The sequence below is a fragment of the Streptococcus parasalivarius genome (assembly GCF_054785155.1).
Genome location: NZ_BAABOB010000006.1, coordinates 115,344 through 173,014, shown reverse-complemented (window position 1 = coordinate 173,014; position 57,671 = coordinate 115,344). Strand labels below are relative to the sequence as shown.

Annotated in this window: 55 protein-coding genes (2 of these 55 cut by a window edge); 41 read left to right on the top strand and 14 right to left on the bottom strand. The window is 41.2% G+C overall.

The genetic code is table 11. The annotated features are described in order from the left end of the window. Both fusA and gap read left to right on the top strand, forming a co-directional pair. A protein-coding gene (gene fusA, locus ACYVQ1_RS07320) for an elongation factor G (RefSeq protein ID WP_461250289.1) crosses the window boundary here: on the top strand, positions 1–1,711 show its 3' portion. It extends 371 nt beyond the left edge of the window; only the last 1,711 of its 2,082 coding nucleotides appear in the window; its start codon lies off the left edge, out of view; the stop codon is at positions 1,709–1,711. Between the two features lie 187 nt (positions 1,712–1,898). Beyond that, positions 1,899–2,909 (top strand): type I glyceraldehyde-3-phosphate dehydrogenase, encoded by a 1,011-nt coding sequence (gene gap / locus ACYVQ1_RS07315; RefSeq protein ID WP_461250288.1) that lies wholly within the window; start codon positions 1,899–1,901, stop codon positions 2,907–2,909. Positions 2,910–3,021: 112 nt separating this feature from the next. Here the strand turns inward: gap and ACYVQ1_RS07310 are convergent, their stop codons facing one another. Further along, positions 3,022–3,726 (bottom strand): hypothetical protein, encoded by a 705-nt coding sequence (locus tag ACYVQ1_RS07310; protein ID WP_461250287.1) that lies wholly within the window; start codon positions 3,724–3,726, stop codon positions 3,022–3,024. Positions 3,727–3,867: 141 nt separating this feature from the next. Between ACYVQ1_RS07310 and ACYVQ1_RS07305 the strand changes: the two genes are divergently transcribed. The 5 genes from ACYVQ1_RS07305 (at position 3,868) to ACYVQ1_RS07285 (ending at position 8,518) form a co-directional block, all read left to right on the top strand. Next, the gene (locus ACYVQ1_RS07305) at positions 3,868–5,067 is read left to right on the top strand and encodes a phosphoglycerate kinase (protein ID WP_002884739.1); all 1,200 of its coding nucleotides are present in this window, start codon (positions 3,868–3,870) and stop codon (positions 5,065–5,067) included. Between the two features lie 188 nt (positions 5,068–5,255). Then, positions 5,256–5,759 carry an FUSC family protein gene (locus ACYVQ1_RS07300; protein WP_037602725.1) on the top strand — a complete coding sequence of 168 codons (504 nt, stop codon included), beginning with the start codon at positions 5,256–5,258 and terminating at the stop codon, positions 5,757–5,759. Between the two features lie 173 nt (positions 5,760–5,932). Then, entirely contained in the window at positions 5,933–6,307 is a 375-nt protein-coding gene (locus ACYVQ1_RS07295; RefSeq protein WP_008535631.1) for a MerR family transcriptional regulator, read from the top strand. Positions 6,308–6,355: 48 nt separating this feature from the next. Continuing rightward, positions 6,356–7,699: a type I glutamate--ammonia ligase gene (gene glnA, locus ACYVQ1_RS07290; RefSeq protein WP_002884322.1), complete on the top strand. Its 1,344-nt coding sequence runs from the start codon at positions 6,356–6,358 to the stop codon at positions 7,697–7,699. 186 nt (positions 7,700–7,885) lie between these two features. Beyond that, positions 7,886–8,518, top strand: coding sequence for a CHAP domain-containing protein (locus ACYVQ1_RS07285; RefSeq protein ID WP_008535629.1), 633 nt, complete (start codon positions 7,886–7,888; stop codon positions 8,516–8,518). A gap of 100 nt (positions 8,519–8,618) precedes the next feature. Here the strand turns inward: ACYVQ1_RS07285 and rnjA are convergent, their stop codons facing one another. Next, entirely contained in the window at positions 8,619–10,301 is a 1,683-nt protein-coding gene (rnjA, locus tag ACYVQ1_RS07280) for a ribonuclease J1 (RefSeq protein ID WP_002884294.1), read from the bottom strand. A gap of 4 nt (positions 10,302–10,305) precedes the next feature. Further along, positions 10,306–10,536: a DNA-dependent RNA polymerase subunit epsilon gene (locus tag ACYVQ1_RS07275; RefSeq protein ID WP_002884752.1), complete on the bottom strand. Its 231-nt coding sequence runs from the start codon at positions 10,534–10,536 to the stop codon at positions 10,306–10,308. Positions 10,537–10,796: 260 nt separating this feature from the next. On the opposite strand from ACYVQ1_RS07275, the gene tsaB reads away from it, so the two are divergent. From tsaB to ACYVQ1_RS07250, 5 genes are read left to right on the top strand one after another with little or no spacing between them, the layout of a single operon-like run. Then, the gene (gene tsaB / locus ACYVQ1_RS07270) at positions 10,797–11,483 is read left to right on the top strand and encodes a tRNA (adenosine(37)-N6)-threonylcarbamoyltransferase complex dimerization subunit type 1 TsaB (RefSeq protein WP_461250286.1); all 687 of its coding nucleotides are present in this window, start codon (positions 10,797–10,799) and stop codon (positions 11,481–11,483) included. Next, entirely contained in the window at positions 11,443–11,898 is a 456-nt protein-coding gene (gene rimI / locus ACYVQ1_RS07265) for a ribosomal protein S18-alanine N-acetyltransferase (protein ID WP_461250285.1), read from the top strand. The genes tsaB and rimI overlap by 41 nt, the downstream gene beginning before the upstream one ends. Continuing rightward, positions 11,898–12,911: a tRNA (adenosine(37)-N6)-threonylcarbamoyltransferase complex transferase subunit TsaD gene (gene tsaD / locus ACYVQ1_RS07260; protein ID WP_037599075.1), complete on the top strand. Its 1,014-nt coding sequence runs from the start codon at positions 11,898–11,900 to the stop codon at positions 12,909–12,911. The genes rimI and tsaD overlap by 1 nt, the downstream gene beginning before the upstream one ends. A 51-nt stretch (positions 12,912–12,962) precedes the next feature. Next, positions 12,963–13,655 (top strand): AzlC family ABC transporter permease, encoded by a 693-nt coding sequence (locus ACYVQ1_RS07255; RefSeq protein WP_461250284.1) that lies wholly within the window; start codon positions 12,963–12,965, stop codon positions 13,653–13,655. Continuing rightward, the gene (locus tag ACYVQ1_RS07250) at positions 13,642–13,968 is read left to right on the top strand and encodes an AzlD domain-containing protein (RefSeq protein ID WP_461250283.1); all 327 of its coding nucleotides are present in this window, start codon (positions 13,642–13,644) and stop codon (positions 13,966–13,968) included. The genes ACYVQ1_RS07255 and ACYVQ1_RS07250 overlap by 14 nt, the downstream gene beginning before the upstream one ends. Before the next feature lie 51 nt (positions 13,969–14,019). Here the strand turns inward: ACYVQ1_RS07250 and recD2 are convergent, their stop codons facing one another. The 3 genes from recD2 to rnhC are packed head-to-tail and all read right to left on the bottom strand — an operon-like array spanning position 14,020 to position 18,117. After that, positions 14,020–16,524 (bottom strand): SF1B family DNA helicase RecD2, encoded by a 2,505-nt coding sequence (gene recD2 / locus ACYVQ1_RS07245; RefSeq protein ID WP_461250282.1) that lies wholly within the window; start codon positions 16,522–16,524, stop codon positions 14,020–14,022. A 60-nt stretch (positions 16,525–16,584) separates the two neighbouring features. Then, positions 16,585–17,208: a signal peptidase I gene (gene lepB, locus ACYVQ1_RS07240; protein ID WP_013991198.1), complete on the bottom strand. Its 624-nt coding sequence runs from the start codon at positions 17,206–17,208 to the stop codon at positions 16,585–16,587. 18 nt (positions 17,209–17,226) lie between these two features. After that, complete coding sequence (gene rnhC / locus ACYVQ1_RS07235; protein ID WP_461250281.1) at positions 17,227–18,117, bottom strand: ribonuclease HIII; 891 nt, start codon at positions 18,115–18,117, stop codon at positions 17,227–17,229. A gap of 316 nt (positions 18,118–18,433) precedes the next feature. Between rnhC and ACYVQ1_RS07230 the strand changes: the two genes are divergently transcribed. Beyond that, entirely contained in the window at positions 18,434–18,751 is a 318-nt protein-coding gene (locus ACYVQ1_RS07230) for a hypothetical protein (protein WP_461250280.1), read from the top strand. Then, positions 18,748–19,290 carry a CvpA family protein gene (locus ACYVQ1_RS07225; protein ID WP_461250279.1) on the top strand — a complete coding sequence of 181 codons (543 nt, stop codon included), beginning with the start codon at positions 18,748–18,750 and terminating at the stop codon, positions 19,288–19,290. Before ACYVQ1_RS07230 ends, ACYVQ1_RS07225 begins: the two co-directional genes overlap by 4 nt. Before the next feature lie 101 nt (positions 19,291–19,391). Here ACYVQ1_RS07225 and ACYVQ1_RS07220 read toward each other — a convergent pair whose 3' ends face one another. Next, positions 19,392–21,740, bottom strand: coding sequence for an endonuclease MutS2 (locus ACYVQ1_RS07220; RefSeq protein ID WP_461250278.1), 2,349 nt, complete (start codon positions 21,738–21,740; stop codon positions 19,392–19,394). A gap of 212 nt (positions 21,741–21,952) precedes the next feature. On the opposite strand from ACYVQ1_RS07220, the gene polA reads away from it, so the two are divergent. From polA to ACYVQ1_RS07205, 3 genes are all read left to right on the top strand, one after another. Next, complete coding sequence (gene polA, locus ACYVQ1_RS07215; RefSeq protein ID WP_461250277.1) at positions 21,953–24,592, top strand: DNA polymerase I; 2,640 nt, start codon at positions 21,953–21,955, stop codon at positions 24,590–24,592. Between the two features lie 415 nt (positions 24,593–25,007). Continuing rightward, positions 25,008–26,108 carry a DUF6287 domain-containing protein gene (locus tag ACYVQ1_RS07210; protein WP_461250276.1) on the top strand — a complete coding sequence of 367 codons (1,101 nt, stop codon included), beginning with the start codon at positions 25,008–25,010 and terminating at the stop codon, positions 26,106–26,108. A 269-nt stretch (positions 26,109–26,377) separates the two neighbouring features. Further along, positions 26,378–26,578, top strand: coding sequence for a Blp family class II bacteriocin (locus tag ACYVQ1_RS07205; protein ID WP_229040619.1), 201 nt, complete (start codon positions 26,378–26,380; stop codon positions 26,576–26,578). A gap of 143 nt (positions 26,579–26,721) precedes the next feature. On the opposite strand, the gene mutY is transcribed toward ACYVQ1_RS07205, so the two are convergent. Together mutY and ACYVQ1_RS07195 are read right to left on the bottom strand one after the other, a co-directional pair. Next, on the bottom strand, positions 26,722–27,873 hold the full coding sequence (mutY, locus tag ACYVQ1_RS07200) for an A/G-specific adenine glycosylase (protein ID WP_461250275.1): 1,152 nt from the start codon (positions 27,871–27,873) through the stop codon (positions 26,722–26,724). 1,176 nt (positions 27,874–29,049) lie between these two features. Continuing rightward, entirely contained in the window at positions 29,050–30,003 is a 954-nt protein-coding gene (locus ACYVQ1_RS07195; RefSeq protein ID WP_461250274.1) for a hypothetical protein, read from the bottom strand. Positions 30,004–30,206: 203 nt separating this feature from the next. Here ACYVQ1_RS07195 and rpsF point away from each other — a divergent pair, with 203 nt between their 5' ends. Genes rpsF through rpsR form a run of 3 tightly spaced genes read left to right on the top strand, consistent with a single transcriptional unit; the run spans position 30,207 to position 31,308 of the window. After that, a complete protein-coding gene (gene rpsF, locus ACYVQ1_RS07190; RefSeq protein ID WP_003093185.1) occupies positions 30,207–30,497 on the top strand; it encodes a 30S ribosomal protein S6 in 291 nt (96 codons plus the stop codon). A gap of 11 nt (positions 30,498–30,508) precedes the next feature. Next, positions 30,509–31,027, top strand: a complete 519-nt coding sequence (locus ACYVQ1_RS07185; protein WP_002891844.1) for a single-stranded DNA-binding protein — start codon at positions 30,509–30,511, stop codon at positions 31,025–31,027. Positions 31,028–31,068: 41 nt separating this feature from the next. Next, positions 31,069–31,308 carry a 30S ribosomal protein S18 gene (rpsR, locus tag ACYVQ1_RS07180; RefSeq protein ID WP_000068665.1) on the top strand — a complete coding sequence of 80 codons (240 nt, stop codon included), beginning with the start codon at positions 31,069–31,071 and terminating at the stop codon, positions 31,306–31,308. A gap of 126 nt (positions 31,309–31,434) precedes the next feature. Here rpsR and ACYVQ1_RS07175 read toward each other — a convergent pair whose 3' ends face one another. The 3 genes from ACYVQ1_RS07175 to ACYVQ1_RS07165 all read right to left on the bottom strand — a co-directional run bounded on the left by ACYVQ1_RS07175 (position 31,435) and on the right by ACYVQ1_RS07165 (position 34,116). After that, positions 31,435–32,316: a DUF4300 family protein gene (locus tag ACYVQ1_RS07175; protein WP_461250273.1), complete on the bottom strand. Its 882-nt coding sequence runs from the start codon at positions 32,314–32,316 to the stop codon at positions 31,435–31,437. A gap of 115 nt (positions 32,317–32,431) precedes the next feature. Beyond that, complete coding sequence (locus ACYVQ1_RS07170; RefSeq protein ID WP_048790099.1) at positions 32,432–33,103, bottom strand: DUF1129 domain-containing protein; 672 nt, start codon at positions 33,101–33,103, stop codon at positions 32,432–32,434. Between the two features lie 68 nt (positions 33,104–33,171). Then, a complete protein-coding gene (locus ACYVQ1_RS07165) occupies positions 33,172–34,116 on the bottom strand; it encodes a magnesium transporter CorA family protein (RefSeq protein ID WP_461250303.1) in 945 nt (314 codons plus the stop codon). Positions 34,117–34,410: 294 nt separating this feature from the next. Between ACYVQ1_RS07165 and uvrA the strand changes: the two genes are divergently transcribed. From uvrA to nusB, 11 genes are all read left to right on the top strand, one after another. Continuing rightward, on the top strand, positions 34,411–37,236 hold the full coding sequence (gene uvrA / locus ACYVQ1_RS07160; protein ID WP_461250272.1) for an excinuclease ABC subunit UvrA: 2,826 nt from the start codon (positions 34,411–34,413) through the stop codon (positions 37,234–37,236). A gap of 95 nt (positions 37,237–37,331) precedes the next feature. Beyond that, positions 37,332–37,574, top strand: a complete 243-nt coding sequence (locus ACYVQ1_RS07155) for a DUF3923 family protein (protein WP_037602605.1) — start codon at positions 37,332–37,334, stop codon at positions 37,572–37,574. A gap of 174 nt (positions 37,575–37,748) precedes the next feature. After that, complete coding sequence (locus ACYVQ1_RS07150; RefSeq protein ID WP_461250271.1) at positions 37,749–37,898, top strand: hypothetical protein; 150 nt, start codon at positions 37,749–37,751, stop codon at positions 37,896–37,898. A 21-nt stretch (positions 37,899–37,919) separates the two neighbouring features. Beyond that, entirely contained in the window at positions 37,920–38,135 is a 216-nt protein-coding gene (locus ACYVQ1_RS07145; RefSeq protein ID WP_461258411.1) for a hypothetical protein, read from the top strand. Positions 38,136–38,402: 267 nt separating this feature from the next. Further along, positions 38,403–39,263, top strand: coding sequence for a thioredoxin family protein (locus ACYVQ1_RS07140; protein ID WP_461250269.1), 861 nt, complete (start codon positions 38,403–38,405; stop codon positions 39,261–39,263). Between the two features lie 42 nt (positions 39,264–39,305). Next, positions 39,306–39,587, top strand: a complete 282-nt coding sequence (locus ACYVQ1_RS07135; protein WP_288587003.1) for a hypothetical protein — start codon at positions 39,306–39,308, stop codon at positions 39,585–39,587. Positions 39,588–39,719: 132 nt separating this feature from the next. Then, the gene (locus ACYVQ1_RS07130) at positions 39,720–40,781 is read left to right on the top strand and encodes a M24 family metallopeptidase (protein ID WP_461250268.1); all 1,062 of its coding nucleotides are present in this window, start codon (positions 39,720–39,722) and stop codon (positions 40,779–40,781) included. Between the two features lie 18 nt (positions 40,782–40,799). Next, positions 40,800–41,255 (top strand): deoxycytidylate deaminase, encoded by a 456-nt coding sequence (locus ACYVQ1_RS07125; RefSeq protein ID WP_002884736.1) that lies wholly within the window; start codon positions 40,800–40,802, stop codon positions 41,253–41,255. A 115-nt stretch (positions 41,256–41,370) separates the two neighbouring features. Then, the gene (gene efp / locus ACYVQ1_RS07120; protein ID WP_002891830.1) at positions 41,371–41,931 is read left to right on the top strand and encodes an elongation factor P; all 561 of its coding nucleotides are present in this window, start codon (positions 41,371–41,373) and stop codon (positions 41,929–41,931) included. A gap of 70 nt (positions 41,932–42,001) precedes the next feature. Next, entirely contained in the window at positions 42,002–42,391 is a 390-nt protein-coding gene (locus tag ACYVQ1_RS07115; protein ID WP_002884704.1) for an Asp23/Gls24 family envelope stress response protein, read from the top strand. Next, positions 42,384–42,818, top strand: a complete 435-nt coding sequence (gene nusB, locus ACYVQ1_RS07110) for a transcription antitermination factor NusB (protein ID WP_002884506.1) — start codon at positions 42,384–42,386, stop codon at positions 42,816–42,818. Before ACYVQ1_RS07115 ends, nusB begins: the two co-directional genes overlap by 8 nt. A gap of 90 nt (positions 42,819–42,908) precedes the next feature. On the opposite strand, the gene ACYVQ1_RS07105 is transcribed toward nusB, so the two are convergent. Both ACYVQ1_RS07105 and ACYVQ1_RS07100 read right to left on the bottom strand, forming a co-directional pair. Then, positions 42,909–43,874: a LacI family DNA-binding transcriptional regulator gene (locus ACYVQ1_RS07105; RefSeq protein ID WP_288587006.1), complete on the bottom strand. Its 966-nt coding sequence runs from the start codon at positions 43,872–43,874 to the stop codon at positions 42,909–42,911. Between the two features lie 8 nt (positions 43,875–43,882). Then, positions 43,883–45,325 (bottom strand): sucrose-6-phosphate hydrolase, encoded by a 1,443-nt coding sequence (locus tag ACYVQ1_RS07100; RefSeq protein ID WP_461250267.1) that lies wholly within the window; start codon positions 45,323–45,325, stop codon positions 43,883–43,885. 188 nt (positions 45,326–45,513) lie between these two features. Between ACYVQ1_RS07100 and ACYVQ1_RS07095 the strand changes: the two genes are divergently transcribed. The 10 genes from ACYVQ1_RS07095 to recG form a co-directional block, all read left to right on the top strand. After that, on the top strand, positions 45,514–47,415 hold the full coding sequence (locus ACYVQ1_RS07095) for a sucrose-specific PTS transporter subunit IIBC (RefSeq protein ID WP_461250266.1): 1,902 nt from the start codon (positions 45,514–45,516) through the stop codon (positions 47,413–47,415). A 182-nt stretch (positions 47,416–47,597) separates the two neighbouring features. Next, positions 47,598–48,491, top strand: coding sequence for a fructokinase ScrK (gene scrK, locus ACYVQ1_RS07090; RefSeq protein ID WP_461250265.1), 894 nt, complete (start codon positions 47,598–47,600; stop codon positions 48,489–48,491). Between the two features lie 65 nt (positions 48,492–48,556). Further along, positions 48,557–49,504, top strand: a complete 948-nt coding sequence (manA, locus tag ACYVQ1_RS07085; RefSeq protein ID WP_461250264.1) for a mannose-6-phosphate isomerase, class I — start codon at positions 48,557–48,559, stop codon at positions 49,502–49,504. Between the two features lie 2 nt (positions 49,505–49,506). Continuing rightward, complete coding sequence (locus ACYVQ1_RS07080; RefSeq protein ID WP_461250263.1) at positions 49,507–49,851, top strand: hypothetical protein; 345 nt, start codon at positions 49,507–49,509, stop codon at positions 49,849–49,851. A 182-nt stretch (positions 49,852–50,033) separates the two neighbouring features. Then, positions 50,034–52,583 (top strand): preprotein translocase subunit SecA, encoded by a 2,550-nt coding sequence (secA, locus tag ACYVQ1_RS07075; RefSeq protein WP_225745629.1) that lies wholly within the window; start codon positions 50,034–50,036, stop codon positions 52,581–52,583. A gap of 20 nt (positions 52,584–52,603) precedes the next feature. Further along, on the top strand, positions 52,604–53,635 hold the full coding sequence (locus tag ACYVQ1_RS07070; protein WP_002891816.1) for a 3-deoxy-7-phosphoheptulonate synthase: 1,032 nt from the start codon (positions 52,604–52,606) through the stop codon (positions 53,633–53,635). A gap of 85 nt (positions 53,636–53,720) precedes the next feature. Continuing rightward, positions 53,721–54,752, top strand: a complete 1,032-nt coding sequence (locus tag ACYVQ1_RS07065) for a 3-deoxy-7-phosphoheptulonate synthase (RefSeq protein WP_461250262.1) — start codon at positions 53,721–53,723, stop codon at positions 54,750–54,752. Between the two features lie 2 nt (positions 54,753–54,754). Continuing rightward, positions 54,755–55,114 carry a holo-ACP synthase gene (gene acpS, locus ACYVQ1_RS07060; RefSeq protein WP_461250261.1) on the top strand — a complete coding sequence of 120 codons (360 nt, stop codon included), beginning with the start codon at positions 54,755–54,757 and terminating at the stop codon, positions 55,112–55,114. Positions 55,115–55,134: 20 nt separating this feature from the next. Continuing rightward, positions 55,135–56,238 (top strand): alanine racemase, encoded by a 1,104-nt coding sequence (gene alr, locus ACYVQ1_RS07055; protein WP_461250260.1) that lies wholly within the window; start codon positions 55,135–55,137, stop codon positions 56,236–56,238. Positions 56,239–56,370: 132 nt separating this feature from the next. Further along, positions 56,371–57,671 carry the 5' portion of an ATP-dependent DNA helicase RecG gene (gene recG, locus ACYVQ1_RS07050; protein ID WP_461250302.1) on the top strand. Its footprint extends 718 nt past the window's final position, so the window shows 1,301 of its 2,019 coding nt (coding positions 1–1,301); its start codon is at positions 56,371–56,373; the stop codon falls past the right edge of the window.

Genomic DNA, 57,671 nt, shown 5'->3' with positions numbered 1-57,671 from the left:
TGAGTATGGTGTTCCACGTATCGTATTTGCCAACAAAATGGATAAAATCGGTGCAGACTTCCTTTACTCAGTAAGCACACTTCACGATCGTCTTCAAGCAAACGCACACCCAATCCAATTGCCAATTGGTGCTGAAGATGATTTCCGTGGTATCATTGACTTGATTAAAATGAAAGCTGAAATCTATACTAATGACCTTGGTACAGATATTCTTGAAGAAGATATTCCAGCAGATTACGTTGATCAAGCAAACGAATACCGTGAAAAATTGATCGAAGCAGTTGCTGAAACTGACGAAGATTTGATGATGAAATACCTTGAAGGTGAAGAAATCACTAACGAGGAATTGAAAGCAGCTATCCGTCGTGCAACAATCAACGTTGAATTCTTCCCAGTTCTTTGTGGTTCTGCCTTCAAGAACAAAGGTGTTCAATTGATGCTTGATGCGGTTATCGATTACCTTCCAAGCCCACTTGATATCCCTGCAATCAAAGGTATCAACCCAGATACAGACGAAGAAGAAACTCGCCCTGCTTCTGATGAAGAGCCATTTGCAGCTCTTGCCTTCAAGATCATGACTGACCCATTTGTAGGTCGTTTGACATTTATCCGTGTTTACTCAGGAATCCTTCAATCAGGTTCTTACGTAATGAACACATCTAAAGGTAAACGTGAACGTATCGGACGTATCCTTCAAATGCACGCTAACAGCCGTCAAGAAATTGAACAAGTATACGCTGGTGATATCGCTGCTGCTATCGGTTTGAAAGATACTACAACTGGTGACTCATTGACTGATGAAAAAGCTAAAGTTATTCTTGAGTCAATCGAAGTTCCAGAGCCAGTTATCCAATTGATGGTTGAGCCTAAGACTAAAGCTGACCAAGATAAGATGGGTATCGGTCTTCAAAAACTTGCTGAAGAAGATCCAACATTCCGTGTTGAAACTAACCCGGAAACTGGTGAAACAGTTATCTCTGGTATGGGTGAACTTCACCTTGATGTCCTTGTTGACCGTTTGAAACGTGAACACAAAGTTGAAGCCAACGTTGGTGCTCCACAGGTATCATACCGTGAAACATTCCGTGCTGGAACACAAGCACGTGGATTCTTCAAACGTCAATCTGGTGGTAAAGGTCAGTTTGGTGATGTTTGGATTGAATTTACTCCAAATGAAGAAGGTAAAGGTTTTGAATTCGAAAATGCTATCGTCGGTGGTGTGGTTCCACGTGAATTCATCCCTGCAGTAGAAAAAGGATTGGAAGAATCTATGGCTAATGGTGTCCTTGCTGGATACCCAATGGTTGACATTAAAGCTAAGCTTTATGATGGTTCATACCACGATGTCGATTCATCTGAAACTGCCTTCAAGATTGCTGCATCTCTTGCACTTAAAGAAGCTGCTAAGACTGCACAACCAACTATTCTTGAGCCAATGATGCTTGTAACTATCACTGTTCCAGAAGAGAACCTTGGTGATGTTATGGGTCACGTTACTGCTCGTCGTGGACGTGTTGATGGTATGGAAGCACACGGTAACAGCCAAATTGTTCGTGCCTATGTACCACTTGCTGAAATGTTCGGTTATGCAACAACACTTCGTTCTGCAACTCAAGGACGTGGTACATTCATGATGGTATTTGACCACTATGAAGATGTTCCAAAATCAGTTCAAGAAGAAATCATCAAGAAAAATTCTGGTGAAGCTTAATTAGAAGTTTTTAAGTTAAGGTGCTTATGAAAGTAAGTACCTTTTTCTATTTGCATTTTCCTGAAAAAAATTATATAATATGACTGTTAAAAGATTAAATGAAAGCGCTCAAGTTAATCTTTTCACAATAGGGAGAGCTTGCTCTCAAAATTATATTTATTTGATTTTCATAAGGAGGAAATCACTAATGGTAGTTAAAGTTGGTATTAACGGTTTCGGCCGTATCGGTCGTCTTGCTTTCCGTCGTATCCAAAACGTAGAAGGTGTTGAAGTTACACGCATCAACGACCTTACTGATCCAGTTATGCTTGCGCACTTGTTGAAATACGACACAACTCAAGGTCGTTTCGACGGTACTGTTGAAGTAAAAGACGGTGGATTCGAAGTTAACGGTAAATTCGTTAAAGTTTCTGCAGAACGTGATCCAGAACAAATTGACTGGGCTAACGATGGTGTAGAAATCGTTCTTGAAGCAACTGGTTTCTTTGCTAAGAAAGATGCTGCTGAAAAACACTTGCACGAAGGTGGAGCTAAGAAAGTTGTTATCACTGCTCCTGGTGGAAATGATGTTAAAACAGTTGTATTTAACACTAACCACGATATCCTTGATGGTACTGAAACAGTTATCTCAGGTGCTTCATGTACTACAAACTGTTTGGCTCCAATGGCTAAAGCACTTCAAGACAACTTTGGTGTTGTTGAAGGATTGATGACTACTATCCACGCTTACACTGGTGACCAAATGATCCTTGACGGACCACACCGTGGTGGTGACCTTCGTCGTGCACGTGCTGGTGCTGCAAACATCGTTCCTAACTCAACTGGTGCTGCTAAAGCTATCGGTTTGGTTATCCCAGAATTGAACGGTAAACTTGACGGTGCTGCACAACGTGTTCCAGTTCCTACTGGATCAGTTACTGAATTGGTAGCAGTTCTTGAAAAAGACGTTACTGTTGATGAAGTTAACGCAGCTATGAAAGCAGCTTCAAACGAATCATTCGGTTACACTGAAGATCCAATCGTATCTTCAGATATCGTAGGTATTTCTTTCGGTTCATTGTTTGATGCAACTCAAACTAAAGTTCTTGATGTTGACGGTAAACAATTGGTTAAAGTTGTTTCATGGTACGACAACGAAATGTCTTACACTTCACAACTTGTACGTACTCTTGAATACTTCGCGAAAATCGCTAAATAATTCAATTGTATAAAAAGAAGAGCTTCGGCTCTTTTTTTTATTTCTCAAAATAATAAAACAGCCGTACAAATTGGCTGTTATAATCTCAGTAGTATTGTGATTTATGAATAAGCTAGAAGGCATTCCAAATAAGTAGAAAGAGCATGACACAACCCCAGGAGTTTTTATTGTGTTTTTGAATGGCTATCATACCATAAATTAGTATAAAAACGGTAAGTGCTTCAAATAAGGTATAGATATCAAAACCAATGATTCCATGGATAAGAATGCAAAAAATCGCACAAGTTATTGCTCCACTATCTAACCAAGAGTAAGGAGATGGAAAACGTATGCGTATCTTTTCAGCGATGACTACATAGTTAAATCCTTCCCAGAATCCCCAAATAAGACAGATGAATAGGTATGCTAGGATATTACTAGGAAATGATTGTATCATTACTTCTTTTGTTAATTGTATTGATTGAAGAGGTAGATAGGAATGAATCTGGTGAGTAACTACTTTCAATATGATAAGTGGTAAGGCTATAAGAAGAGATTGAAAAAGGGTAGGAACTAGATTTTTTGTGATTAATCTAAAGTATCTGAAAGATTCTTTACGATAAAGCATAACAGTGCTGGTTCCCAAGCCTGCAATGGCAAATTGACAACTGGCTAATAAGATTAATCGAAGCCATAGTGGTACTGAGATTTGGTTAGTGTAGGAAAAAAGAGTTGGTTTAAAAGTAAGAAAGAGGAGAAGAGGAACAAGGGTAAGAATGAGGATTACATTTAGATCATAGTCAGCTTGTTGCTGCCTATTGTTTAGTTGTTTTTTCATAGCTTTTCAACCTTTCTATTTCGATTATATGCTAAATGTTTTATACTGGCAATAAGCCAGAAATCCTTCTGATTTTGCTATCTCTTTTATGCATTTTGTGATATAATGAAAACGTATTAAAAAATTAAGGAGTCTGATCAAATGGCTAAATTGACTGTTAAAGACGTTGACTTGAAAGGGAAAAAAGTTCTCGTTCGTGTTGACTTCAACGTTCCTGTAAAAGATGGCGTGATCACTAACGATAACCGTATCACTGCTGCTCTTCCAACTATCAAGTACATTCTTGAACAAGGCGGACGTGCAATCCTCTTCTCTCACCTTGGACGTGTAAAAGAAGAAGCTGATAAGGAAGGAAAATCACTTGCTCCTGTAGCTGCTGACTTGGCTGCGAAATTGGGTCAAGACGTTAAATTTATCCCAGGCGTTACACGTGGTGCAGAATTGGAAGCAGCTGTTAACGCTCTTGAAGATGGACAAGTTCTCTTGGTTGAAAACACTCGTTTTGAAGATGTTGATGGTAAGAAAGAATCTAAAAACGATCCTGAACTTGGTAAATACTGGGCATCACTTGGAGATGGTATCTTCGTAAACGATGCATTCGGTACAGCTCACCGTGCACACGCATCTAACGTTGGTATCTCAGCAAATGTTGACAAAGCTGTTGCTGGTTTCCTTCTTGAAAATGAAATTGCTTACATCAAAGAAGCAGTTGAAACTCCAGAACGTCCATTCGTAGCTATCCTTGGTGGTTCTAAAGTATCTGATAAGATTGGTGTTATCGAAAACCTTCTTGCAAAAGCTGATAAAGTTCTTATCGGTGGTGGTATGACTTACACGTTCTACAAAGCACAAGGTATCGAAATCGGTAACTCACTTGTAGAAGAAGATAAACTTGATGTTGCTAAAGCTCTTCTTGAAAAATCAAACGGTAAATTGATCTTGCCAGTTGACTCAAAAGAAGCTAATGCATTTGCTGACTACACTGAAGTGAAAGACACTGAAGGTGAAGCAGTAGACCCAGGTTTCCTTGGTTTGGATATCGGTCCTAAATCAATTGCTGAATTCGATAAAGCCTTGACTGGTGCGAAAACAGTTGTATGGAACGGTCCTATGGGTGTATTTGAAAACCCAGACTTCCAAGCTGGTACAATCGGTGTGATGGACGCTATCGTGAAACAACCAGGCGTTAAATCGATCATCGGTGGTGGTGATTCAGCTGCCGCAGCTATCAACCTTGGTCGTGCAGACAAGTTCTCATGGATCTCTACTGGTGGTGGTGCTTCTATGGAACTTCTTGAAGGTAAAGAACTTCCAGGATTGGCTGCACTTACTGATAAATAAGTCTATTAGAATGATAAGAGTTGGGAAACCAACTCTTTTTTGTGTCATCTCATTGAGTGTTTGATAGAGGCTAAAACTATTATTGGAAAGTAAGTTTCACTCTAAAAATTGGCGATTATTAGTTTGAACTTTGCAGTAATATACTGTATAAGTAGCCAAAAGCTTCATAATCATGTTAAAATAGTAAAATGGGATTGAAATTTGAACCGAAAAAATTTAAGTTTGGTATGCGTACACTTAAGACGGGGCTTGCTGTCTTTCTTGTTTTAGGTCTTTTTTCTGCTTTAGGTTGGGAAGGGCTTCAGATTGGCTGTTTGACAGCAGTCTTTAGTCTTCGAGAAAACTTTGATAGAAGTATTCAGTTTGGTAAATCACGTATTTTTGCGAATACGGTTGGAGGTCTTTTGTCGCTATTATTTTACTTTGTGAATATGTGGTTTCATCATTCAGTTTGGGTGACCTTGCTATTGGTTCCAATTTTGACAATGTTAACGATTGTCATTAATGTGTCTTTTAATAATGCTTCTGGTGTTATTGGAGGGGTGGCTGCACTTTTGATTATTACCTTGTCTATTCCGCCTGATAATACCTTTACTTATGTTATTGCTAGAGTCTTTGAAACTTTCTGTGGAGTCTTTATAGCAATCCTTGTCAATTATGATTATGATTGGCTACTTAAACATTTAAAATAAGAATGATAGGGTTCTATTGGACTCTATTTTTTATGATTTTTCGATAAAATCCTTAAATTAGAGCGAATATACAATGTAATGTTCGGTAATTGCTTATTGTGTAAGAAAAAGTGACATAAACTGTTGACATGTAGAAATATTCAGAATATAATTGTTAGGAAAGGAGGATGATCATGGCAAGAGAGAAAGAATTAAGGCGTTCTCTAGCTGTTTTTCCGATTGGAACAGTTATGAAGTTGACGGATTTAACCGCTCGTCAAATTCGTTACTATGAAGATCAAGGTTTAATTCAACCTGAACGTACAGCTGGAAATCGTCGGATGTACTCATTAAATGATATGGATCGTTTATTGGAAATCAAAGATTTTTTGGATGATGGTTACAATATTGCAGCGATTAAACATGAGTACGAAGAGCGTGAAGTTCGTGCCCAACAAAAACAAGTGGCTTTAACAGATGCGGACGTTCGACGTATCTTGCATGATGAACTCCTTCAGCAAGGCCGTTTTACGACCCCGTCACAACAATTTGGTAACTTGCGTATCTAATTACGCTTTGAACTTTTATTTTTGGTTTTTATAAAGGAGACCCCTATTATGGCAATCACAGCAGCTGATATTCGTCGCGAAGTCAAAGAGAAGAATGTTACTTTCTTGCGTTTAATGTTCTCTGATATCCTTGGTGTTATGAAAAACGTTGAAATTCCTGCGACAGATGAACAGTTGGATAAGGTACTTTCAAATAAAGCTATGTTTGATGGTTCATCAATCGAGGGATTTGTTCGTATCAACGAATCTGATATGTATCTTTACCCAGATCTTGATACGTGGACAGTTTTCCCTTGGGGCGATGAAAATGGTGCAGTAGCTGGTCTTATTTGTGATATCTATACTTCTGCGGGTGAACCATTTGCTGGTGACCCTCGTGGTAACTTGAAAAAAGCTTTGCGCCATATGGAAGAAGTTGGTTATAAATCATTTAACCTTGGACCAGAACCAGAATTTTTCCTTTTCAAATTAGATGAGCAAGGTAATCCTACGCTTGAAGTTAACGATAAAGGTGGTTATTTTGACCTTGCTCCAACTGACCTTGCAGACAACACACGTCGTGAAATCGTTAATGTGTTGACAGAAATGGGATTTGATGTTGAGGCATCTCACCATGAAGTAGCGGTTGGTCAACATGAAATCGACTTCAAGTATACAGATGTTTTGAAGGCTTGTGATAATATCCAAATTTTCAAATTGGTTGTTAAGACAATCGCTCGTAAACATGGTCTTTATGCGACATTTATGGCGAAACCTAAATATGGTATTGCTGGTAGCGGTATGCACTGTAACATGTCTCTCTTCACTGAAGAAGGAAATGCATTCTTTGATCCAGAGGATCCACGTGGTATGCAATTGTCTCAAGACGCTTACTACTTCCTTGGTGGTTTGATGAAACATGCATATAACTATACTGCAATTATTAACCCAACAGTTAACTCTTACAAACGTTTGGTTCCTGGATATGAAGCTCCTGTATATATTGCATGGGCAGGTAGCAACCGTTCACCATTGATCCGCGTTCCTGCGTCTCGTGGTATGGGTACACGTTTGGAATTGCGTTCAGTAGACCCAATGGCAAACCCGTACTTGGCACTTGCTGTTCTTTTGGAAGCTGGTCTTGATGGTATTATTAACAAGATTGATGCTCCAGATCCAGTTGAAACAAACATTTACTCAATGTCTCCTGAAGAACGTAAAGAAGCAGGTATTATTGATTTGCCATCAACACTTCGTAACGCTCTTAAAGCATTGGAAACAGATGAAGTGGTTCGTCAAGCTTTGGGTAATCATATCTATACAAACTTCCTTGATGCGAAACGTATGGAATGGGCAAGCTATGCTACCTTTGTTTCACAATGGGAAATTGATAACTACTTGGACATTTATTAAGGAATTAAATTTGAAAATCAGGTTATGCCTGGTTTTCTTTTTCTTCTAAATTTATTAAGTTCTTGGACAAATTACGTAGTTTTAACTGAGCTGTTTTCTTTTGTCATATTTCTTTATTCCCCCTTAATCGCATTAAAATATGAGAGTGTTAAACTAATTTTATATTAATCTTATTCAGGGGGAAATATGAAAACTACAAAAAAAGCTGCTTTGGCAGCAGCCTCAAGTGCATTATTGCTCGGTCTTACAGTCGCACAAACAGTTAATGCTGATACTTATACAGTTCAAAATGGAGATTCATTCTTCGGGATTGCTAGTCAGTATGGTGTAGATCCTTATCAATTAGCAGCTGAAAATGGCATGACTATTTGGTCAACAATTGTTCCTGGTGGAAGCTTGGAAGTTTCAGGAGCTACTACGGCAGTTGAAGAAACAACAGAAGTTTCTTCTTCAGAGGTAACAGCTACTGATTCAGATGCTACTTGGAATCGTTATCCAGTTGGTCAATGTACATGGGGTGTTAAGGAAGTCGCTCCATGGGCAAGTAACTGGTGGGGTAATGGTGGCGATTGGGCAGGAAGCGCTGCTAGCCAAGGTTATGCTGTAGGTTCAACACCTGTGACAGGATCAATTGTATGTTGGACTGATGGTGGTTATGGTCACGTTGGTTATGTAACACAAGTTGGTCAAGATGGTCAAATTCAAATCTTGGAGTCAAACTATAACAACCAGCAACAAATCAATAACTATCGTGGTTGGTTTGATCCACAAAACTCTACTACACCAGGTTCAGTATCTTACATTTATCCAGGTGCATAAAACGAAAAGAAGCGCTTATAGCGCTTTTTTACTTGCTGGAAGAGTTGTGCTCAGACTGGATTTAAACTTAAAAAATGGTAGCTAGATGGCTACCATTTTTTTATTTATCAGGTGTGAGAATCATTGGAATAATGATTGGTTCACGTTCTGTTTTTTCATATAGGAATGGGCGTAAAGCATTGACGATAGCTCCGTTAACAGATTGGATGCTAGCATCTTTATTCTTAAGAGCGATACGAATAGCATTGAATAGAATGCGTTGGCTTTCGCGGATAAGATCGCCAGATTCACGCATATAGATGAAGCCACGACTGAGGATGTCTGGACCAGCTAGAATCATCTTAGACTTGAAGTCAACAGTAGCTACGGCAAGTACGACACCATCTTCAGAAAGATCACGACGGTCACGAAGAACCGCGGCTCCGATATCCCCAATACCATTACCATCAACATAGATATCTTGGGCATTGAAGTGACCTGCACGACGAGCAGAGTCTTTTGTTAGGGCTAAGACATCACCATTTTCCATAATGAAGATATTATCTTTTGGAACGCCACAATCAACAGCAAGACCTGCGTGGACTTTCTGCATGCGGTATTCACCGTGAACAGGCATGAAGAATTTTGGTTTGATCAAACGAAGCATTAGTTTTTGCTCTTGTTGACCACCGTGTCCAGAGGTATGGATATTGTTGATTTTACCGTGGATAACATCAACGCCAGCTTCTTGAATGGTATTAATCAGACGGTTAACGCTAGTGGTGTTCCCTGGAATAGGACTAGATGAGAAGATGACAGTGTCACCAGGTTGTAGTGTCACTTGGCGGTGCATCCCATTGGCGATACGTGCAAGGGCCGCCATAGGCTCCCCTTGAGAACCGGTACACATGATGAGGATCTCACTGGCGTGGTAGTTTTTCATTTCACTAGGATCAATGATAGTCCCTTTTGGAACCTTGATGTAACCTAGTTCAACCCCATTGACAATGGCTTTTTCCATAGAACGTCCGAAGACAACAATCTTACGGCCAGTTTTTACAGCGGCTTCGGCAGCTTGTTGAAGACGGAAAATGTTTGAGGCAAATGAGGCGAAAATAATACGTCCGTGGATGCCTTCAATAATTTTCATAATGGATTGGCCAACAACCTTCTCGGAATTAGTAAAAGTTGGTACTTCAGCATTGGTTGAGTCTGAGAGGAGGCAAAGAACGCCTTCCTCACCAAGTGCAGCCATACGGTGAAGGTCTGCTGGTTCCCCTACTGGGGTGAAGTCAAACTTAAAGTCACCGGTACACACAATTTTACCTTGAGGTGTATGGATGACAATACCGAGAGGTTCTGGAATTGAGTGAGTAGTGCGGAAGAAGGTCACGCTCATATTTTTGAAAGTAAGCTCTGTATTAGCATTAATTTCGTAGAGTTGTGCGTCACGAAGTAGTCCGTGTTCTTCCAATTTTCCTTTGATAAGAGCAAGAGCAAGCGGTCCTGCATAAATTGGGATATTTGCCTGTTTAAGAAGGAAGGGAATCCCACCAATATGGTCTTCGTGACCGTGGGTAATGACAAGTGCCTTTACACGATCAACGTTTTCAACGATGTAAGAATAGTCTGGGATGACATAGTCGATTCCGAGAAGATCGTCTTCGGGGAATTTAATACCCGCATCGACGATGATAATCTCATCTTGGTATTCAATACCATAGGTGTTTTTACCGATTTCCCCCAAACCACCAATCGCATAAACCCCAACTTCTTCAGGTTTTAGATTGATTTTTGATGCCATGGTCTTAGAACTCCGTTACTTCAAAAACGCCTGTTTCTTTTTCGTATTCAAGGGCTTTTTCTGAGAGGAGCTCGATGAATTCGATGTTATAGGCAGTGTTTTTTTCGATGATTTGACGAGCTTGGATACGTCCCTCAAGTTCAGTTTCTGCATCGATATCTAGGTAGAGTGATTTTGTCTGTTCACGGCGTGGATTACGCTCTTTAGTTTCTTGGTAAAAGACTTTATAAATCATGGTTTTCCTTTCTTTCCAAAAGGCTCTGCCATTCTATAAAAAAACCGGTCAAGTTAATCTTTCTATGATTTACTTGACGTTATGATATTCACTTTATGAGTAATAGCTAGTAGCCTTGATTCGTTTAACAATTACTATTATTGTACCATAAGATAAGGGCTAGATAAAGAAAATGGCGGAAAAAGTTGGAAAATGTTCGTTTCTGGGAAACAGTGACTTGTGTTATAATAGAAAAGCATAAAAGGAAACAAGGAAAAAAGATGAAAATATTAGCATTTGATACTTCTAGCACGGCTTTATCAGTAGCCTTGTTGGAAGATGAGAAACTAGTGGCAGAGACAACTGTCACAGTAAAAAAGAACCACAGTATTAGTCTAATGCCCACCATTGATTTTTTAGTTGCTCAGGCAGGCTGGCAGCCGTCTGATTTAGAACGTATTGTGGTTGCACAGGGGCCTGGATCCTACACAGGGCTTCGTGTGGCTGTCGCAACAGCTAAGACGTTAGCCTATGCGCTTGACATTGATTTAGTGGGAGTTTCAAGTCTACAGGCGCTGACAAACCTTTCGGTTGACGGTGTTGTGATTCCTATTATGGATGCCCGTCGTAATAATGTTTACGTTGGTTTTTATGAAAATGGTCAGGCTATCGTCCCTGATCGTCATGCTGCCTTTACAGATGTTCTTGAGCAAGCTAAAATTTATGAAAAGGTGACATTTGTCGGTGAAGTAGCTCATTTTGCGGATCAGATTAAGGAAAGTCTTCCAGAGGCAACGATCTTGTCTAACCTTCCATCAGCTCAGTTAATAGGTCTTTTAGGCTTGTCCTTGCCTTCTGTTGATGTGGATGCTTTTGTTCCACATTACTTGAAGCGGGTTGAGGCAGAGGAGAATTGGCTTAAGACGCATGAGGAGACTAACCGTGACAACTACATCAAGCGCGTCTAGACTGAGTAGCCAAGAGCAAGCCCAACTGATTTATCAGATTTTGTCGGATGTTTATGACAAGTCTCCGTGGACGAAAGAACAAGTGGTAGCAGACTTGGCTTTGGATACTACAGAGTATTTCTATGTTTATGATCAGGAAGAAGTTGTTGGTTTTTTAGCCCTTCAAAATTTGGTGGGTGAGCTCGAGGTGACCAATATCGCCGTTTTAAAAGCTTATCAAGGGCGTGGTTATGCTAGTCAGCTGATGAAGCATTTGGAAGATCGTAGTGAGCCTATATTTCTAGAAGTGAGGACTTCAAATCAAGTCGCTCAGGCGCTTTATAAAAAATTTGGTTTTGAAAGTCTAGGAATTCGGAAAAATTATTATCATGAGCCTCAAGAAGACGCAGTTATCATGAGGCGAGAGGAAGTCTAATGGCAGATAGATATATTTTGGCAGTGGAGAGCTCGTGTGACGAGACTTCAGTTGCCGTTTTGAAAAATGAGAAGGAACTTTTGAGTAATATTATTGCCAGTCAGGTGGAAAGCCATAAACGTTTTGGTGGTGTTGTCCCTGAGGTGGCTAGTCGTCACCATGTGGAAGTGGTGACTCTTTGCATTAAGGATGCCCTTTCAGAGGCGGGCATTACTGCTGAACAACTAGATGCTGTAGCAGTAACCTATGGTCCTGGTTTGGTCGGAGCGCTCTTGGTCGGGATGGCAGCGGCTAAGGCCTTCGCTTGGGCACATGGATTGCCTTTGATTCCAGTTAATCATATGGCTGGGCATCTTATGGCAGCGCGTGAGGTGCAAGAGTTGGAATACCCCCTCCTAGCCCTTTTGGTGTCTGGGGGACACACAGAGTTGGTTTATGTGTCAGAACCGGGAAATTACAAGATTGTTGGTGAGACACGTGATGATGCAGTTGGTGAGGCCTATGACAAGGTCGGGCGTGTGATGGGTTTGACCTACCCAGCTGGGCGTGAAATTGATGAATTGGCTCATAAAGGGAAAGATGTTTATGATTTTCCACGCGCTATGATTAAGGAAGACCACTTGGAGTTTTCATTTTCAGGCCTAAAGTCAGCTTTCATCAATTTGCATCACAATGCAGAACAGAAGGGAGAAGTTCTAGTCAAAGAAGACCTTTGTGCTTCCTTCCAAGCTGCTGTGTTGGATATTCTCCTAGCTAAGACTAAGAAAGCCTTGGAGCGTTATCCTGTCAAGACACTTGTTGTTGCTGGTGGCGTAGCAGCTAATCAGGGCTTACGTGAACGTTTGGCTGAAGAAATTACGGATGTAGATGTGGTTATTCCGCCTTTACGTCTCTGTGGTGATAATGCTGGCATGATTGCCCTAGCAGCTGCCATTGAATGTGATCAGAAACATTTTGCTGAGTTGGACTTGAATGCAAAACCAAGTCTTGCCTTTGCAGGATTTGAAGAATAAGAAGAACCTCTTACTAGTCTGGTAAGAGGTTCCTTTAGAAAGGGATTGAGTGTGTCTGACTTTCGTTTAGGTGTAAAAGCTGCAGTACCGACAGCCCTAGGATATGTGGCTATTGGCCTAGCCTTTGGTGTCGTAGCGGCGGCTTCTGGTCTATCGGCCCTTGAGGTTGGCCTCATGTGTGCCTTGGTCTATGGTGGCTCGGCTCAGTTTGCTATGTGTGCCTTAGTAGTTGCAGGAGCTGGCCTTGGTGAGTTAACCTTGACTGTTTTCTTAGTTAATTTGCGTAACATGTTGATGAGTTTACATGCAACGACGATTTTTACAAAAACAAGCCTCTGGAATCAGCTGGGAATTGGTAGTCTGATTACGGATGAAAGTTATGGTGTCTTGTTGGGAGAATATGTGCATCAGAAAGATATTTCTGCGAACTGGATGCATGGGAACAATATTTTCAGCTATCTGGTTTGGATTGTATCATCAGTTGTTGGGTGTTTGATTGGTTCCATGATTCCTAATCCTGAGCTTTTTGGTTTGGATTTTGCCTTGATTGCCATGTTTATAGGTTTGTTAAGTAGTCAGATAGATGCTTTGTTAGGTGAAGGCGTGCGTAAGCTATTCCTGATTTTACTATCTATTGCTGTGGCTTATCTGAGCTTTAGTGTCATCTTGTCGGAATCTTTGGCTGTTTTAGTGGCTACTTTAGTTGGATGTAGTGTGGGGGTGATGTGTGATGGCCGTCAATAAGTTTATTCTCATTGCCATTCTACTTGGGTTTGTGGTTAGCTGGGTGCCCCGTGTTCTCCCCTTTGTTTTAGTGAAATACAAGGGCTTACCAGATATCGTTGTTCGATTTTTGCACTACTTACCAGTTTCTATCCTCTTTGCTCTGATTCTCTCTAGTCTCACGACTGAGAAGATTGGTCACTTGCCACAGTTTAAGTGGATGGAAATACTGGCTACTGTGCCAACGGTAATTGTAGCATTTAAGAGCAAAAATTTGCTCTATGGAGTAATCGTCGGTATAGTGTCTATGGCCCTGATTCGTTTAGTGTTTTAGTAAATGAAAAGACTTGGAGTTGCTCTTAGTGAGTCGCTTTCCAAGTCTTTTTTAGTTATTGTTAAAAAAGGCAGCAATATCGTCTTCACTGAGACCAATCATTGGATCTATAGTTGACCAATTATCTTCAGTTAAACGATAGTTTTCTTCGGTTTGCACAGGTTTGTTAACAGACTTATCCACAGGCTGTGAATAAGTGTTAATAAGAGCTGGAGATGGATTTAGATTTCCCGAAATGTCTTTGTTTTCAAGGGGTTCTGAGGATCCGTTGTTTTCCTTTTTGGTTTGATTGGATGCGTCTGTTGCCTCGTTTTTAACAATCTTTTCGACAGACTTATCAACAGCTTGTGTATAAGTTTGTTCAAAACGTTGGATGAGATAAGTATTTCGTTTAGCCCCCTCGTTGTGAACAGCATAATCGAAGGCTGCGATTTCCCCTAGCATGACCAGTTTACTCTTGGCACGTGTGATTGCAGTGTAAATGAGGTTACGTTGTAGCATACGTCCACTTTGGCGTGTGATGGGAAGGATAACGACTGGGAACTCACTTCCTTGGGATTTGTGGATTGACATAGCATAGGCCAGAGTAATCTTATTCCATTCGTTACGAGGATAGATAACCTCATTGCCGTCGAAGGACATGTAAATTTCGTCCTGCTTGCTTTCAGTATATTTACCAGGGATGAGATCAGTAATGATTCCGATGTCGCCATTGAAGACATTGAGTTCTGTATCGTTGACCAGATGGAGAATCCTGTCATTCTTGCGGAAGAAGATATCATTAAAGGCGAACTGATTGGCTTTTTCTTTGGGATTAAGTAAATCCTGCATAATGGTATTGAGATTATTGATACCAGCTTGTCCTCGGTACATGGGGGCTAGAATCTGAACATCCTGAGCTGCAATCCCACTCTTTATCGCAGCAGAGACGATTTTAGGAACCATCTGTGGAATGTGGTTGGCATTGGCCTCAAAGTAAGAGCGGTCAGCCTTTTTCTCTGTGAAATCAGCGGGTAGTTGGCCTTGGCGCATCTGGCTAGCTAGGGTAACGATAGTGGAATCCTCGGATTGTCTGAAAATTTTGGTTAGGGAAACCTTAGGCAAGTTATCAATCTGCAAAAGGTCAGCCAAGACTTGGCCAGGGCCTACGGAAGGTAGTTGGTCTTGGTCACCCACAATGATAACTTGGGTTGAATCAGAGATACTTTCAAAGAGTTGATTGGCCAACCAAGTATCAACCATAGAGAACTCATCGATGATAATCAAATCGCAATCGAGATAATCCTCTAAGGTCTTAAAATCGTCCTCGCTATTGAGGCCTAAATGTCTATGAATAGTGGCGCTAGGGAGTTGGGTGAGTTCGTTCATCCGACGAGCAGCCCGTCCCGTTGGTGCTGCTAAAATAATAGGTAAATCAGACTTTTTGAGATCTAGGCCATGAAGGTCAGCATAGGTTTTAATAATGCCGTTAATAACAGTGGTTTTCCCTGTTCCGGGACCCCCTGTCAGGATGAAGACCTTGCTTTGTAGGGCTTTGAAAATGGCATCTTTTTGAACCTGATCATAAGTAATACCAAGCTCCTCTTCCACCTCTTCAAGGCTGTCTAAGATTTTGTCTTCAGAGCTAACATCAAGTTTGTCCTTCATGATACGAGTTAGGTGGGTATAAATGCCCTGTTCCGCAAAATATAGGGTATTATCAAAGATTTTAGTCTCTACATTTTGCACCTTATCCTCTTGGATAAGATTGGTTAATTGGTTAGCGACCAAGGCGGGGTCAAGTTCAATCGGACGAGCACCTTCCAAAAGAATGATGGTCCGTTCAAGCAAGGCTTTGGCTTCTATGTAGGTGTCGCCTTCTTCCATACTGGCTTCTAGTAGACAATGAATCAAGCCAGCTCGTAAACGCTCAGGAGCATCACTAGCAATTCCAAGACGTTCAGCTAGTTGGTCAGCCATTTTAAAACCGATTCCTTGAATCTCCTCTACTAATAGATAAGGGTGTTCCTCAATAAGATTTAGTGACTCTTCCTTATATTGGTTGAAAATTTGTGAGGCGGCCTTTGGTGTGAGTCCATAGCTAGAAAGTTTGGACAGGATTTGCTCGGCTCCATAATTGATTTTTAACTTAGCAACAAAGGCTTCTCGATTGACCTTGGAGAGGTTGGGAATCTGCTCTAACTCGCTAGGATTCTCGAGAATCTTGTCAATAGGGTCTTCTCCGTAAATTTCGACAATACGCTCGGCCGTTTTCTTACCGATTCCTTTGAAATTGTCGCTGGCAAAATATTTGATAAGACCGCTGGCCGAAGGTTTTGAACGCTCGTAGCGGGTCATTTGTAGCTGTTCCCCATATTTAGGGTGATTGGTTAGTTGGCCCCAGAAGGTATAGTCTTCACCCTCCATGACATCCCCCATAGTTCCTGTGACAATGATTTCGTAGTCTTCAAAATCACTGTCCGTTTCGTCAATCTCTAAGAGTAAGATACGAAAAAAATTACTAGCGTTTTCGAAAATGACGCGTTCGATAGTTCCTGAAAAATAAAATTCTTGCATGTGTTTTTCCTAGATACATAATAAGGCTGGGTTTCCCCAACCTTATCTTATTTAGTGGTTTTAGTTGTCTTCAACGGTACCAATTTTATTAAGTGGCCAGAAGCGGAATTTGACTTCCCCTACAAGAGCACTCTTGTCAAAGTAACCAACTTCGCGGCTATCTTTTGAAACGATACGGTTATCTCCAAGTAGGAAATATTTGCCTTCAGGAACAGTGACAGAGAAAGTAGTGTTTTTGTCCGCGTTGACAGTGAAGGCCTTAGATTCTTTAGCTAGTTGTTGGAAGTAATCGCGGTATGCATACTCTTTTTGTAGCTTATCTTTGGCAAAGGCAGCCTGGAATTCTTTGAGGTATTCTTCCTTGACTTCTTTACCGTTGACAGTAAGTTTATCGTTTTGATAGGTAATGGTATCACCTGGCATCCCAATGACACGTTTTACGATTTGTTTCGTCTTACCATTTTCAACCTCCTTGGCAACGACAATATCAAAGCGTTCAATGGACGTGTGTTTCAAAACAATAACACGCTGGTTATTGGCGAGAGTTGGATCCATTGAGTGGCCGTCAACCTGAACAGGAAGCCAGAGGAAGAGGCGAGTCAAGAGGAAGAATGTGATAAAGAGGATAAAGAGTCCCCATTCACGAAGGAAAATGAGAAAGTATTGGGTCCATTTGTTTTTCATAGTTAAGGCCTTTCAGGGTTATTTTAAGCGTTGGTAGGCTTTTTTAGTATTGGCGAAATGATATTTAGCAGTAGTTTGGAGTGCCTGATCTCCGTAGGCTTGAAGAAGCTTGGCTGCGACCTGGTCGGACTTAGCACCAGCACCTGAAGGAAGAGTATAACCTACTTCTTGGCTGAGTTTATCCAGATTTTCCAGGAAGAGATTGCGGGCGATGATAGAGCTCACCGCGACAGCTAGGTATTTACCTTCGGCTTTTTCTTCTAAAGTAATAGGGAAGTCAAAGCGATTACGTTCGTTCTTGAGGTATTTTTGATAATTCTTCTCACTGGTAAAAGCATCAATGACAATCTTATCTGGTTTAGCACCTGATTGTAACAATAGGAAGATAGCCTGATTATGGAGGGCTACTTTAACGGACACAGCATTATGACTCTTACCGTCTCCAACCACTTCATTGTACTTTCTAGGCGAAAGAAGGAGTGCCTTGTGAAGAATTTTCTCCTCCAACATAGGTGCAATCTGACGAATCTTGATATCGTTAAGATTTTTAGAATCATCAACTCCTAGAGATTTCAAAAAGGCATGGTCAGCTGGGGTAACTAGACTAGCTACAACAGCTAGACCACCAAAATAGGAGCCATTTCCGACTTCGTCTGATCCAATTAGGGCTAGGTTTTGCCCATCAGGTGAATGCTTAGGTTCAGCTTGGTATCCAAAACGGCTAGCTAGGATTTCTGGCTTAGCACCTTGGAAAGTTACCTTTCCTGAAGTATAGGCGATGACACTTATTCCATCGACCTTGGCTGAAAAACTTGCATAAGGATTTTTAGTCGCAGTCGCATAGCTTGCTAGGTCCTTCTGGAGTGTCGAAATCTGCTCTGCTGTCATTTTTAATACGATTGTGCCCATGAAATCTATTTTAGCACAAAAAAGGAGAATTGGTAGATATTTTACAGACTCGGAATCCCTGAAAATTATTTTTCTAGAGAAGTGCAAAGTCTAAAATTTACGAAAGTTAAAATTTAGGATATAATGATTAGAAAGAGAATGCCTAACCCTGCTCTTTTTTCCATAATTAGAAGAAATAGGTTGGCATTTAAGTGTCGAACACGCCTCAGAGTAAGTGTCTGATTCTTGCTAAAACATGGCGATATAAAAGCAATAAAATAAGGAGAAGCTGCGGTGGCGAATCCGTGACCACCATTGATTGGCAGCTAACAAGCAAATGGCAAATAAGAACCGTTACAAATTTCGTTTTGGAGAGAAGAACCTCACGCTAACAACTGATAAGGATAACCTATTCATGGAAGAGGTTGAGCGTGTTGCCCACGAGAAATATAAAATTATCAAAGAGCAGATGAAAAATGCTGACAATGAAACGATTGCTATCCTAATGGCTATCAATTCTTTATCAACTCAGTTGGAACGCGAAATCCAAGTTGAAGATATGGAAAAAGAGTTGGAAATTTTGAGAGCTAAGCAACTCGAACAACTTAAGGTCAAGGCGACAGCTCAAAGTGATGACGATGAGGATGACGCATGATTGGACTCCTTGTCTTAGCCCTCATGGCTTGGAATTTCTATATTGGCTACCGAAGAGGTCTCTTTATGCAAGCCTATTACGTGGCTTCAGTCATTATCGCCATGTGCGTCGCGACCTATTTTTACAAGTCGCTAGGAGAGGCTATCAATCTTTGGGTACCTTATACTAATCCAACCAAAGATGCCAGTGTAGCTTTCTTTAAAGATCAGAACATCTTCTCACTTGACCGTGTCTATTATGCAGGTGTTGCCTATTTTGCCATTTACTGTGTGGCTTATTATGGTTTGCGCTTTCTTGGGATTTTCTTCCATTTTGTGAGAATTGAGCGTCTTGACCAGACACGGTTCCAAGTGATAGGCGGTGTTTTGGCTTCCTTGGTAAGTCTAGTACCTTTGACGATGTTGGGGAATATCCTTGCGACCGTTCCCATAAACAATATTCAAACGGTCTTGTCATCTAGCTGGGTTTTGCGTCTTTTGATTAATTGGAATTTTCCAGTTAGCCAGATTATCCAACACTTGTGGACAAGTGTGATATAGAAAATAGAAGTCTTCCTTGCTTAAGGGAGACTTTTTTGTGTTTGGATTGGATTCACACAAAAAAAGACTGGACACATAGTCTCAGTCCCTCTTAATTAGTTTTAACCCAAGGTTGCGATGGTACATCCGGAACCACCGGCACTTTGTGGGGCATATTCAAAACTTTTAACGTGGCGGTGGTGACGGAGATATTTGGTAACAGCATCACGGATGACACCGGTACCAATACCGTGGATGATGTCCACCTGACTCATGTTGTTAAGTAGAGCTTGGTCAATAAAGGCATCGAGCTCTTGCATGGCTTCTTCGTAACGTTTCCCACGAAGGTCTAGACGGGCACGAGGCCCACCAGATGCCTTCTTGGCTTTCTTGACCACATTGATCTGTTTTTTCTTGGGTTGTTGTGCTTCTGCTTGGGCACGAACCAGAGTGAATTCGTCTGCCTTGAGGGTCATCTTGATGAGACCCACTTGAGCTTCCCAGTTACCATTTTTGGCTTGACTGGTGAGCGTACCACGTTGCCCATAGGCAGTAACGATGATATCATCTCCGACACGAGGGGCACGCGCAGCCTTTTCTTTCTTAGCCTTACGAAGGACCTTATTTTTAGAGAGGTCCACTTGTGGGGCAAGTTTCTTGAGTTTTCCTTTGGCGTCGATAACTTCATGAGGTTTGAGTTGACTCTTATCGTGGAGATTTTTGAGAATACTATCGCTCTCAGCCAAAGCGGTATCAACCATCTCTTGAATTTCTTTTTGAGCCTTTTCGAGTTCCTTGTCGTATTCATGGGAGAATTCGTTATAGAGTTTCTTGACCGCACGGTTGAATTTAAGGTTCTCTTGCTCCACGTCCTTGATGTGTTCCAGACGTTTTTGTGTTTCCACAGTTTGGGCCTCAAGTTGCTCGATGATACGGTTGACATCACTATCAGTATCCGTGAGGTTTTCTGCCTCCTTGACAATAATCTCATTCAAACCGAGGCGTCGAGCAATTTCAAAGGCATTAGAACGACCAGGAACCCCTTGCATAAAACGATAGGTAGGGCTTAAAGTCGCTGTGTCAAACTCCATGCTGGCATTTTCCACATGTTGCGTCTCAATCCCATAGGCCTTAAGCTCAGGATAGTGAGTGGTGGCCATGGTCTTAATCTGGCTCAAACGGAGGTGCTCTAAGATTGCCATGGCTAGACTAGCCCCTTCCTGAGGGTCGGTACCAGCCCCAAGCTCATCGACCAAGACAAGACTGTTGCTGTCGGCAGCGTCCAGAATCTCGACAATGTGGGTCATGTGACTAGAGAATGTTGACAAACTCTGTTCGATAGACTGTTCATCTCCGATGTCCGCAAAAATCTCTTGGAAAATGGCGACACGACTGCCCTTATCAGCCAAAATTGGCAGACCAGATTGAGCCATTAGTTGTGCTAGTCCTAGCGTTTTAAGCATGACCGTTTTACCACCAGTATTGGGACCTGTGATGACAATGGCTGTGAGGTCCTCATCAAAGCGCAAATCGTTGGCTACAGGATTGACCAAAAGAGGGTGACGAACGTTAAGTAGTTGTAGTGTTTGATTCTCACTAATTTTTGGAATAACCGCTTTTTTATCATGGAGATAGAGGTATTTTCCTCGAATGAAGTCCAAGTGGCCCAAAATCCAAGCGTTGTTAGCGATAGCAGCAGCTTGTGGGCGCAGTTGATTAGACAATTCATGCAGGATACGGGCCATCTCGTGGCGTTCGTCTGCACGTAATTGTGTAATTTCTTCGTTGAGCTGGATAACGGCACGTGGCTCGATATATACTGTGTTTCCAGAGCTTGAGATGTCATGCACAACCCCTGCGATACGGTTACGGTAGGTATTTTTGACAGGAAGCACCGAACGACCGTTACGACTAGCAATCAAACTCTCAGCCAACATGTGGCCAGATTTCTTGAGAATGTCTTGCAAGGTCTGGCGAATGGCATCATCACAAGATTTAAGTTGACGACGAATATTTTGCAACTCTGGGCTAGCAAAATGCTCAATAAAACCACCGTCATTGATGCTCTGAAGACTGCCTTGTAGACTTGGAAAGGCTTCGATCTTTTCGAAAAGACGTTTAAGGGCGATGAGCTCTACATTTTCAAGGTCAGCGTAAAAGCGACCAAGGTCAGCTGAAGCTTGTAGCACCTTCTTGATAGCAATGAGCTCCTGAATGTTGAGGTCAGCATCCAGTTCCAAACGACGCAAGGGCTCAGAAATATCTCGCAAGTTACCAATGGCAAAGCCATGGTGCTCTACGAAAATCTCTGCCATTTCTTGAATTTCTGTAAATTGATTTTGAATTCTTTCTGGATTGGCCATAGGCACCAAGTCACGCAACTCCGCCTGAGCCTGTTCAGTCTGCAGGTATTCTGTGAACTGGTCCTTGACCTTGTTAAATTCTAATTGGTCTAAAATCTTTGTGTTCATAGCTCCTATTATAACACATTTGACTATAGGGGGGGGGGTGGAGGTGGGAAATGCTTGGAACAATACTGTTGACTGATTTTGTCTAAAGTTTGTTGATGGACAGTTTTGTCTGTAGCCTTTTTATTTTTTAGCTAGTTTTATGTAAACTAGTTTCCTTAAAATAAGAGATTTTCAATTAAAACCAATGCTCCCATCTATGCTATAATAAACCTATGACTAATCAGAAAAAATTACTATTAATCGACGGTTCATCTGTTGCCTTTCGTGCCTTTTTCGCACTCTATAATCAAATTGACCGTTTTCGTAACAATAACGGCCTTCATACCAATGCCATCTACGGTTTCCACCTCATGTTGGACAACCTGCTTGAGCGTATCCAACCGACCCATGTTTTGGTAGCCTTTGATGCGGGTAAAACAACTTTCCGTACAGAGATGTTTGCGGACTATAAGGCTGGTCGTGCCAAGACTCCAGAGGAATTCCGTGAGCAGTTCCCTTATATCCGTGAGATGTTGGCTGCACGTGGCATCGCCTATTATGACTTGGCTCAGTACGAGGCAGATGACATTATCGGTACCTTAGCTAAGATGGCTGAAAATACCAGTGAGGACTACCAAATCACAGTTGTTTCTGGGGATAAAGACTTGATTCAGCTGACTGACGAAAATACAGTCGTTGAGATTTCGAAAAAAGGTGTAGCCGAGTTTGAAGCCTTCACACCTGACTACCTCATGGAGAAAATGGGGATTACTCCAGCGCAATTCATCGACCTCAAGGCCCTCATGGGTGATAAGTCCGATAATATTCCAGGGGTTACTAAGATTGGTGAAAAGACTGGTCTCAAGCTCCTCTTGGAACACGGTTCCCTTGAAGGTATCTATGACCATATTGATGAGATGAAGAAGTCCAAAATGAAGGAAAATCTCATCAATGACAAGGAACAAGCCTTCCTTTCTAAGACCCTGGCGACTATTGATACCCAGTCTCCTATTGAAATTGGCCTAGATGATACGGCCTTTACGGGACCTGACCTTGAAAAATTGGCAGCCTTTTATGACGAGATGGGCTTTGTTCAGTTCAAAAATGCCCTTGGTGGAGAGGCTGTGCCACAAGATTTTGATGTAGCCTATACAGAGCCTAGCCAAGTAACAGCGGATCACTTCAGCCCTGACGATTTCTTTTATTTTGAAATCCTTGGTGAGAATTATCACACTGAGCCTATCATCGGTTTTGCATGGGGTAACGACAAGCAGATTTATGCGTCTACAGATACTGACCTACTCAAATCAGACGCCTTCCAGGCAGCTCTTTCTAAGGCTGTTAATATCTACGATTTCAAGCGTAGTAAGGTCCTTTTGAGTCATCTAGGTATTGACTTGCCTACGGCTAATTTTGATGCCCGTCTGGCCAAGTATCTCCTCTCAACCGTTGAGGACAATGAATTGTCAACCATTGCCCGTCTCTATACAGACTTGCCGCTTGAAACAGATGAAGTGGTCTATGGTAAAGGGGCTAAACGTGCCGTTCCTGAAACAGAGGTCTTGCTCAGCCACCTAGCTAAAAAAGTCAAGGTCCTTCAGGTAGCTAAACCTGTCATGCTTGAAAAATTGGCTGAACACGGCCAATCAGAGCTTCTCTTTGATATGGAGTTACCACTGGCAAATGTGCTAGCTAAGATGGAAATCGCTGGTATTAAGGTTAAGGGACAAACCCTTAACGAGATGGCAGTGGAAAACCAAGTAGTAATTGACAAATTGACCCAAGACATTTACGAGATGGCTGGTGAAGAGTTCAATATCAACTCGCCTAAACAGTTGGGTGTCATCCTCTTTGAAAAAATGGGACTGCCTTTGGAATACACTAAAAAAACCAAGACAGGTTATTCAACGGCTGTGGATGTCCTTGAACGTTTGGCACCAATTGCTCCAATCGTAGCTAAGATTTTGGAGTACCGCCAAATCACCAAGCTTCAGTCTACCTATGTCTTGGGGCTTCAGGATTATATCCTTGAGGATGGCAAGATCCATACCCGTTACGTGCAAGATTTAACACAGACAGGGCGTCTGTCATCAGTTGATCCTAACTTGCAAAATATCCCTGTTCGCTTGGAGCAAGGTCGTCTCATCCGTAAGGCTTTTGTCCCATCGACTGAGGACGCAGTGCTTTTAAGCTCGGATTACTCACAGATTGAGTTGCGCGTGTTGGCCCACATTTCGGGAGATGAGCATTTGATTGCAGCCTTTAAAGAGGGGGCAGATATCCATACCTCTACAGCCATGCGTGTCTTTGGTATTGAAAAGCCAGAGGATGTCACACCTAACGACCGTCGTAACGCCAAGGCTGTTAACTTCGGTATCGTTTATGGCATTTCTGACTTCGGCCTTTCTAACAACCTTGGCATTAGCCGTAAGAAGGCCAAGGAGTATATCGATACCTACTTTGAGCGTTATCCTGGTATCAAGGCCTATATGGATAATGTGGTCCGTGAGGCCAAGGATAAAGGATATGTAGAAACTCTCTTCCATCGCCGTCGTGAGTTGCCAGATATCAATTCTCGTAACTTTAATGTTCGCAACTTCGCAGAGCGTACAGCCATCAACTCGCCTATTCAGGGAAGTGCTGCTGATATCCTCAAGATTGCTATGATTAACTTAGACAAGGCTTTGGTAGAAGGTGGCTATAAAACTAAGATGCTCCTCCAAGTGCACGATGAAATCGTCCTTGAGGTGCCAAACGATGAACTTGTAGCGATGAAAGCCTTGGTTAAAGAAACCATGGAAGCTGCAGTCGAACTCGCTGTCCCACTCATTGCAGATGAGAATGACGGCCGTACATGGTATGAGGCAAAGTAAAACATGAAAGAAAATTTTCCATTTACCTATTTTCTCTTGCGTTACATGCTAGGATTTCTGGCTGTTATCCTAGGTATTGTAGCAGTATTGGTGATTATCACCTACTTTATGACCAAGTAGAAATAGACAGATGAAAGCTGGACTGAGGTCTGGCTTTTTTGATGCAGATATTTGTAATTGTAAAAATAATCACTAATTAATATCTAGATATTTTAATCAAAACTCTAATTTGATTGAGGATGGGATTGTTGGATCATAGTGAAAGCTATGATTATATAAGTGTTCTTGATGAATGGATATAAATTAATTTTTCAAAAAATACTTGACTTATCAATCATACAATTGTTAACATAATGTCAGAGATATTTAAATGATTTAATGTTTTTATTAGGTCGTTTCTTATGAAAGGATAGTTATGAAAAAGAAATTAACAGGGTTTGCGCTCTTATCAAGTTTGTTTTTGTTAACGGCTTGTAACGCAACAAATACGGGTAGTTCAGGCTCAGGCGACAGTGCTTCTAAGTCTGAGCAAGTGAGTGGTGATTCGTCCGAAACCGAGGAAGTGAGCTACGATGAGCTCTATGCTTCGGTCTTGGACCTCTATCGTCCCATTGCTTTGAACGGCGATACATCAGCTGTTCCAGGTGATCTTTCGTCTGACGAAGCTTATGCGACTAGCACCCTTTTTGATGCTAAAAGAGCAGGAGAAAACGTGCAATATAGCTATGTAGATATCAACGATGATGGCTCAGCTGAACTTTTGATTGGGACTCCTGACAGTGTTCATGCGCTATATTATCTTGATAATGATGATAAGCCTGTATTTGCCAAAAGTGCTGGGACCTTTGCCAAGGGTGGTTACTTGAGTACCATGAAATTTTATAAAGATGGTACGATTTACTGCCAACTCTTCCAACGTATGAGACCTGAGGCCAAGGCTGAGACCTATGAAATCAAGGATGGCACCTTTAACCAACTTCAATCAGTTGATTTCAGTATGTCTGAGACAACAGACGGTGCAAGTAAGGTTGGTCTCGGTGACGCTCAGACTCTTGATTTGTCTTCCGAAGACTGGTATGACTTTGACGACTCAAGTAGTGACGATACAGAAGAAAGTACCAGCGACAGCAAGTCAAATAAAGAGACTGGTATGGACATCAATGCTATTCAGAATGGTGATTTCTCAAGCATCGCTGGAACTTGGAAGAATGGTAAAGGGATGACACTGATTTTTGACAAGAATGGGTTGGTTAGTGACACAGAAAGAGTAGGGATTGAATATTCAAAGGTTACGGATGGCTACCTTAAATCAGGTACTAGTCCGAAATCTGGTGTTGGTGTTGCTGGAGGAGCAATGGCATTCTTACCTAAAGGAGTATCTCTGACTGGGGAGATAACATCATCACCTAATGAGAAAGTAGACGATCAGTCAGATAAAAGTAAGGATCGTATCTGGGGTGGGCAGTCACTTTATGGCACCACAGACGACAGTTACTTCTTCTATAAAGTCGATTAATAATTTCCAAGCTGAAACTTAAACGTTTCGGCTTTTTTTGTTTCCCATAGTGACATTTATGTCACTATTTTTTGTTAGTAATCTTGCCTATAATAAAAACATAACTTAAGGATATAACTGAGAGCTAGCGACGGTTGTCTTTAAAATGAAAGGAGATAGAGTAAACAGTTAATTCTAGGATATCTCTTAGTGGTTAGTGAGGATACTAAGAGATTTGCAACTCACAATTATCATAAATAGAAAAAATAATATTATAAGGAGAAGATATATTGAAAACATTAGAAATGACACAACAAGTATTGACGCATGAGGAATTATCAGTGGTTGTAGGTGGTGGATGTAGTTGGAACAATGCAGCTAAGGCTGCCCTCGGAACAAGTATCACGGGTCTTATCACTAGTGGCCCAGGAGGAGCCTTGTTGGGATTAGCTGGAGGAGCAGTAAGTTACGGAGCGTTGTGTTGGGTATGATTGAATTTTTGATGTCAAAAAATGTGACTTATTTGGAATTGTTTTATATCATTTTGGGAGTAGTTCTTTCAAAAGTATACCTTGCTTTGCGAGGCCGTAAGCACGATAAACTTGATGCATAAGAAAAAGGGTAGCACTCAATGCTATCCTTTTTTACTGTCTTCATAAGTTTTAATCATCTTCTTCTGTGGTGTGGCCATTGGGAACTGGTCAAAGTCTTGACTAGCCACCCAGCGTAGCTCCTTATCGGAAGTGAGTTTGTCGTCATTAACGCTGCCTTCCACCATTTCGATGGTCCATTTTTGGTGGCTGAAGGTATGCTTTACGGGTGCAAAATTATTGCTAGACCACTCTGGTTTGAGGGAATAATCTTTCTCAAAAACAGCTTTTTGAGAGACTGTCTCGAGAATACAATCATCCTTTTCAAAAAGGCTGAGTTGTTGGCCAATAAAGTCTGTTTCCATGATAGGGAAGGACCAGAAACCACCTAGCAGACGTCCCTCGATATTTTTTTCGAGCAGAAATTCACCCTTTGGATTTCTGATAATAAAAGCCTGAATTTGCATAGGTTTAGGCTTTTTCTTAGGCAATTTGATGGGGTATTTGTCATAGGTTCCATTGAGATAGGCTGCACAGAAAAAGCGAATAGGGCTTTCGTCGGGTCTTGGATTTTTAGCTGATTCGATATCAGTCCCAAGGTCCATAAGCGCCTGGTTAAAGTCACCTGGACGGTCAGGGTCAATCAAAATGTCCATAATCGCTTGGAAAATCTTACGATTTTTGGCGTCTCCGATATCGTAGTTAACCTCAAAGAGACGAGCCATAACCCGCATAACGTTACCATCAACAGCAGGTTCTGGGAGCCCAAAAGCGATGCTAGAAATAGCACCAGCAGTATAGGGTCCGATGCCCTTGAGTTTGGCAATATTTTCATAAGTATCTGGAAACTGGCCATCAAAGTCATCCATGATTTGTTGCGCAGCCTTTTGCATGTTTCGGACACGTGAATAGTAACCTAGTCCCTCCCAAGCTTTGAGAAGCTTCTCTTCTGGAGCTTCGGCCAAATCCTTAACTGTTGGGAACCAGTCTAAAAAGCGCTCGTAATAGGGAATAACAGTCTGAACCTGAGTTTGTTGTAGCATGATTTCACTGACCCAGATATAGTATGGGTTTCTAGTCCTACGCCAGGGGAGGTCTCGTTTCTCTCGATCGTACCAGTCCAGGAGGGTGCGACGAAAGGACGCGATTTTCTCAGCATCCCACATGACAATGCCGTATTCTTTTAAATCTAACATGTCTCTATTGTAGCAAAGAAATCTTTTTTCAAAAAATTATGCGTTTTTCTGACAAAAGGATTGACAAAAGTAAGCGTTTACATTATACTAAAAGTGTAAAGAAGATAAGGATTCATCAAGGAGGTAAGAGCCATGGTGAGAGTAAATATTTCAAGGTACAAAAACGGAGACTAAGATCTCTAAACAAAACAGTAGGCAAAACAAATAACTTTACCAATCATCTCTGAGGAGCGTAACCGCATGACAGTAGGGCGTTACAAGAACGGAGATTAATTCAGTCGCATAAAATAGCTACAAGGGAGTGATACCACCAGAAGTCGAAAGCCAAACTCAAATCTGTTAACTTAAGAAAAGTGAGGTAAAGCTCATGAGAAATGTTAGTAGGTATAAAAATGGAGACACATAGGTTGTTGCGTAAAATAGCCTAAGGAGTGATACCCATGCCATACGAAACGTAAATCCTATATTCTTAAGATGAACGAGGTGAGTTCATGAAAAATATGAGTAGGTATAAAAACGGCGATTAATAATGTTGCATAAAATAGCTACAAGGGAGTGATACCACCAGAAATCGAAAGCTAAACTCAAGATTAACGTCAAAAAGTGAGGTAAAGCTCATGAGAAATGTTAGTAGGTATAAAAATGGAGACACTTAAGCTGTTGCGTAAAATAGCTTAAGGAGTGATACCAATGCCAAATGAGTAATCTATCGACAAAAGTTAAATGCTTAAATCTTGTAACAAAGTACCGAGGTGACGCTTATGTTGATGTTTGATGTAAGTCGTTATAAGAACGGCGACAAGTAAATCTCATTGAGTGGTCAATGGGGAGATAGGTCTCAAATCATACGAATCGGAGGCGATTATTATGATGATGAATTTAGGACGTTATAAAAATGGAGACACTTCAAGTTGTTGCATAAAATAGCTTAGGGAGTGATACCGATGTAATAGAAAATTTACAATGCTTGAAAGTTATTTGTAAGTTGATGGAGGTAATCTATGATTGCTAGGTATAAAAATGGTGACACACAATGACTCCTCCTTATGAAAATATTTTTTACAAAATTCCAAAAGGATGTTCTAATGACAATTGAAGAATCTTAAAAGCTCATTCTAGCGTGTAAGAATGAGCTTTTTGATATGTTGAATATTAGTGGATTTTAGTGAGAGACTCTTAGTCCTTTTTGTTCAACCGAACCTTCCGTAGGAGAGCAAGCCTTTTTTGTTCTTTTACTAGAGTCGTAAAGATTTGGTATTGATTTTTAAGATGCGGTAGGAAACTCTTAGGAATTTTACTATCGAAGTTTAGGTTGTTCAGAAATATGGGGGCACTACTGTCTCTATAGATTTGTCCTTGGAAGAAGTAGTTGTCGGTCACGATATCAACTGAGATACGTGATGAGCGCCATCGACGTTTGCGCATGTACTTGGGTTTCCAACGAATCTTAAGTTGCTGGTCCTTGATATACCACCCCATGATGTCTATTTTGGCGGTCTGTTTCGTTTTGTCATCAAAGTATGTTACTGGTACGCTTAAAACCTGCTGGCTTCTTGGTGAGGTTAAGAAGGGGTGAAAATCAGGAATGAAGTCGTAGTCCTTGCTAGACACTTCCGATAGACCGTCTTCTTCTCGTATTTTGCCACGGCTGACGTACTTGAAGAAGTCAAAACTCTTACCTTGTCTTTCTAGTCGTTCAGCCTCTAATTGATATCTTGTCACCTGATCACCGGTATTTTTAGTCGTCTTGAGGTAACGCATGATTTCTGCATCCTTGTAGTAAAGAGCAACGAGATTTTTTAGACGTTGACTAGGGTTCAGAGAGTGTACCTTGTCTGGAAAGGACAAGATTTGTATGTTTTGGACAGCGGCTAAAGGAACAGCAGCGATACCAGATAAGAGCTTGTCTAGTTCAAAGAGGGAGACGGTATCAAAATGACTGGTATGACCAAGCTGATGTGTTATGTCAACAACAAAGAGGTTATTGTCCTGTTTGAAAGTGATAATGTAGACGTCACTCGGACCTAAGTTTTTTAAATCATATTCTAGGGAAGTAATAGGAATATTATAGTAGTGGTTAAAGGTTGGAAGCCCTAGTTTTTCTCCTAATTTCTTTTTATGATAAAGCATTCTCTTATTTTAGCATGAAGTTTGGCCGGAGAAAAGACGACTCATAGGGCTTAATTTTTTTCTTAGCGATTCAAATTTCTATCTATTCACTTTTCCCTTGCATTATCCTTCAAACTTTGGTAGAATTATATCCTGTGAGTGCACCTCACTTACTCGTGGCGAAAGACCATGAGTCATTAGACCAAAAGAGGAGGAAAATATCAATGGCTAAATACGAAATTCTTTATATCATTCGTCCAAACATTGAAGAAGAAGCTAAAAACGCTTTGGTAGCACGTTTCGATTCTATCTTGACTGACAACGGTGCAACTGTTGTTGAATCAAAAGATTGGGAAAAACGTCGTCTTGCATACGAAATCCAAGATTTCCGTGAAGGACTTTACCACGTTGTTAACGTTGAAGCAAACGACGATGCAGCTCTTAACGAGTTTGACCGTCTTTCAAAAATCAACGGTGACATTCTTCGTCACATGATCGTTAAACTTGACGCGTAAGAAGGTAAATTATGATTAATAATGTCGTACTCGTTGGTCGCATGACCCGTGATGCGGAACTTCGTTATACACCAAGTAACGTTGCTGTTGCAACATTCAGCCTTGCGGTTAACCGTAACTTCAAGGGTGCTAATGGTGAACGTGAAACAGACTTTATTAACTGTGTTATCTGGCGCCAGCAAGCTGAAAATTTGGCTAACTGGGCTAAGAAAGGCGCATTGATTGGAATTACAGGTCGTATTCAGACTCGTAACTATGAAAATCAACAAGGTCAACGTGTTTACGTAACTGAAGTTGTCGCTGATAATTTCCAAATGTTGGAAAGCCGTGCGGCACGTGAAGGTCACAGTGGTGGTTCTTACAACGCTGGAGGATTTGATAATTCAAATTCATTCGGTGGTGGAGCTTCAACTGGTGGTTCATTTGGTGGATCACAACCTGCGCAATCTACACCAAACTTCGGTCGTGATGAGAGTCCATTTGGTAATTCAAATCCAATGGACATTTCAGATGACGATCTCCCATTCTAAGAATGGACAAAACGAATTAAATATATAAAGGAGAAATAAACATGGCTCAACAACGTCGTGGCGGATTCAAACGCCGTAAAAAAGTTGATTACATCGCAGCTAACAAAATCGAATATGTTGATTACAAAGATACTGAGCTTCTTAGCCGTTTCGTTTCAGAACGTGGTAAAATTCTTCCACGTCGTGTAACAGGAACTTCAGCTAAAAACCAACGTAAAGTAACAACAGCGATTAAACGCGCTCGCGTTATGGCACTTATGCCTTACGTAAACGAAGACTAAAAATAATACCCTCGACTGAGGGTGTTTTTTTCTGCCTTGATTTTCTAAGCCTTTGTAATTTCTGGGGCTGACAGTGGAGAGTTTTGTTTTATATTTTAGGGAAAAAAGAACAACCAACTGGCCTTCTCATTCGTCTTGAGGAGCTAGTTGGTCGTTTTGTGGTATATAGAGTGTGCTTTCTAAGAAATCATCAAATTTTTGATCGTTAACGAGGATATCAACATTATATTTGAAGACCTTGAAGCGGTTGGATAACCAGTGTGTTTTGATATCTGCCCAATTGTTGAAGCGACTCCACCTGTAAGGAAGTGTAGGGTCCTGTTTTTCAAAGACATAGATACTGCCGTCTTTTTCGTAAGCTATAGCCGTGTGGAAATTGCTGACATCACCAGGGCTATTTTGAAAGACCGATAGGAGTTTAACCTTCTCTGGAAACTTGAGTCCAGCTTTTTTCCAAGCTTTAAGGAGATCGTCTGTAGACTGATAGCTGATATTATCACCAAAAAGGAGACTGTAGAGAGCTTGATCCTTGGCAGTTAACTCTTTGTGGTGTGACTTAAGATCTATAAATTCGTTTTGAAGGGGGAGTTCTAATTTGGTGAGGTCCTCTGAGCTTGTAATAAGGTCGTGAAGAAGGAGGAAAGATGTTCGTCGACAGTTTAAGTCGTCAGTGAAGTGTGATTTATTCTCTTCAAAAGTTTTTTCATTAAGGAAGGTGACGAATTGGTTTTGATCTTTGCCGATTTTACTTTTGGTCCATTTTTTGACAACTGGCTGAAGGTTTGTATTTTCCTGATTATAACGAGTAATATAAGGGGCTAGATTGTCCCAGTCTTTGGTCGGTATGCCTTTGCTTTTTAAGGCTTTGGCTAGCTGTTTTTCTTGAGTGGGAGTCGTCACGTTGTTGAAACTATAGTAAGCTTGATAGTTTTTCTGAGTATTCTTGTGGCTACATGCCATAAGTAATAGGCAGCAAACAATGATTAGTAGAGGGAATTTGATACGCATCTATTGGATTTCTTTCTTTTGTCTATTAACTTTAACATTTTAGTATAGAACAACCAACTGTGTCAAGATTTCTGACGTAAAAAAGCACCCTTCTGGGTGCTTAGGGATGAGATGATTAAGATGCAGGTGCGTAAGTACTTTGAACGTTGTAGTGACGTTTGAAGAAGTATTTGGCAACACCAGCGATGACACCAATGATAAGGATTACAATTGGTGAAAGACCAGGGTTGAGGTAGCTTGGAAGAAGGGCTGTAAGACTAAAGAGAGCAAACCATGCAATAAAAGAGAGTGTGATGATGGTCATGCTGAACCACCATTTTGGACGTTCTTCTTTTGGTTTGTTATTGTGACGGTAGATGTAGTGGTAAGGGGTATACATAGCAAGACCACCAATGAATGACACTGAAAGAAGGGTTGTGAGGCCGTAGCTGGTTTGTGTGCCTGAGAAACCAAAGATTGCGTTCATGATTGCAACGATGGCTAGAAGGAAGAGTGAGGTATCAAGCCACATTTTCCAAGGTGTTTTATCTGTTTCTGGTACTTCTTTGTTAGGTTTACCAGTTTCAGGTTGTTGGTGTTTTTCAGGAGAGAAACTAGCTGCCCAAACAGTTGGAGCACCAAGGAGTCCACGTCCAGTGATTCCTTTTTTCTGGTTCTCGATAAGTTCAGGAATAATATCGCCAAGGATATCTTTGATTTCTTGGTCTGACTTACCATCTTTGATGAGTTGGTTGGTTGCGATGTGGATAAATTCTTGGTTTTTCTTGGTGAGTTTTTGGATGTCCATGAGATGACCTTTCGATAAATAGTATTATTTTTTAGTTTTGTAGTTTAGGGAAAAGAAGAGGCTCTATGTTAGAACCATTTTTTCCTGATAAAGTAGATAACAACGCAGGATGATCCGAAGGCTGCGATGAAAAAGATAACCCAAAAGGCATTATCTAAATCGTTTAGAGGCATAGAATTATTTTTAAAGTTCATGCCGTAGGCGGAGAAGATAACGGTTGGGATGTCCAGAGCCATAGTCATGAGAGCGAGTGTCTTCATGATAGTGTTCTGGTTGTTGCCGATGATAGAAGCAGAGGTTTCAGCCATGGCATTCAAGACATTTTCATAGATGCCTGCCATCTCAATGGCCTGTTGGGTTTCGACCAGTGTATCTTCCAAGAGATCCTCGTCCTCGATATATTTCTTCAAGCTAGAGGCGTTACCTGTTAGCTTTTTGACAATTCGCTCATTCATCTTAAGTGAGGCTTTTAGATAGACAATGGATTTTTCCAATTCCATCATGTCAATCAAGTGCTCGTTTTTAGTCGCATTTTCCAACTGAGCTTCTAATTTATCGCTCTGACGGTCGATAGAACGTAGAGCGGTTAGGTAGAGTTGAGCATTGCGATAGAGAATCTGAAAGACAAAACGAGTCTTCATGAAGGTGTAGAAGTTACGTACACGGTGGTTGAGGAAGTTGTCCATGAGGCTGATGTCCTCGAGACAGGTCGTAACAACTACCTCATCGGTAACGATGATACCCAATGGAATGGTAACGTAGTAACTTTTGTTATTACGCTCTTCATGGGTTGGGACGTCGACCAGAATCAGGGTGTAGTCATCTTCGACACCGATACGTGATGTTTCTTCCACGTCCAGAGGGGCACGGAGGTCTTGAATATCAATGTTAAAACGTTCTGCGACCTTCATGGCTTCTTCTTGGGAAGGGTTCACCAAATGAATCCAAGCACCAGGCTCGAATGTTTCAATTTCTTTGAATTCTTTTCCGGTGGATAAGAACATTTGTTTCAATGGGAACCCCTCCTTTGTCATTAGGTAAGCGCTAGCGTCTTGATTATAAAAGGATTTTTACAATCGCTTTTAAGTAAAATAAACACCGCTCTTAGCTTTTTTTAGTGATGTCAAATGAGGCTTGGGACGATGTTCCTTGCCTTTTTTAGACACTCCAATATTATACTACATTTGAAACATTTTTGGGCTGGATAAATTGAAATTTTGTTATAATATGAGAGAAAGTCGGGATGGATTTTCCCTCCGTCTGTAGAAAGGAGTGGCCGTAGCTTCTGGGTTAGGGCCTCTTAAAATATGCAAGATAAGTTAGTGATTCATGGAGCAAGAGCTCACAATTTAAAAAATATCGATGTGGAGATTCCACGTGATAAACTGGTAGTGGTTACGGGTTTGTCAGGTTCTGGGAAGTCTTCCTTGGCCTTTGATACCATCTATGCAGAGGGGCAACGTCGTTATGTTGAAAGTCTCTCGGCTTATGCCCGTCAGTTTTTGGGTAATATGGAGAAACCTGATGTGGACTCGATTGATGGTTTGAGTCCTGCCATCTCCATTGACCAGAAAACAACAAGCAAAAACCCTCGTTCGACGGTCGGGACGGCAACGGAGATTAATGACTATCTTCGTCTCCTTTATGCGCGTGTGGGTGTCCCCTATTGTCCTAATGGTCATGGAGCCATTCAGTCGTCCTCTGTGGAACAGATTGTTGACGAGGTTCTAGCCCTTCCAGAGCGTACACGTATGCAAATTTTGGCACCCATTGTTCGTCGTAGGAAAGGGCAACACAAGGCTGTTTTTGAGCGTGTACAGAAAGACGGTTATGTTCGTGTTCGTGTAGATGGTGAGATTTACGATGTCACAGAAGTGCCAGAGTTGTCCAAGTCTAAGATGCATAATATCGAAGTGGTTGTAGACCGCTTGGTAAATAAGGAGGGTATCCGTAGTCGTCTCTTTGATTCGGTGGAGGCGGCCCTTCGTTTAGCAGATGGCTACTTGATTGTGGATACTATGGATGATAATGAGTTGCTTTACTCAGAGCATTATTCTTGTCCAGTTTGTGGTTTCACAGTGCCTGAGTTGGAGCCTCGTCTCTTTTCATTCAATGCGCCATTTGGCTCTTGTCCGACCTGTGATGGTTTAGGTAATAAACTGGAAGTTGATATGGATTTGGTTATCCCTGATGCTAGTAAGACCTTACGTGAAGGTGCTCTGGCGCCTTGGAATCCTATTTCGTCCAACTACTATCCAGCCATGCTTGAGCAGGCTATGGAGCAGTTTGGCGTGGATATGGATACGCCATTTGAAAATCTGAAAAAAGAAGAACAGGATTTGATCCTCTATGGATCTGGGGACCGTGAATTCCACTTCCATTATGTTAATGATTTTGGTGGGGTGCGTGATATTGACATTCCTTTTGAAGGGGTTGTGACTAATATTAATCGTCGCTACCACGAGACCAATAGTGATTTCACTCGTAATGTCATGCGAGGTTATATGAATGAGTTGTCATGTCCAACTTGTCATGGCTATCGTCTTAACGAAGCAGCTCTCTCGGTTCGTGTTGGTGGTGAGAATGGCCTAAATATTGGTCAAATTTCTGATCTGTCTATCTCTGATCATCTTCAGGAAATTGATAGCCTGGAATTAGGTGAAAATGAAGGAATGATTGCCCGTCCAATTATCAAGGAAATCAAGGATCGCTTGACTTTCCTAAATAATGTAGGTCTTAATTATTTGACCCTCTCTCGTATGGCCGGAACCCTTTCTGGGGGTGAGAGTCAGCGTATCCGTTTGGCGACACAGATTGGCTCTAACCTTTCTGGAGTCCTATATGTTTTGGATGAGCCTTCTATTGGGCTTCATCAGCGTGACAATGATCGCTTGATATCAAGTCTTAAAAAGATGCGTGACTTGGGCAATACCCTGATTGTGGTGGAGCATGATGAAGATACTATGCGTGAGGCTGACTGGCTTATCGATGTGGGACCTGGTGCGGGTGCTTTTGGTGGTCAAATCATGGCCTCAGGAACCCCAGAGGAAGTTGCTAAGAACAAGAATTCAATCACCGGGCAGTATCTGTCAGGTGCAAAATCAATTCCTGTTCCTCTGGAACGTCGTGTAGGTAATGGTCGTTTTATCGAGGTTAAAGGTGCTAGTGAAAATAACCTGAAGAATGTATCTGTCAAGTTTCCACTTGGAAAGTTGATTGCAGTCACTGGTGTTTCTGGTTCGGGAAAATCGACTTTGGTTAATGGAATTCTCAAGAAAAAGATTGCCCAAGAGCTTAATCGAAATAGTGAGAAACCTGGTAAACACAAATCAGTGACAGGAATCGAGCATATCGAGCGTTTGATTGATATTGACCAAAGTCCAATTGGGCGTACACCTCGTTCTAATCCAGCGACTTATACGGGCGTCTTTGACGATATTCGTGATCTGTTTGCCCAAACCAATGAGGCCAAGATTCGAGGTTACAAGAAGGGACGTTTCTCTTTCAATGTCAAGGGTGGCCGTTGTGAAGCCTGCTCTGGTGATGGTATTATCAAGATTGAGATGCACTTCTTGCCTGATGTTTATGTACCTTGTGAGGTTTGTCATGGCACACGCTATAATTCTGAGACTTTAGAGGTTCGCTATAAGGGGAAAAATATTGCTGAAATTTTGGATATGACAGTTGATGACGCAGTTGACTTTTTTGCGGCTATTCCTAAGATTGCTCGTAAGGTTCAGACTATCAAGGACGTGGGGCTCGGGTATGTGACTTTGGGACAACCAGCAACAACCCTATCAGGTGGAGAAGCTCAACGTATGAAGTTGGCTAGTGAGTTGCACAAACGCTCTACTGGGAAGTCCTTCTACATTCTGGATGAACCGACGACGGGTCTCCATACAGATGACATTGCTCGTCTTTTGAAGGTGCTTCAGCGTTTTGCGGATGATGGCAACACTGTTCTCGTGATTGAGCACAATCTAGATGTTATCAAGACCGCAGACCACATCATTGATTTGGGTCCTGAAGGCGGTGTCGGTGGAGGTACCATCGTAGCTACAGGGACTCCAGAGGAAGTAGCAACTGTTCCAGAAAGCTACACAGGACAATATTTGAAAGAAAAATTGACATAAAGGAAAAAGGGCTCTCTGAGTCTTTTTTTGCTTTAGGCTGGTTTAAGTTGAGTTTGCTATTCTATGGTTAAGAAAAAAGATACAGGAGTCAGACTATGGTTAAAAAGCGTTTTTTTATAGGATTTAATGGTATTCTTCTAGCCTTATTTCTAGATATTTGTCTTTTAATTAGCATTCGTACAGTGGATCATCACGGCCATTTTCAATCAGCAACAGATAAATGGGAAACTTTGCTTTACGTTTTAGGAATTTATTTTAGTTTTCTCCTTTTTGAGGTTATTTTTTATCTTATTCTGAAACACCGTAGAAATAAACAAGTTTTGGAACAGGTCTTATAAAGGCCTGTCTTTTTGTGTTCAGTGGTAGTGACATTTATGTCACTATTTTTTTGAAAAGGGAGAACTTATAATGACCTTATACCCAAATCCACTAGGTCTCCAAGACGACTAAATCTTTGTATAGTCCAAGTGGTTATTGCTGTATTTATTTTTGAAAAGAAAGGAGAAATAAGAATGCGAACTAAGGCATATGATGAAGAGCTCAATGCTGAAACCTTAGAAAATGTTACAGGGGGTGGTTTTGTATCTAGACCTCAAACCTTACCTGAACGATTGGGTTGGAACAAATGGTGGTTGAAAAGAAGACCTCCTTATGGCGATTAGAAGTTACCATGAGTACCAAATATGGGAAAGAGAAATATGGATAAACAGAAGAATAATCTTATTAGAAGTTTAAGCATTGTTATCGTGATCGTCTGGCTATTTATTGTGATGATAAATGCAACGATAAGTTTCACCGAAGGCGTTGCCTTTATTGACCATTGTATCGTCTGGTCAACACTTTCGCTAGCTTTTTCTTTGTTTGCGCTTAGGGTAGCGGGGAAGGATAAGGAGAAATGATTTTCTCTGCTGATTACTATAGCCTCAGGTTGAGCTTGCTTGCTTAGCCTTTTCTTTTTGTCTTTAATCTTATAGAATGGTGACATTTATGTCACTATTTTTTATTTCGTTAAGCTCTTATAATGAAGACATAGCTTGGACTTAGTTGTTAAGGTATTAATTTAAATAGAAAAAGGAGAGGAACATGGTAATTAGTGTCATGGTACCATTGCTTTTGTTAATTGGTAAAAAGTAAGATGTAACACAGTAAACAAATAAGGAGAATACATGAAGAAAATACAATTTATTTTGATGGCGAGTTTTGTTTTAGGTACTTGCCAGTTAGCGGTGCTTAGTGGAGCAGCGGATGAGTTAGATGTTAAGGAATCTACAGTCGAATTATCCAATAATTCTGTTGAGAATGGTGAAGTAGAGAATGTGGAAGTTTCTTCTGAAACAGCTTCTCAACAGGTAGCTGAGAAAGTTGAATCTATTAGTGAGACAAAGGAAAATTCTCTTCCTCAATCATCACAGATAGGAGTGGTTGAGACAGAAGTAAGGTCCGAAGAGGTCTCGGTTGAAACTTATGAAAAGAACCTTGAAAACCTGAAGCCAGTCTCTTATAGTGATGTCACAAATATGTTGACTGAAGATGGCGGGGACCATATCCTTTATGTTGGTCGGCCAACCTGCTACTATTGTCGTCAAAATTCTCCAGTTTTGAAGGATTTCAATACCCTGATTGATGGTCAGCTTCTTTATTACAATACAGATTCAGATCAGTTGGACCGTGAGTCTCGTAAAATACTATTTGATAAGCTAGGAATTCCAGGGACTCCAAGTGTCATTCGTCTCAAAAATGGTCAATTGGTTTCTGGCTATCTTGGCAGTGCTCCAGATGCCCAAGCTATTTATCAGGCTGTTTTCAAGGAAGAAACTGAGAAAACAGAGACACCAGAGGGAACAGAAGTAGTAGAGAAGGTGGAAAATCCCTTACCTGAGTCCCCTTCTGAAGATACTATCAAGGATAGTGATAAGGATGTAATTAATCATACTGAAGGGCCTGTTACTAGCCTAATGTCTCAAATTAAGCAAGTTTTTAGGAATCTAACAGACCTGCTTATAAGTCTTTTAGGGAAATTTATCTAATGGACTACTTTCTAAGTTGGAGAATAAAAGAATTTATCAAATATGATTTCCTCTTTGCTTGTCTTGTTTCTGAAGAATACCTTAACTGCCTTTGTAACGGCTTATTTTGGAGTAACAGGAATGACTTTCTTCACACTCTATTTGGCCAGTTTAGGGGATACCATGACTAAGCTGATGACTTATGTGCCATTTAGTTTTATGCGAGCAGTCTTTACTAGTGGTCAAGAGTTCTTTAATCTTCGCGAAGCCCTTGTTTTGTTTGTTTGGACTTTGGTTTTGCTCCTTTTTATGCCAACTATCTACGAAAAGCGAGCCTTTGTGTAATGCTAATAAAGTCAGAGTTTGATCTGGCTTTTTCTTTATGACCTCAAAAAAACAAGCTAAAATGTCAATTTAATCCTTTAAAATCTGAAAATTTGGTATAATTAACCTAAAATACCAAAGGAGTAATTCATAATGCAACGTAGACTTGAACGATTTGATGCCAAACTTGCCCAATCAGGCCTTGATGCCTTGTTGGTGACAGGACAAAACAATATTTATTATTTGACAGATTTCTGGGGGACAAATGCGACTGTCTTCATCACTAAGAATCGTCGCCTCTTCTTAACCGATTCACGTTATACCCTCATTGCCAAACAATCCGTGCATGGCTTTGATATTATCGAAAGTAAGGACCCACTTAAGGATATTGTTAAAATTATCGAGGCTGATAAACTGGAAACAATCGGATTTGATAATCAGGTATCATTTGCTTACTATCAAGGTCTTCAAGGGATCTTTGAAGGCTACACTTTATCACCACAAAGCAACTTCATGGAAGAGTTGCGTATGATCAAGGACGAAAAAGAATTGGCAACTATCCGTAAGGCTTGTTCTATCTCAGACCGTGCCTTTACAGATGTACTTGATTTTATTAAACCAGGTCAAACAACAGAACTACAAGTGGCAAACTTCCTAGATTTCCGTATGCGTGAGTACGGAGCTTCAGGGGTTTCCTTTGAGTCTATCATTGCTTCAGGTTACCGTTCTGCTATGCCTCATGGGGTTGCTTCAGAAAAGGTTATCCAATCTGGTGAAACCTTAACGATGGACTTTGGTTGCTACTACAACCACTACGTTAGCGATATGACTCGTACTATCCATATTGGTGACACCACTGATGAGGAGTGTGAAATTTATGATATCGTTCTACGTTCTAACCAGGCCTTGATTGACGCAGCTAAGGCTGGTATGACACGTCGTGACTATGATAAGGTTGCGCGTGATGTTATTGTCGAAGCGGGGTACGGAGACTACTTTACACATGGTATTGGACATGGTATCGGTCTTGACATTCACGAGATTCCTTACTTTGGTAACTCTGATGAGACTATCGAAGCTGGTATGGTCTTGACGGACGAGCCAGGTGTTTATTTGGCTGATAAATACGGTGTTCGTATCGAAGATGACATCATTATCACAGAAAATGGTTGTGAATTGATTACCCTTGCACCTAAGGAATTGATTGTTCTCTAAGATTTGGAGGAATACTTTATGCCAAACCGTTTATCTTGGCAAGATTATTTTATGGCTAATGCAGAGCTGATTTCTAAGCGTTCTACGTGTGATCGTGCCTTTGTTGGAGCTGTTTTAGTCAAGGACAAGCGTATTATCGCTACAGGTTATAACGGCGGAGTTTCTGAGACTGATAACTGTAACGAAGTAGGCCACTATATGGAAGATGGTCATTGTATTCGTACGGTACACGCAGAGATGAATGCCCTTATCCAATGTGCCAAAGAGGGGATTTCTACCAAAAATACAGAGATTTATGTGACTCATTTTCCTTGTATCAACTGCACCAAAGCTCTCTTGCAAGCTGGTATTGTTAAGATTACATACAAGGCCAATTATAGGCCCCATCCCTTTGCGATTGAATTGATGGAACAAAAAGGCGTTTCTTATTTGCAACATGATGTTCCAGAGGTTCACTTAGGAATGGATGACTAGTTTGTTCTTTGAAAAAAGCCTGAGGATTGGGCTTGAATCTATAAAACATTTGAGCCATGCTATCATTTATGGTAAAATAAACTGATAATAATTTTTTACAAAGAGGTATTTAATAATGATTGAAGCAAGTAAACTCCGTGCGGGTATGACTTTCGTAACTAACGATGGCAAATTGATCAAAGTTCTTGAAGCTAGCCACCACAAACCTGGTAAAGGTAACACAATCATGCGTATGAAATTGCGTGATGTTCGTTCAGGTTCAACTTTTGATACTAGCTATCGTCCGGAAGAAAAATTTGAACAAGCAATCATCGAAACAGTACCAGCACAATACTTGTACCAAATGGATGATACTGCATACTTCATGAACACTGAAACATATGACCAATATGAAATCCCAGTAGCCAACGTTCAAGAAGAATTGAAATTTATCCTTGAAAACTCAGACGTAAAAATCCAATTCTACGGAACAGAAGTTATTGGTGTTCAAGTTCCAACAACTGTTGAATTGACTGTTACTGAAACACAACCATCAATCAAAGGTGCAACAGTTACAGGTTCAGGTAAACCTGCAACACTTGAAACTGGTCTTGTGGTTAACGTTCCAGACTTTATCGAAGCTGGTCAAAAATTGGTTATCAACACAGCTGAAGGTACTTACGTATCACGTGCCTAAGCCCAACTAAGTCTTTCAAACCACTGGTTTGAAGGCTTTATTTTCCAAACTAACGGAAAGGAAACATGCGATGACTACAGAAAATATCGGTGAAATTGTAATTGCCCCTCGCGTGCTCGAAGTGATTACAGGTATCGCTGCAACTAAAGTGGAAGGTGTTTACGCCCTTCAAAATAAAAATGTTACGGATAGTCTCAGCAAAACAAGCTTGGGACGTGGTGTTTACCTCCGAACAGAAGAAGATGGTACTGTAAATGCTGATATCTACGTCTCACTTCAGTATGGGGTTAACGTACCAGCGGTTTCAATTGAAATTCAAAAGGCTGTTAAAGCAGCTGTCTATGATATGGCAGAAGTGGCAATTTCAGAAGTCAATGTTCACGTTGAATCTATTGTTACTGAAAAGTCACAAAAACCAGACTTGGCTGAATTGTTTAACGAGGATTTTTTGAATGACTAATATCTTTAAAGATTCACGTCGTGACCTTCGTGAGCGTGCTTTTCAAACGCTTTTTGCCCTTGAATTTGGTGGAGAAGCTCTGGAACAAGCACATTTCGCTTACACTTATGACAAGCCAATTGACGAAGAAACTGAAGTTGATGTACCAGCCTTTCTCCTTAGCCTAGTAACAGGTGTCCGTGAAGAGTTGGCCCAACTTGATAGTCAAATTGAAGAAAAGTTGAAAGAGGGTTGGAGCCTCTCACGTTTGATTGTGACAGATCGTACTCTCCTTCGTTTGGGACTTTATGAAATCACGTCATTTGAAGAAACACCAGGACGTGTAGCTATTAACGAAATCATTGAAATCGCTAAAAAATATTCTGATGAAACATCTGCTAAGTTCATTAATGGTGTACTTAGTCAGTTTGTGACAGATGAAGCATAAGCAAAAGAAGTTGAGCCTTGTTTCAACTTCTTTTTTTCTACAAATGTAACAAGAAAAAAGTCGCAAGCGGAGATTTCTTGCGACTTTCATTTATATACTGCCACCAGCAATCAGACTCACTGGAAGTACATAATCACGATTAACTGTTTTGCCTTTAATTTTCTTGAGAAGAATTTCGACACAAAGCTTAGCAATTTCATCCAAAGGTTGTTGGATAGTTGCTAACTCTGGGTAGAAGTGACGGATAAAGGCGGTACCGTCATAACCGATGATTTTTAGGTCATCTGGGATAGAAAGTCCCAATTGTCTAGCTATCTTCATAACCAAGATAGCTGTTAAATCGTCCGAAACAAAGATGCCATCTGGTTTTTCACGAGAGATAATAGATTTGATTTCTAATTCTCGTCGCATGAGAGACAAATCGTTTGGAACAGGACAAATAATACCTTCCTTGTCCAATTCATAATTAAAACCTAGTTGACGAAGTCCTGTTGGAGAATCTGAATTATCATAGCCTGTAATCATGACAATGCGTTGACAGCCAGCCTTGACCATAGCTCTTGCGGCTAACTTGCCACCTTCAAAGTTGTCAGACGAAACAATAGGAATCTTTGGGGCGAGATTACGGTCGAAGGCAACGATGGGAGCTTCAACCTTCTCATAATCCTCAATACCAAGATTGTGACTAGACGAGATGATGCCGTCACATTGGTTGGCGGCAAGCATCTCCAAATAGTCCCTCTCCTTGTTAGGATCATGCTCACTATTACAAATAATGGTTTTATAGCCTTGCTTAAAGAGTTCATCCTCAAGACGTTCAATAAGTTCGGCATAAAATACATTGGAAATATTTGGGAAAATCAAGCCAACGAGTTTGGCCGACTTTCCTTGGAGGCCTCGAGCCAAATTATTAGGCTTGTAATTTAGCTCTTGCATGGCAGCGTGGACTTTGTCAATGGTCTTCTGTGAGAGGTAGCCCTTTTTGTTTATGACGCGAGAAACTGTGGTTGGGCTCACACCAGCCAGTTCGGCAACGTCAGTAAGCTTTGCGACCATAAATCACCTTAGTATTTCAAGTCGAAGTAGTGTCCAGAAACGTTTCCTGATGTTATTTTGATACCAGTTTGTTCTGTACTTGGGAAAACACGACTAGTGAAGACTTTCTCACCTTTGTTGAAGAAAATTTCAACGATTGAGTTATCTACAAAGATGTTTGCTGTTGCAGCTTGACCGGCATCAAGTGTACATTCACGACTTGTTCCAAAGTCAGTAGCATATTGTTCACCAGCTTTAGAACGGTCAAGGATAACTTTTCCGTTCTCAGTATCAACAGTAAGTGACAAGCCATTTCCTTCTTGGTCTGCGAAGAGGACAAGTTCTGTTTGAGTGTTAGCTTCAAAGTTAAGTTCAAGCTCGTAAGTGTTAGTTGTTGCCGTTTTGTCAGAGAAATCTTCTTGACTAGCACGTAAGCTTGTAATAGCTTCTACTGGGTATTGGTAGAGTTTACCATCTTTGATAGATAATTCTTTAACCAAGCTCATAGCACCTTGGTAGTCGTATTTGTCAGTTGGATAGTCCACGTCTGGGAGACCAATCCAGCTAACAATAAGGGCACGACCATCAGGAGTGTTAAATCCTTGAGTAGCATAAGCTTCGAACCCGTAGTCCAAGTTAATAATTGGTGTGCCATCAACAAGGGCAGGTTTCTCAGGGTCGAAATCTTGGAAAATCTTATAAGTATTAGGGTAAATATTGCCATAGTCAAGTTCAGCTTTATCAAGACCTTGTGGGCTATAAAGAAGAACAGGTTTGCCATCTACAAAGACAAGGTTTGGACACTCAATCATGTATTCTGAGCCAGTACCACCAAAGTCGAGGTCTCCAACTTCAATCCAGTTTTCGACATCATTATCAACTGCTTTGTAAAGTTTGATAAAACCTTGTTTATCATGGTTTTGGGCACCTACGATAGCGTAAAATTGTCCCTTGTAATCGAAGATTTGAGGATCACGGAAGTGCTCAGTAGCGTCATCAGGTTGTTTGATAAGAACCTTGTCGAATTTTTCGATTTTGCCGTCTTTATCCATCCAAGCGCCGATTTGACGTGGGTCACGAACCCAGTTTTCATCACGAACGTTCCCAGTATAGAAGATAAAGAGTTTATCACCGATTTGATAAGCAGAACCTGAGTAGGCACCGTGGCTATCATTTTCATGGTCTGGCAAGAGTTTGACACCAGTTTCTGTAAAGTGAACCAAATCTTCAGTTTCAGTATGCACCCATTGTTTCAAACCATGAGCAGCTCCAAATGGCCAACTTTGATAGAAAAGTTGGAACTTACCATTAAAGTAAGAAAAACCGTTTGGATCATTAAGAAGCCCTGTTTCTGGTTCGATATGGTAGCTTGCACGCCAAGGTGATTTAGCGACATTTTCTTTAATTTTTGTTTTTTCTTCGTTTGTCCAATCTGCGTATGGACGGTAACGAACTTCTGTTGGTAGATTCATATTTAGTAATCTCCTAATCTATTTGTTAGTAATATAGTAAACGTTTTACCTAGAAAAATCAACGATTTATCACAAAAAATAAAAAAATATGCTAAACGGTTGACATACGGCGAAAAGATGCTAAAATAGTTATCGTAAAGAAAAGCTAAACGCTTTCATACCAAATTTTATTAAGGAGAATTTTGCAAATGGATAACAAACAAATTGCAAAAGAAGTCATCGATGCCCTCGGTGGACGTGAAAACGTCAACAGTGTTGCTCACTGTGCGACTCGTCTACGTGTGATGGTCAAAGATGAAAACAAAATCAATAAAGAAAAGGCTGAGAACATTGAAAAAGTTCAAGGTGCTTTCTTTAACTCAGGTCAATACCAAATGATTTTTGGTACAGGTACTGTTAACAAGATTTACGACGAAGTCGTTGCTCAAGGTCTTCCAACAGCATCTAAAGACGAACAAAAAGCAGAAGCTGCTAAACAAGGTAACTGGTTCCAACGTGCTATCCGTTCGTTCGGTGATGTTTTCGTTCCATTGCTTCCAGCAATCGTAGCGACTGGTCTTTTCATGGGTATCCGTGGAGCAATCAATAACGATACAGTTCTTGGTTTGTTCGGTACAACATCAAAAGCTTTTGCTGCTACTGATTTCTATACTTACACAGTTGTATTGACAGATACAGCCTTCGCCTTCTTCCCAGCCTTGATTTGTTGGTCAGCCTTTAACGTATTTGGTGGCTCACCACTTCTTGGTTTGGTTCTTGGTTTGATGATGGTTAACAACGCTCTTCCTAACGCTTGGGATGTTGCATCAGGTGCTGCTAAACCAATCTACTTCTTTGATTTTATTCCAGTAGTAGGTTACCAAAACTCAGTGCTTCCAGCCTTCTTCGTAGGTTTGCTTGGTGCTAAGTTCGAGCAATGGGTTCGTAAATGGGTTCCAGACGTTCTTGACCTTCTCTTGCGTCCACTTATCGTCTTCGCAGTAATGTCAGCTTTGGCCCTCTTTATCATTGGCCCTGTCTTCCATACTGTTGAAAGCTATGTTCTTGCTGCTACAGAATGGATTCTTAACTTGCCATTTGGTCTTGCTGGTCTTGTCCTTGGTGGAGTTCACCAAGTTATCGTCGTTACAGGGGTTCACCATGTCTTTAACTTGCTTGAAGCTAACCTCATTGCTAATACTGGTAAAGACCCACTTAACGCTATCATCACAGCTGCTATGACTGCCCAAGCTGGTGCGACACTTGCAGTGGGTGTTAAAACTAAAGATGCTAAATTGAAAGCACTTGCTTTCCCTGCAACTCTTTCAGCGGTACTTGGTATCACTGAACCAGCTATCTTCGGGGTTAACCTTCGTTTCGGTAAACCATTTATCATGGGTCTTATCGCCGGTGCTGCTGGTGGTTGGGTGGCATCAATCCTTAACCTTGCTGGTACAGGATTTGGTGTAACAATCGTTCCTGGTACTCTTCTTTACCTTAACGGTCAAGTGCTTAAGTATGTGATCATGGTGCTTGTTACCCTTGCTCTTGGTTTTGCTCTTACTTGGATCTTCGGTTACAAAGAGGAAGAAGTTGAAGCTCAAAAAGAAGTTGTTGCTGAAGATATTGCATCTGCAGAATCAGCTCCAGTTGCATTGCAAGCTGAAACAATCGCTGCTCCACTTAAAGGTGAAGTTGTAGCTTTGGAAAATGTTAATGATCCAGTCTTCTCATCAGGAGCTATGGGTAAAGGTGCCGCTATCAAACCTTCAGGTAACCAAGTAGTTGCACCATTTGATGGCGAAGTACAAATCGCCTTCCCAACAGGTCACGCTTACGGACTTAAATCTGATAAAGGTGCTGAAGTGCTTATCCACATCGGTATCGACACTGTCTCACTTGACGGTAAAGGATTTGATGCTAAAGTTCAAGCAAATCAACGTGTTAAAAAAGGTGATGTCTTGGCTACCTTCGATAGCTCAGTAATCACTGAAGCAGGTCTTGACGATACAACTATGGTTATCGTTACAAACACTGCAGACTTCGAAGATGTTTCATCAGTAGCGACTGGTTCGGTTGCTGAAGGTGCAGACTTCATCGCAGTTAAATAATAAGCTAGAAAAGTCGAAGCCAATTCGGCTTTTTTAGTTAAATGGCTCATAAAGATAAGTGTGAAGTAGAGCAGTCTGTGTCTCCTTAAACAAGGTCTCATTTAGATTGTCTTTTGCCTAGCTTTTCTTTATAATAGTATAAAATAGTTATTTATTGATTACAAAAGGAGATAGCTTTACCTATGGCTAAACTTTACGGAAGCTTGGAAGCTGGTGGTACAAAATTTGTTTGTGCTGTTGGCGATGAGAAATTCCAAGTCGTTGAAAAAACTCAATTCCCAACAACTACACCTTATGAAACAATTGACCGTACGATTGAATTTTTCAAACGTTATGAAGATCAATTGGCTGGAATTGCAATTGGTTCATTTGGACCAATTGATGTTGATCCAAACTCTGAAACATATGGTTTTGTGACTTCAACACCAAAACCACATTGGTCAAATGTCGACCTTCTTGGTTTGATTGCTAAAGAGTTTAATATTCCTTTCTACTTTACGACTGATGTTAACTCATCTGCTTATGGTGAGACACTTGTTCGTAAAGGTGTTAAGAGTCTTGTTTACTACACTATCGGAACTGGTATTGGAGCCGGTGCTATTCAAAATGGTGAGTTCATTGGTGGTATGGGTCACACTGAAGCTGGTCACGTATATGTACCTCTTCACCCAAATGATGTTTCCAATGAATTTAACGGAACTTGTCCATTCCACCGCGGATGTTTGGAAGGTTTGGCTGCTGGACCATCACTCGAAGCTCGAACAGGTATTCGTGGTGAATTGATTGATCAGCACTCTGACGTTTGGGACGTTCAAGCTTACTACATTGCTCAAGCTGCTGTCCAAGCAACAGTACTTTACCGTCCTGAAGTTATCGTCTTTGGTGGTGGTGTTATGGGGCAAGAACACATGCTTCGTCGTGTTCGTGAAAAATTCACAGCTCTTTTGAATGGTTACCTTCCAGTACCAGATGTCAATGAGTATATTGTGACACCTGCTGTTTCAGGTAATGGCTCTGCGACACTTGGTAACTTTGCACTTGCCAAAGATGTAGCTGACAAACACTCACGCAAATAAGCAAAATATGTAAAATCGCTTTAAGACATGTTCTTAAGGCGTTTTGCTCTATACAGGAGGATGTAATGGAACCTTTATTTTTAGATTCGCCAATGCATGAAAAAATGTGGGGAGGTAATCGACTTAAGACAGAGTTTGGTTACGATATTCCCAGTGAACACACTGGTGAATACTGGGCAATTTCTGCCCATCCTAATGGTGTATCCTATGTCAAAAACGGGAAGTATGCTGGTTTTCATCTGGCAGAACTTTACAAGGATAAACCAGAACTTTTTGGAAATCCCAAGACTAATGTTTTTCCTTTGTTGACAAAGATTTTGGACGCTAATGACTGGCTCTCAGTACAAGTACACCCTGATGATGCTTATGGACTAGAGCATGAAGGTGAGCTAGGAAAGACAGAATGTTGGTATATTATTGATGCTGAAGAGGGTGCAGAGATTATTTATGGTCACAAGGTTAAGACAAAGGAAGAATTGGCGTCCTTAATTGAAGCAGGTGATTGGGACGGACTTTTGTCGAAAACTCCTGTTAAGAAAGGTGACTTTTTCTTTGTACCAAGTGGTACCATGCATGCTATTGGTCCAGGTATCTTGATCTTAGAGACTCAACAATCTAGCGACACCACTTACCGTGTCTATGATTTTGATCGTAGGGATGATCAGGGCAATAAACGTGAACTTCATATTCAACAGTCTCTTGATGTCTTGAATCTAGGGAATCCTGAAAATAGTGTCCCAGCAACTGTTAAGACCTTGCAATTAGAGTCGACTTGTTTGACATCAAACTCCTTTTTCACTGTGTATAAATGGAAACTCAGTGGCTTGGTTGACTTCAAGCAATCAGCTCCCTATTTGCTTTGTTCAGTACTTTCTGGCAATGGGACCATGACTATTGATTCACGCATTTATTGTCTAAAAAAAGGTGATCACTTCATTCTTCCAAATGATGTGACAGATTGGGAAATTGATGGACAATTGGAGATGATTGTCAGTCACCCTAACGAGGCTTAAGTATGAGTAATGAAAAAGTTTTAGCTGCACTAATTGAGCGTATTGAAATCGGCAAATCCTATTATTTTGAGGGAGCTTACTATCGTCTGAAAGACTATGGAGATCACATTTATGGCTTACAACGGGCCGTTCCTGGGATGTGCGGTGAAAAAACGGCCTCCCCTAGCATCAAATTTTACTGGAAAAATGGTGTCTTGGACTATCAATTCTACGTTGATTTTGAAGCTAGCCCTATGATAATGAAGGCCTATAGTAGCACCGACCATGCCTTCTTTGAGCAGGCTTTTGAAAATCTCTTGCATGATTTTGAGGATATTCTAGAGAGTCAAGAAAACTCTAAGAAGTAGGTTTCAAGTATTATTGTCGATATTTTCAGTGAATCTAATAAAAAAGTTTTCGATTATTTGCAAATCCATTGTGAAAGCCCTTAAACTAGGGCTTTTTTCTTTGTCAATCCTTGAGTGATTTCTTGTTTAAAGGGGGCTTTTGTGGTAAAATATGGAGATAAAGACTGTCGAAAGGAAAAAAGATGGCAAATATATTACGCAAAATCATTGAAAATGATAAAGGCGAAATTAAGAAACTAGAAAAAACTGCCAAGAAAGTCGAGAGCTATGCTGATGCAATGGCGGCTCTTTCAGATGAAGAACTTCAGGCAAAAACAGAAGAATTTAAAAAACGATATCAAAACGGAGAAAGCCTAGACCAACTCTTGCCAGAGGCATTTGCAGTTGTTCGTGAAGGGGCAAAACGTGTCCTTGGACTTTTCCCATATCGTGTGCAAATCATGGGTGGTATCGTTCTTCACCATGGTGACGTCCCAGAGATGCGTACAGGGGAAGGGAAAACCCTAACTGCGACAATGCCTGTTTACCTAAATGCTATTTCAGGTGAAGGTGTGCACGTTATCACCGTTAACGAATACCTTTCAGAGCGTGATGCGACTGAAATGGGTGAGCTTTATAGTTGGCTTGGTTTGTCAGTAGGGATTAACCTTTCAGCCAAATCACCAGCTGAAAAACGTGAAGCTTATAACTGTGACATCACTTACTCAACCAACTCAGAGGTAGGTTTCGACTATCTTCGTGATAACATGGTTGTTCGTAAGGAAAACATGGTACAACGTCCATTGAACTATGCCTTGGTCGATGAGGTTGACTCAGTTCTTATCGACGAAGCTCGTACACCATTGATTGTATCAGGTCCTGTAAGTTCAGAAACTAATCAGTTATATCACCGTGCGGATGCCTTTGTTAAGACCTTGACAGAGGATGATTATGCCATTGATATTCCAACAAAAACGATTGGTTTGAATGACTCAGGTATTGACAAGGCTGAAGAATTCTTCAACTTGGACAACTTATACGATATTGACAATGTTGCCTTGACTCACTATATTGACAACGCCCTTCGTGCCAACTACATCATGTTGCATGATATTGACTATGTGGTCAGTCCTGAGCAAGAAATTCTTATCGTTGACCAATTTACAGGTCGTACCATGGAAGGACGTCGTTTCTCAGATGGGCTCCACCAAGCCATTGAGGCAAAAGAAGGTGTGCCGGTTCAAGAAGAAACGAAGACATCTGCCTCAATCACTTACCAAAATATGTTCCGTATGTACAAGAAATTGTCAGGGATGACTGGTACTGGTAAAACTGAGGAAGATGAATTCCGTGAAATTTACAACATGCGAATCATTCCGATTCCAACTAACCGTCCAATTCAACGTATTGACCACGATGACCTTCTTTACCCTACCTTGGATGCTAAATTCCGCGCTGTGGTACAAGATGTTAAACGTCGTTATGAAAAGGGACAGCCAGTCCTTGTTGGTACGGTTGCCGTTGAAACATCTGACTTGATTTCTAAGATGTTGGTTGAAGCAGGTATTCCTCATGAAGTGCTTAATGCCAAGAACCACGAAAAAGAAGCGCATATTATCATGAATGCGGGTCAACGTGGTGCCGTTACGATTGCGACCAACATGGCCGGTCGTGGTACCGACATCAAACTTGGTGAAGGTGTTCTTGACCTTGGTGGACTCTGTGTCATTGGTACAGAGCGTCACGAAAGCCGTCGTATCGATAACCAGTTGCGTGGTCGTGCGGGACGTCAAGGGGACCCGGGGGAATCTCAATTCTACCTTTCACTTGAAGACGAATTGATGCGTCGTTTCGGTTCTGATCGTATCAAACAAGTCTTGGAACGTTTGAATGCTGATGATGAAGATATTGTTATCAAATCACGTATGTTGACACGCCAAGTGGAAGCGGCTCAAAAACGTGTCGAAGGAAATAACTACGATACTCGTAAACAAGTCCTTCAGTACGATGACGTTATGCGTGAACAACGTGAAATCATCTACGCTGAGCGTTATGATGTTATCACAGCGGAACGTGACCTTGAACCTGAGATTAAGGCTATGATTAAGCGTACGATTAACCGTACGGTAGATGGTCACAGCCGCAATGATCAAGAGGAAGCTCTTAAAGGTATCTTGAACTTTGCTCGTCAGGCCTTGGTTCCTGAGAATGCCATCTCACTTGAAGACTTACAAGAAGTGGGAGAGGTAACGAAACGTAGTGTTAATTATGACGCTATTAAAGTTTACTTGAATGAGTTAGCAGATGATGTTTATGATCGTCAAATCAAGAAATTGCGTTCAGAGGAAGCTATCCGTGAATTCCAAAAAGTCTTGATTTTGATGGTTGTTGATAACAAGTGGACGGACCACATCGATGCCCTAGATCAATTACGTAATGCCGTTGGTTTGCGTGGTTATGCACAAAACAACCCAATCGTTGAGTATCAATCTGAAGGGTTCAAGATGTTCCAAGATATGATTGGGGCAATTGAATATGATGTGACACGTACAATGATGAAAGCACAAATTCATGAACAATCTCGTGAAAATGTGAATGAGCGTGTTTCGACAACAGCAACAGGCAATATTCAGGCCCACCAAGCAGATGCTAATGGTCAAGAAATTGACTTTAGTAAGGTTGGTCGTAATGACTTCTGTCCATGTGGTTCTGGTAAGAAATTTAAAAATTGTCACGGTCGTAAACAATTTTAGGAAAAAAATAGGTAATTATTATGGTTTTTAAAGCAGTAAGTGAAAAAATTGATTTTGATGCAGTTAAAGAATCAACTACATTAACAGGTGAAGCCCTTGCCAAGAAACAAGCTCGTGATAAAGAGCTTGAAGCAATCATCAAGGGTGAAGATGACCGTACGCTTTTGGTTATTGGTCCATGTTCATCTGATAATGAAGAAGCTGTTCTTGATTATGCTCACCGTTTGGCTAAACTTCAAGAAGAAGTTAAAGATAAAGTCTTTATGGTTATGCGTGTCTATACAGCTAAACCTCGCACAAATGGTGATGGCTATAAAGGACTTGTACACCAACCTGATGCTGAAGGGAAACCAAACCTAATTAACGGTATCAAGGCTGTGCGTAACCTTCACTACCGTGTTATCACTGAAACTGGTATCACAACTGCTGACGAAATGCTTTACCCAGAAAATCTTCCTTTGGTAGATGACCTTGTGTCATACATTGCCGTTGGTGCACGTTCTGTAGAAGACCAACAACACCGTTTTGTTGCGTCAGGTATTGATGTTCCAACTGGTATGAAGAATCCAACATCAGGAAACCTTAACGTGATGTTTAACGGTATATACGCCGCACAAAACAAACAAAACTTCCTCTTTAACGGTGAAGAAGTTGAAACTCCAGGGAACCCATTGGCACACGTTATTCTTCGTGGTTCAACGAATGAATATGGTAAAAACGTACCTAACTTCTACTATGATGATGTGCTTGAAACAATTGAACACTATGAACAAATGGGCCTTGAGAATCCATTCATCGTTATTGATACAAACCATGATAACTCAGGTAAACGTTACTTGGAACAAATTCGTATCGTTCGCCAAACCTTGATTAACCGTGACTGGAATGAAAAAATCAACAAAGTTGCACGTGGTTTCATGATTGAATCTTACCTTGAAGATGGTCGTCAAGATGCACCAGATGTCTATGGTAAATCAATCACTGACCCATGTCTGGGCTGGGATAAGACAGAAGAATTGATTCGTGAAATCCACGATACATTGTCAAAATAATAAGGTAACAAGAAACCATATATGGGGAGTGAGCCGTTTGGATGAGCAAGCGGTTCACTCTCTTTTCACAAAGAGAGGAAAATAAATGGGAATTCACCAAAATAGTTCGCTGATTGATGTAGCGGAAGTAAGGAAATTGCATGCTCTTACGGGAGATGCTCTAGAAACTAAACAGGCTAATGATGAGGCTTTGGCAAAAATTATCAAGGGTGAGGACAAACGTCTTCTCTTGGTTATTGGTCCATGTTCATCCGACAATGAAGAAGCGGTCCTTGATTATGCTCACCGTTTGGCCAAACTTCAGGAAGAGGTGAAGGACAAAATCTTTATTGTTATGCGTGTTTATACAGCTAAACCACGTACCAATGGGGATGGCTATAAGGGACTTATCCACCAACCGGATGCAGAGGGAGAAGTAGACCTTCTTGAGGGGGTTAAGGCAGTTCGCCACCTTCAGTCACGTATTATTACTGAAACAGGTCTTCCAATCGCTGACGAGATGCTTTATCCGTCAAATCTTTCCTTCTTTGATGATTTGCTTAGCTATCATGCTGTTGGAGCCCGTTCTGTTGAGGACCAAGAGCACCGCTTTGTAGCTTCAGGTATTGATGTGCCAATTGGCTTGAAGAACCCAACGTCAGGGAATTTGAATGTCATGTTTAATGGTATCTATGCTGCGCAGAATCAACAGCATTTCCTTTACAATGGCGCTGAAGTTAAAACAGATGGTAACCCACTAGCTCACGCTATCCTGCGTGGTGCTAACAATGAAAGTGGGCAAAATATTGTTAACTACCATTACGAGGACTTGGTTAAGGCTTTGGACAAGTATAGTGCATTTAATCTGGAAAATCCATTTATCCTTGTTGATACTAACCATGACAACTCAGGTAAAAACTTCATGGAGCAAGTTCGTATTGTGCGTGAAGTCCTTCTTAACCGTGAGTGGGATGAGCGTATCGCGGATACCGTGCGTGGCTTTATGATTGAGTCTTACCTTGAGGATGGTCGTCAGGACACACCTGAAGTTTATGGTAAATCAATTACAGATCCATGTCTTGGTTGGGATAAGACAGATAGCCTTATTCGTGAAATCCACAATCGACTTTCGTTATAATTATGATTTTTGGACATGGTATAGACTTGCAGGAAATTTCAGCTGTAAAAAAGGCTTATGACCGCAATCCACGCTTTGCAAAAAAGGTATTGACACCAAAAGAGTGGGAACGTTTTGAATCCCTTTCTGGTAATCGTCAGATGTCCTATTTAGCAGGACGCTGGGCCGGTAAGGAAGCATTTTCAAAGGCCTGGGGTACTGGTATTGGAGCAGTCGGCTTTAAGAATATTGAAATATTGACCAATGACAAGGGAGCTCCAGTGGTGACCCAATCACCTTTTGAAGGCAAGGTTTTTATCTCGATTTCCCATAGCGGTGATTTTGTTCAGGCAAGTGTCATTTTAGAAAAAACTAAGAGATAGATGTTGGAAGAGGATAGCTTATGATTTCAAGTTTACATCGACCAACCTTGGCAAAGGTTGATCTATCAGCAATTTCAGAAAATATTGCACAAGTGGTTAGTCACATCCCTAAACAGGTAAAGACTTTTGCAGTTGTTAAGGCCAATGCTTATGGTCACGGCGCTGTCGAAGTGGCCAAGCATGTGTCTAAGCAGGTGGATGGCTTTTGTGTTTCCAACCTAGACGAGGCGCTTGAACTCCGTCAAGCTGGCTTAGAACAACCGATACTTATTTTAGGAGTAGTCTTGCCAGGCGAGGTTCCTTTGGCTATTCAAGAAAACATCACGCTGACGGTAGCTTCCCTTGAGTGGTTGGAAATGACTAAGAATCAAGGGCTTGATTTGACTGGTTTAACCTGTCATATTAAGGTTGATTCAGGTATGGGTCGTATTGGGGTGCGTATCCAAGAGGATGCGGATAGCTTGATTGCTGGTCTGAAATCACTTGGTGCGGATGTCGAAGGTATTTTTACTCATTTTGCAACGGCTGATGAGGCAGATGATAGTAAATTCAAGCGTCAATTGGTCTTCTTCACGGATTTGGTTAATAACTTGGTGGACCGTCCTCGCTTGGTACACGCTAGCAACTCTGCGACAAGCATCTGGCATGCAGAAACAGTCTTTAATGCGGTACGTCTGGGTGTTGTTATCTATGGTCTCAATCCTAGTGGCAGTGCTTTAGACCTTCCATATAGGATTCGTCCTGCTTTAAGTTTGGAGACTGCACTTGTTCATGTTAAGACCCTACCAGCAGGTCAAGATGTGGGTTATGGTGCAACCTATACGACGACAGCTGATGAGGTTATTGGAACGATTCCGGTTGGCTATGCGGATGGTTGGACCAGAGATTTACAAGGTTTCCATGTTATTGTGGATGGACAGCTTTGTCCTATTGTTGGGCGTGTGTCTATGGACCAGATTACCGTTCGTCTTCCTAAGGTTTATCCCCTAGGAACTCCTGTCACTCTTATGGGTGAAAATGGTGGAGCAAGCATCACTGCGACAGAGGTGGCTGAAAAGCGTGGTACTATCAACTACGAAGTTCTTTGTTTACTTAGTGACCGTGTACCTCGTAGCTATGACTAATAAAAATAAAAAGAGAAATCCAGTTTGATGCTGGATTTTTTGGTTTTAGTGAAGACCATTTTCATGTGTTATAATAGCTGATAAGGCTTCCTTTTTCACGGGAAGAAGAACATGATAGAAATGATAGAGGATATGATTCAACTAGATTCACCAATTGCGGATTTGAAAGGCTTTGGGCCTAAGTCCGCTGAAAAATTTACCAAATTAGATTTATACACGGTTGGGGACCTCTTGCTTTATTTTCCTTTCCGATATGAGGATTTTAAGAGTAAGTCTATCTTTGAACTGATGGATGGCGAAAAGGCTGTTATTACGGGAACAGTGGTGACGCCTGCCAATGTGCAGTATTATGGCTTTAAACGGAATCGTCTGAGTTTTAAAATCAAGCAAGGAGAGGCTGTGATTGCCATTAATTTCTTCAATCAACCTTATCTTGTGGACAAGATTGAGATGGGGGCAGAAGTGGCTATTTTTGGCAAATGGGACCAGAAGAAGTCTGCTGTGACTGGTATGAAAGTCCTAGCTCAAGTTGAGGACGATATGCAGCCAGTCTACCATGTGGCCCAGGGTGTTAGTCAGGCCCAACTGATAAAGGCCATAAAGGCAGCTTTTGATAGTGGGGCCCTTAATTTGTTGGAGGAAAATCTCCCTCAGGTGCTGCTGGACAAGTACCGTCTCATGGGACGTCAAGAGGCTGTGCGTGCCATGCATTTTCCGAAGGATTTGGCTGAATATAAGCAGGCTCTACGTAGGACCAAGTTTGAGGAGCTCTTTTATTTCCAGATGAATTTACAGGTGCTGAAGGCTGAAAATAAGTCCGAAACCAATGGTCTAGCAATTGCTTACGATGAAGCCAAAATCAAAGCCAAAATTGCAGCATTACCATTCCCCTTAACAGTGGCCCAACAGCGTAGTTTATCGGAAATCCTAGCTGATATGAAATCTGGGGCTCATATGAACCGTCTCTTGCAAGGAGATGTGGGCTCAGGGAAAACAGTTATCGCTAGCTTGGCTATGTATGGGGCCTATACGGCAGGATTTCAGTCTGCCCTCATGGTACCGACGGAAATCTTAGCAGAGCAGCATTATCAGAGTTTACAGGGGCTTTTTCCTGAGTTAGAGGTAGTGCTCCTAACTTCTGGAATGAAGGCGGCGAATAAGAAAGTCGCCCTTTCCAAAATCGAGTCTGGGGAGGCTCAGATGATTGTGGGAACCCACTCGTTGATTCAAGATGCAGTGACTTATCATAGTCTTGGGCTAGTCATTACTGATGAACAGCACCGTTTTGGGGTTAATCAACGTCGTATTTTCCGTGAGAAAGGTGATAACCCTGACGTCCTTATGATGACAGCGACCCCTATCCCTAGGACTTTGGCAATCACTGCCTTTGGGGAGATGGATGTATCTATCATTGATCAGATGCCGGCTGGACG

What these genes read in the sequence shown, in the direction of transcription:
- gap (WP_461250288.1), top strand. Translation starts at nt 1,899, where the DNA reads ATGGTAGTTAAAGTTGGTATTAACGGTTTCGGCCGTATCGGTCGTCTT.
- ACYVQ1_RS07310 (WP_461250287.1), bottom strand. Translation starts at nt 3,726, where the DNA reads ATGAAAAAACAACTAAACAATAGGCAGCAACAAGCTGACTATGATCTA.
- ACYVQ1_RS07305 (WP_002884739.1), top strand. Translation starts at nt 3,868, where the DNA reads ATGGCTAAATTGACTGTTAAAGACGTTGACTTGAAAGGGAAAAAAGTT.
- ACYVQ1_RS07300 (WP_037602725.1), top strand. Translation starts at nt 5,256, where the DNA reads ATGGGATTGAAATTTGAACCGAAAAAATTTAAGTTTGGTATGCGTACA.
- ACYVQ1_RS07295 (WP_008535631.1), top strand. Translation starts at nt 5,933, where the DNA reads ATGGCAAGAGAGAAAGAATTAAGGCGTTCTCTAGCTGTTTTTCCGATT.
- glnA (WP_002884322.1), top strand. Translation starts at nt 6,356, where the DNA reads ATGGCAATCACAGCAGCTGATATTCGTCGCGAAGTCAAAGAGAAGAAT.
- ACYVQ1_RS07285 (WP_008535629.1), top strand. Translation starts at nt 7,886, where the DNA reads ATGAAAACTACAAAAAAAGCTGCTTTGGCAGCAGCCTCAAGTGCATTA.
- rnjA (WP_002884294.1), bottom strand. Translation starts at nt 10,301, where the DNA reads ATGGCATCAAAAATCAATCTAAAACCTGAAGAAGTTGGGGTTTATGCG.
- ACYVQ1_RS07275 (WP_002884752.1), bottom strand. Translation starts at nt 10,536, where the DNA reads ATGATTTATAAAGTCTTTTACCAAGAAACTAAAGAGCGTAATCCACGC.
- tsaB (WP_461250286.1), top strand. Translation starts at nt 10,797, where the DNA reads ATGAAAATATTAGCATTTGATACTTCTAGCACGGCTTTATCAGTAGCC.
- rimI (WP_461250285.1), top strand. Translation starts at nt 11,443, where the DNA reads ATGAGGAGACTAACCGTGACAACTACATCAAGCGCGTCTAGACTGAGT.
- tsaD (WP_037599075.1), top strand. Translation starts at nt 11,898, where the DNA reads ATGGCAGATAGATATATTTTGGCAGTGGAGAGCTCGTGTGACGAGACT.
- ACYVQ1_RS07250 (WP_461250283.1), top strand. Translation starts at nt 13,642, where the DNA reads ATGGCCGTCAATAAGTTTATTCTCATTGCCATTCTACTTGGGTTTGTG.
- recD2 (WP_461250282.1), bottom strand. Translation starts at nt 16,524, where the DNA reads ATGCAAGAATTTTATTTTTCAGGAACTATCGAACGCGTCATTTTCGAA.
- lepB (WP_013991198.1), bottom strand. Translation starts at nt 17,208, where the DNA reads ATGAAAAACAAATGGACCCAATACTTTCTCATTTTCCTTCGTGAATGG.
- rnhC (WP_461250281.1), bottom strand. Translation starts at nt 18,117, where the DNA reads ATGGGCACAATCGTATTAAAAATGACAGCAGAGCAGATTTCGACACTC.
- ACYVQ1_RS07230 (WP_461250280.1), top strand. Translation starts at nt 18,434, where the DNA reads ATGGCAAATAAGAACCGTTACAAATTTCGTTTTGGAGAGAAGAACCTC.
- ACYVQ1_RS07225 (WP_461250279.1), top strand. Translation starts at nt 18,748, where the DNA reads ATGATTGGACTCCTTGTCTTAGCCCTCATGGCTTGGAATTTCTATATT.
- ACYVQ1_RS07220 (WP_461250278.1), bottom strand. Translation starts at nt 21,740, where the DNA reads ATGAACACAAAGATTTTAGACCAATTAGAATTTAACAAGGTCAAGGAC.
- polA (WP_461250277.1), top strand. Translation starts at nt 21,953, where the DNA reads ATGACTAATCAGAAAAAATTACTATTAATCGACGGTTCATCTGTTGCC.
- ACYVQ1_RS07210 (WP_461250276.1), top strand. Translation starts at nt 25,008, where the DNA reads ATGAAAAAGAAATTAACAGGGTTTGCGCTCTTATCAAGTTTGTTTTTG.
- mutY (WP_461250275.1), bottom strand. Translation starts at nt 27,873, where the DNA reads ATGTTAGATTTAAAAGAATACGGCATTGTCATGTGGGATGCTGAGAAA.
- ACYVQ1_RS07195 (WP_461250274.1), bottom strand. Translation starts at nt 30,003, where the DNA reads ATGCTTTATCATAAAAAGAAATTAGGAGAAAAACTAGGGCTTCCAACC.
- rpsF (WP_003093185.1), top strand. Translation starts at nt 30,207, where the DNA reads ATGGCTAAATACGAAATTCTTTATATCATTCGTCCAAACATTGAAGAA.
- ACYVQ1_RS07185 (WP_002891844.1), top strand. Translation starts at nt 30,509, where the DNA reads ATGATTAATAATGTCGTACTCGTTGGTCGCATGACCCGTGATGCGGAA.
- rpsR (WP_000068665.1), top strand. Translation starts at nt 31,069, where the DNA reads ATGGCTCAACAACGTCGTGGCGGATTCAAACGCCGTAAAAAAGTTGAT.
- ACYVQ1_RS07175 (WP_461250273.1), bottom strand. Translation starts at nt 32,316, where the DNA reads ATGCGTATCAAATTCCCTCTACTAATCATTGTTTGCTGCCTATTACTT.
- ACYVQ1_RS07170 (WP_048790099.1), bottom strand. Translation starts at nt 33,103, where the DNA reads ATGGACATCCAAAAACTCACCAAGAAAAACCAAGAATTTATCCACATC.
- uvrA (WP_461250272.1), top strand. Translation starts at nt 34,411, where the DNA reads ATGCAAGATAAGTTAGTGATTCATGGAGCAAGAGCTCACAATTTAAAA.
- ACYVQ1_RS07155 (WP_037602605.1), top strand. Translation starts at nt 37,332, where the DNA reads ATGGTTAAAAAGCGTTTTTTTATAGGATTTAATGGTATTCTTCTAGCC.
- ACYVQ1_RS07150 (WP_461250271.1), top strand. Translation starts at nt 37,749, where the DNA reads ATGCGAACTAAGGCATATGATGAAGAGCTCAATGCTGAAACCTTAGAA.
- ACYVQ1_RS07145 (WP_461258411.1), top strand. Translation starts at nt 37,920, where the DNA reads ATGGGAAAGAGAAATATGGATAAACAGAAGAATAATCTTATTAGAAGT.
- ACYVQ1_RS07140 (WP_461250269.1), top strand. Translation starts at nt 38,403, where the DNA reads ATGAAGAAAATACAATTTATTTTGATGGCGAGTTTTGTTTTAGGTACT.
- ACYVQ1_RS07135 (WP_288587003.1), top strand. Translation starts at nt 39,306, where the DNA reads ATGATTTCCTCTTTGCTTGTCTTGTTTCTGAAGAATACCTTAACTGCC.
- ACYVQ1_RS07130 (WP_461250268.1), top strand. Translation starts at nt 39,720, where the DNA reads ATGCAACGTAGACTTGAACGATTTGATGCCAAACTTGCCCAATCAGGC.
- ACYVQ1_RS07125 (WP_002884736.1), top strand. Translation starts at nt 40,800, where the DNA reads ATGCCAAACCGTTTATCTTGGCAAGATTATTTTATGGCTAATGCAGAG.
- efp (WP_002891830.1), top strand. Translation starts at nt 41,371, where the DNA reads ATGATTGAAGCAAGTAAACTCCGTGCGGGTATGACTTTCGTAACTAAC.
- ACYVQ1_RS07115 (WP_002884704.1), top strand. Translation starts at nt 42,002, where the DNA reads ATGACTACAGAAAATATCGGTGAAATTGTAATTGCCCCTCGCGTGCTC.
- nusB (WP_002884506.1), top strand. Translation starts at nt 42,384, where the DNA reads ATGACTAATATCTTTAAAGATTCACGTCGTGACCTTCGTGAGCGTGCT.
- ACYVQ1_RS07105 (WP_288587006.1), bottom strand. Translation starts at nt 43,874, where the DNA reads ATGGTCGCAAAGCTTACTGACGTTGCCGAACTGGCTGGTGTGAGCCCA.
- ACYVQ1_RS07100 (WP_461250267.1), bottom strand. Translation starts at nt 45,325, where the DNA reads ATGAATCTACCAACAGAAGTTCGTTACCGTCCATACGCAGATTGGACA.
- ACYVQ1_RS07095 (WP_461250266.1), top strand. Translation starts at nt 45,514, where the DNA reads ATGGATAACAAACAAATTGCAAAAGAAGTCATCGATGCCCTCGGTGGA.
- scrK (WP_461250265.1), top strand. Translation starts at nt 47,598, where the DNA reads ATGGCTAAACTTTACGGAAGCTTGGAAGCTGGTGGTACAAAATTTGTT.
- manA (WP_461250264.1), top strand. Translation starts at nt 48,557, where the DNA reads ATGGAACCTTTATTTTTAGATTCGCCAATGCATGAAAAAATGTGGGGA.
- ACYVQ1_RS07080 (WP_461250263.1), top strand. Translation starts at nt 49,507, where the DNA reads ATGAGTAATGAAAAAGTTTTAGCTGCACTAATTGAGCGTATTGAAATC.
- secA (WP_225745629.1), top strand. Translation starts at nt 50,034, where the DNA reads ATGGCAAATATATTACGCAAAATCATTGAAAATGATAAAGGCGAAATT.
- ACYVQ1_RS07070 (WP_002891816.1), top strand. Translation starts at nt 52,604, where the DNA reads ATGGTTTTTAAAGCAGTAAGTGAAAAAATTGATTTTGATGCAGTTAAA.
- ACYVQ1_RS07065 (WP_461250262.1), top strand. Translation starts at nt 53,721, where the DNA reads ATGGGAATTCACCAAAATAGTTCGCTGATTGATGTAGCGGAAGTAAGG.
- acpS (WP_461250261.1), top strand. Translation starts at nt 54,755, where the DNA reads ATGATTTTTGGACATGGTATAGACTTGCAGGAAATTTCAGCTGTAAAA.
- alr (WP_461250260.1), top strand. Translation starts at nt 55,135, where the DNA reads ATGATTTCAAGTTTACATCGACCAACCTTGGCAAAGGTTGATCTATCA.